Below are 57,671 nucleotides of genomic sequence, written 5' to 3'. Positions count from 1 at the left end.
CGGCAACGACCGCGAACTTCCAGTCGCTGCCCGGGTGGCGTCCGATCGGGGCGTCAATGGTGCCGGTGGTGGGCTCGGGATGCCCCTGGGCGAGTGCGTGGTAGATCTTGCTGACCGTGCGCTCTTTGAACGCCCGCTTCAGCACGGTGTAGGCGTGTTCGGATTTGGCGACCACCATCAGCCCGGAGGTACCGACGTCCAATCGGTGCACCACCCCCTGACGCTCGGCGGCCCCGCTGGTGGCGATCCGGTACCCGCGCGCGGCGAGCACCCCGACCACGGTCGGCCCGGTCCAGCCGGGTGAGGGATGTGCGGCGACTCCCACCGGCTTGTCCACCACGACGATGTCGTCATCGTCATGCACCACCCGCAGTTCGGGCACGTCCTCAGCGATGATCGGCGGTCCGACGGGTTCGGGCTCGGGCAACTCGACCTCGAGCCAGCCGTCCGGGACCAGGCGAGCGGATTTGCCGACCTCGACACCGTCGACGCGGACATGCCCGGCCTCGGCCAACTCCGCCGCACGGGTGCGGGACAGGCCCAGCATCTTGGACAGGGCGGCGTCGACCCGTTCACCCGCCAGTTTGTCCGGAACCGGAAAGCTGCGCTGCTCAGCCATCGGCGCGGCTGTCCGCATCCTCAAGACCCGTCGGACGCTCGTCGGCGACGGCCTCCGCGCCCTCGCGGGTGCCGTCCAGTCGGATCCCCCGGAACGACAGGACCATCAGCAACCCGGCGGCGACCACGATGGCGATGTCGGCGACATTCCCCACGAACCAGTCCGCATAGGCAATGAAGTCGATGACGTGCCCCCGACCGAAACCGGGCTCACGCACCAACCGGTCGATCAGATTGCCCAGCGCACCACCGAGCAGCAGGCCCAGCGCCACCGCCCAGGCGGTGCTGCCCAGCCGTCGCGACACCCGCACGATCACCACGATCACCACCAGCGCGATGAGGGTGAGCAACCAGGTGGTGCCGGTGGCCAGCCCGAGAGCGGCACCGGGGTTGAACAGCAGCTGGATGCCCAGTGCGTCGCCCAGCACCGGATGGCGGACACCCTCGACCAACCCGGACAGCGCCCACGCCTTGGTCGCCTGGTCGACGATCAGCACACCGACCGCCAAGGCGATGAGCCAGATCAGACGGGGACGACGTGGGGACGCGGTGACCGAGGTGGACTCGGTGGGGTTGGTCGACATCGGGCAGGAGTCTACGCAGCGCGCGGGCTGTTCAGCGTCGTTCCTCGCGTTGCTTGCAGGACACACAGAGCACAGCGCGCGGGAAGGCCTGCACCCGTGCCTTCCCGATCGCCTCATGGCAAGAGTCACAGCGGGCGAAGGTACCGGCGGCGATCCGCTCCAGCGCGCGGTTGCTCTGCTGCAACATGTCCCGCGTGTTGTTGACCAGGGTCAGCTCGTGCTCACGTTCCAGAGCGGAAGAGCCACTGTCCGCCTGGTCGTCGCCCGCGCCGTCGCCGGAGTTGCGCAGCAGCTCGTTCAGCTCGTGATCGGCGCTGGCGAGCTCGGCGGTGAGACGGTCGAGGTCGGCGAGCAGCTCGTCGGCGATCGCCCGGACCTCCTCCGGAGACCACGGGTCCTCCCCCGCGCGGACCGGGAACCGCTCGGCCGCGTCGGACAGGTCGGGGATGGCGGGGCGTGCGTCAAGCGATTCGTTCAGAGCCACGGGCGACGTCCTGTTCTCTCGGGGAGTCCGCGCAGCGTATGTGCCCTGCCCACAACGCACAACACACCACGCCCGACCAGCGGGCGTGGTGTGTTGTGAGGTGACGAATCAGCTGCGTCAGATCTGGTTGGCGGCCGGGCTGGAGCCCTGCGCGCCACGGGGCGGCAGCGCCGACCCACGGTTGTCCAGGTCGCCGAGCAGGTTCTCGAGGTAGCTCTTGAGCCGGGTGCGGTAGTCGCGCTCGAACACCCGCAGCTCGTCGATCTTGCGGTCCAGCATCGACCGCTCCTCCTCGAGCTGGGCCAGCGTGCGGGCCGAGGTGTCCTCGGCCTCACGGACGATGCGCGCAGCCTGGGTCTTGGCCTCGGTGACCAGACGGTCGCCCTCCTCCTGACCGGAGCGGACGTAGTCGTCGTGCAGCTTCTGAGCCAGGGCCAGCATGCCGGTGGCGGACTCCGGCTCGCTCTGCCGCTGGGGCGCAGCAGGCTGGACCGGCGCGGTGGCCTGCGGAGCGGCAACAGGGGCCGGCACGACGGGCGCGGGCGCAGAGACCGGCTTCTCGGCCTCGGGCTCCGGCTTGGGGGCGGAGGCCGGGGTGGCCTGCGCACCGGCGCGGCTCAGCTCGGCGATCCGACGCTCGGCAGCAGCGAGCTTGCCCTTGAGGTCGTCGTTCTCAGCCTGGGTCTCCCGCAGGGTGTTGACGACCTCGTCGAGGAAGTCGTCGACCTCGTCCTGGTCGTAGCCCTCACGGAACTTGGTCGCCTGGAACTTCTTGTTCAGGACGTCGTCTGCAGTCAGCAGTGCCATCGTCGTCACCTTCTGTCGAACTGGGTCAAGCCGGTGGTAGTCCGCCGACCACCTCGGCTCACCGTATCGGACAATCACGTTTCTGCACGTCTCCGGAGCGACAGATCGTCGTCATGTTCGAAAAACGTGCTTGCGGGCCGGACCCGCTGGGTCTTACACGCCTGAGGCCAGCACCCCCAGGATGGAGAACAGGAACCAACAGCCGAGCACCAGGACCATGAAGCCGAGGTCGAGCCGGACGGCGCCCAGCGACAGCGGCGGAATGATCCGGCGGAGCCACCGCAATGGCGGGTCAGTGACGGTGTAGACCGCCTCCGCGACCACCAGTGCGACTCCTCGGGGACGCCATTCGCGGGCGAAGACCCGGACCCAGTCCAGAATCAACCGCGCGAACAACACCAGGATGAACAGCAGGACGGCGACCTGGAGCACCCCGAGGATGATGCGCATCCGTCAGCTCTGGTTGAAGAAGCTGCCGCGCGAGGTCTCGCCCGGGCGCTCCACACCACCGGAGATCTCCACGGAGGCGGGCGACAGCAGGAAGACCTTGTTGGTCACCCGCTCAATCGCGCCGTGCAGTCCGAAGATGAGACCCGCGGCGAAGTCGACCAGACGCTTGGCGTCCGAGTCATCCATATCCGAGAGGTTCATGATGACGGGGGTGCCCGCGCGGAACGCCTCACCGATCTTGCGCGCGTCGTTGTACGAGCGCGGGTGGATGGTGGTGATCCGGCGAATCTCCCCCTCGTGCGAGGGCGACGGAGTCGGCTCGGTCAGCGGACGCGAGGGCGACGGCTGCGGGCGCAGCGGGGTCACCTCGGCCTCGAAGTCGTCCACCATCGTCGCCTCCGGCTCGTCGTACTCGTCGACGTACTGCTCGTGCTCGCCACGGTCGTCGGCAAGTCCGAGGTACAACATGGTCTTGCGCAGCGCTCCGGCCATCGCGGTCACTCCATCCTGCGGAAAACTGACATGTCCTGCGCGGTCACGCTAGCAACGGATTCCTACCAGCCCTGTGCGACACGCCCGGAAGATCACGGGAGTATCGGGCTAGACCAGTGCGATCACACCGGCGCTGCGACCAGTGGTGGTGCCGGCTCGCTGCGCTCGACGATGGGAGAAGAACCGCGGGTCGACGGCGGTGTCGAGCTCGGTGTCGAGGATCTGACGCACGCCCGCCTCGGTCAGGACGGCGCGCGCACCGGCCGGCAGATCCAACCCGGGAGTTCCGTCGACTGTGGTGCAGGCGGTGGCGGGCAGAATCGCTGCGGCCTCGTCTCGCATCGTGGCGGGCACCTCGTAGTGCGACCCGCGGATGCACGGGCCGATGGCGGCTCGCATGTGTGTGGTCCGTGCCCCGTGGGCGGTCAGCGTGGCCAGGGCCGCTTGCAGCACACCGGCGAGCAGTCCGCGACGTCCGGCGTGTACCGCGGCGACCAGCTCGGCCTCGGGGTCAGCGAGCAACACCGGGACACAGTCGGCCACCAGCACCGCAGCGCCCCTGCCCCGGGTCAGCACCGCGAGGGCATCGCAGTCGCCAGTCCGGGGTTCGCCGTCGACCAGCCGGACGGCGGTGCCGTGCACCTGCTGACCCCAGCTGAGCGGCACCCCAGCCCACTGCTGCACCCGGGCGCGATTCTGGGCGACCCGCGCGGGATCGTCATCGACCGCCATACCGAGGTTGAGCGTGTCCCATGGGGCCGGGCTGACTCCGCCGAGCCTGGACGTGAAGCCGGCGCGGACACCCGGGCCGAGATCGACCTCGATGACCGCGCCGTCAGGCACCAGGTCCGTCACTTCAGGAAGTCGGGCACATCCAGGTCGTCGTCACGACGACGCGAGGTCTCCTCCTCGTAGATCCGCGGCGGGACCTCGAGCTGAGCGGTGCGCTCGGCGGCCTGCTCCTGGGACAAGAAGGCGGGCACGCCCTCGCCCTCGGCGTCCGGGTCGACCGGCTGCGGGTGCACCGCGGCGTGCGCACCGGTGGTCGGCGGCACCGACGGAGCAGCGGGGGCGACCGACTGCGCGGGCGGGATGCTGGCCGGTGCCTGAGTGGCGGACCGTCCGACCTGACCGAGCGCACGGTCGTCGCGCTTGGTCGGCGCACCACCGTCGAAGCCCGCGGCGATCACGGTGACCCGCACCTCGTCGCCCAGCGCGTCATCGATGACCGCACCGAAGATGATGTTCGCCTCCGGGTGCGCGGCCTCCTGCACCAGACGGGCCGCCTCGTTGATCTCGAACAGACCGAGGTCGGAGCCACCCTGGATGGACAGCAACACGCCGTGAGCACCGTCGATGCTGGCCTCCAGCAGCGGCGAGCTGATTGCCAGCTCGGAGGCCTGGACCGCGCGGTCCTCGCCCCGGGCCGAGCCGATGCCCATCAGCGCGGAGCCCGCACCCTGCATCACGGACTTCACGTCGGCGAAGTCCAGGTTGATCAGGCCGGGGGTGGTGATCAGGTCGGTGATGCCCTGCACACCGGAGAGCAGCACCTGGTCGGCGGAACGGAAGGCGTCCAGCACCGACACCGAGCGGTCGGCGATGGACAGCAGCCGGTCGTTCGGGATGACGATCAGGGTGTCGACCTCGGCACGCAGCGCCTCGATGCCCGCGTCGGCCTGCACCGACCGGCGACGCCCCTCGAACTGGAAGGGCCGGGTGACCACACCGATGGTCAGCGCACCCAGCGAGCGGGCGATCCGGGCGACGACGGGAGCGCCACCGGTGCCGGTACCGCCACCCTCACCCGCGGTGACGAAGACCATGTCGGCCCCGCGCAGGACGTCCTCGATCTCCTCCGCGTGGTCCTCGGCGGCCTTCTTCCCCACCTCCGGGTCGGCACCGGCGCCGAGTCCGCGGGTGAGCTCGCGCCCGACGTCCAGTTTGACGTCGGCATCCGACATCAGGAGTGCCTGGGCATCGGTGTTCACCGCGATGAACTCGACGCCCTTGAGGCCGACCTCGATCATGCGGTTCACGGCGTTGACGCCACCGCCGCCGATGCCGACGACCTTGATGACCGCCAGGTAGTTCTGCGGAGCTGCCACGGTGGGTGCCTCTCGTCTTCGTCTTCACGTGCCGGACGAACCTTCACCCTCAAGTAGAGGGTTACAGTTATGTCATTTCTGTCTGGGTGGGACCGTATGTGCCGGGCCGGATGCGATCAACGTGCCACGCCGCGCGTGTCGGATCGACCGGGTGATGTGCGTCAACCGACCACGGGCATTGTCGGGGCGGAGACGTCGTACCGCGCGGCTCCGGCTGTCTCCGGGGCGGCCCGCAATGCGCCGAGCACCGCCGCCTTCAAGGCGGACTCCTGGTCACTGCCCCACTCCACCGTCGCACCGTCACGCAGGGTGAAGTTGACCGAGTCCTGGGTGGTGGCCGCGACCTCGCCGACCTGGGCGAGCAGATCGGGGGGCAGCTGTTCGAGCACGCCCAGCACCGCGGACAGCACCCGCTCCTCCCCTACCGGGACCGCTACCACCGGCAGGCCCTCCGGCGGCGCGTCGGCGCGGCCGACCTGGACACCCTCCTCATCGACCAGGGCGAAACCCGCACCGGCGGGGGTGCCCTCGGCGGACTGGACCACGTCGGCATCCTCCGGCACCGCTGCCACCGGCTCCCGCGCGACCAGGGCCACGCTCAACCCGTGTGGCCACTGGCGGGTGACGGTGGCGTCGCGCACCCCCGGGACCTCCAACAGCTCCGAACGCAGCGCCGAGGTGTCGACCCGGGGCAGCGGCACCCCGTCCCGACTGTCGACAACGGCCTGCACCTGGTCCATCGCCACCACACTGTCCGCGCCGGAGACCTCGACCTGGGTCGCGTCCAGCGCCAACACCGGGGAGAAGAACAACAGCCAGGCCACCCCGACCACCGCGACCACGGCACCCGCCGCGATCAGGATGCGACGCTGGGTGAGCCGACGGTGCGCCCGGGCACGCTCGGCGAATCGCGCCGCCGAGCCCTGCGCCACCACGCCGGCGGAGGGGGTGACCGGAGCGGTGCGCCGGGCCGCGAGGGCACCACTCGACGCGGCAGCGCCGGACGTCCGGCCCGGGCGGCGGGACGATGACGAGGCACGCACGGCAGGCGAGACCCCGGTACGGGCCGGAGCACCACCCGCGCGGATCTGGGTTGCACCGGTGCGCGTGTCGGACGCCGCGGTGCGTGCGTCGACTGACGCGGCTTCGCGGGTGGCGGTCGTCCCCGTCCGGGTGCTGGTGGCTGCGGTGCGCGCGTCGGCTGTGGCACCGGCGCGGGTGGCGGTCGCTCCCGCACGGGTGTCGGACGCTCCCCCGGTCTGGTGGGCAGCGGACCCCGCGCGGGATGTCGGCGTGCTGCCCGTGCGCGCGGCACGGGTCGCTGCGGTGCGCGGTCGGGCAGCCGGCAGCGGCGCGGTGGCGTCCTCCGACCCGAGGAACACGTCCTCTCCCCCCGTCGGCGAGATGCGCTCCGGGGCGGATGCTGCCGCGCGGGTGGGTCGTTCGGCCTCGCCGGGCGTCGGCCAAGCAGCCGCCGGTCTCCGTGGGGCGGCGGGACGACGGGGCTGCGGCGGGCGGGGACGCTGCGGTCTCACGGATCAGCCCCGCTCCGGGGCGTTGTCCTCGGTACGGGTGTCGGACTCGGGGTGGGTGTCGGACTCGGGGTGGGTGTCAGGCGCGCCCTGCGCGGCCGAATCGGGCTGGGTCTCACGCTCGCGCTGGACGTCGGCTTCCGCAGCCGCGGCAGCGTTGGCCGCAGCAGGCGCGGCAGCGTCGCCCTTCGACTGCGCGGGCACGGTCGCGGCATCGGGAGCGGCCTGCTCGGTCAGCGCGGTGAGGATGACCGCACCCAGCGCGGTCACATCCCCGGCACCCACGGTCAGCACCAGGTCACCGGGACGCGCCTCGGCGGCCATGGCACGGGCCGCATCCTCCCGACCGGGGACGGAACGCAGTCGTCCTGGCTCGGTGGCGAGTGCCGTGATGGTCTCACCAGAGGTGCTGGCGTCGGGGTCCTCCCGCGCGGCATACACGTCGGTGACGATCGCCAGGTCCGCCAGCTCCAGTGCCTGCGCGAACTCGGTGGCGAAGGTACGGGTGCGCGAGTACAGGTGCGGCTGGAACAGCGCGAGCACCCGCCCGCCGTCGGCGACCTCACGGGCGGTGCGCAGCAGGGCGGCGACCTCGGTGGGGTGGTGGGCGTAATCGTCGACCACCCGGACCCCGGCGACGGTTCCGCGGTCCTCGAACCGGCGACCGGTGCCCTGGAACTCGGCCAGCCCGCGCACGGTGTCGACCACATCCGCACCGGCAGCCCAAGCGGCCAGGTAAGCGGCGGCGGCGTCGGCGGCATTGTGGTCACCGGGCACACGCAGCTCAAGGGTGGCGCCGGGCAGCCCGTCCAGCTGTGAGGTCAGGGGGGTCCGCCAGATGTCCCGGGCCGGGGCGGTGTCACCGAGCAGCAGGTCCGGCGATCCGGTGCGACCGTAGCGCAGCACCCGCACGCCTCGACCGGTCAGCTCCTCCTCGACCTGGGCCAAGAGGCGCTGCACACCGTCATCGTCAGAACAGGCGACCAGCGCCCCACCGGGCCGGACCCGGGCGGTGAAGTCGACAAAGGCCTGCTCAAAGGCGTCCACCGAGCCGTAGTGGTCGAGGTGGTCCGGCTCGATGTTGGTGATCACCGCGACGGCAGGCTGGTAGGCCAGGAACGACCCGTCGGACTCGTCGGCCTCGGCCAGAAAGGCCCGTCCTGCCCCGGTGCGATGCCCGGGCAACGGACCGGCGTCGGTGCGGATGGTGCCGCCGATGGCATAGGACGGGTCGAGCACGGTGTCCTGGCGACCCACCGCAGTGAGGGCGGAGGCGATCATCGCCGAGGTGGTGGTCTTGCCGTGGGCCCCAGCGACCACGAGGGAGATCCGGTCGTCCATCAGGGCAGCCAGCGCCTGGGAGCGGTGCAGCACCGGCAGGCCGAGGGCGCGGGCGCGGGCGAGCTCCGGATTGGTCTCCCGGATCGCGCTGGAGACCACGACGGTGTCCACGCCGTCCAGGTGGGCGGCATCGTGGCCGATCAGCACCGTGACCCCGGCGGCGCGCAATCCGGCCACCGCCGGCCCCTCCTGCGCGTCGGAACCCTGCACCCGCAGACCCCGGTCCGCGAGCAGCCCGGCGATGGCCGACATTCCGGCCCCGCCGATGCCGATCAGGTGCACGGTGCCGAAGGTGGTGGGATCTGCCGGGTCGATCAGCGTGGCCGGAACGCTGTGGTCGGCAGTGGTCGGTGTCGACGCCGCGGCGTCCTCATCGACGGGGAGCGCGTCCTCGACCGGAGTGTCCTGCGCCCACCCACCCTCGGCCGATCCGACCTCGATGGGGTCCTCGTCCTCGTCGACCTGACCAGACGGGCGTGACGGGCTGGCAGCCTCGGCGGCACGGGCAGCGCCCACAGTCAGCGCTTCCTGCACCAGATCCGCGACCCGTGCGGCGGCATCCGGCACCCCGATGGCAGCGGCGGCCTGACCCATCTCGGCCCGGCGCCTGGCGGCCTGCGGCTTGAGCAGCGGGACCAGGTGCTCGGCGAACCAGGCCGGGGTCAGGTCGTCATCGGCGACCAGCAGGCCACCACCAGCGGCGACCACCGGCTGCGCGTTCAGCTTCTGCTCACCGTTGCCCACCGGCAGCGGGACGTAAACCGCGGGGATACCGAGGGCGGCCAGCTCGGAGACGGTGCCGGCCCCGGCGCGGCAGAGCACCAGGTCGGCGATGGCCAACGCCTGCTCCATCTCGCCCAAGTACTCGCGCACGTGGTAGCGCTCGGCACCCGGCACACCGCGGACCGCAGAACGGACTGCGTCGCCCTTGCCCGCACCGGTCAGGTGCAGCACCTCGGCTCCGGTGGCCAGCACAGCGGCGGCCTGGGCAGCGACGGCGGTGTTGATCGACAGCGCGCCCAGTGACCCACCGGTGACCAGCAGCACCGGTCGGGTCGGGTCGATGCCGAGCTCGGCGGCGGCGCGTTGTCGGGTGCCGACCGGGTCCTCGGCGCGGTCGGTCAACAGACCGAGGATCTCCGGGCGCAGCGGCAGCCCGGTGACCACCGCCCCCGGCAACCGGGTGCCCGGGAAGGTCACCGCCACCGACTCCGCCCAGCGCGCTCCCAGCCGGTTGGCCAGCCCCGGGCGGGCGTTCTGCTCGTGGATCACCACCGGGATGCCCCGGTTGCGGGCCGCCAGGTAGGCCGGGGTCGCGACGTAGCCGCCGAAGCCGACCACCGTCTGCGCGCCGATCGCGTCGATGGCCTCCCCCGCGGCATCCACCGCACTGCGCAGCCGCTGGGGCAGCCGGAACCAGTCCGGGGTGGGACGCCGGGGCAGCGGCACCTTCGGCACCGTGAACAGGTCCAGGCCCCGCTCGGGCACCAGCCGGGACTCCAGACCTTCAGCGGTGCCGAGCGCGGCCAGGTGCAGCTCGGGGTCGCGGGCGCGCAGTTCCTCGGCGACCGACAGCAGCGGGTTCACGTGTCCCGCCGTGCCCCCACCGGCCAGCAGCACCGCCCGGGGCATGACGTCCTCGGCGACGGGCTGGTCGGCAGTGGTCACGATTCCTCCGGAAGGCGATGCGGTGAAACAGGAAGCAGGAACATCGGGCAGCTCAGCGCCGGACCCGTCCGATCACGGCCAGCGAGCGGCGCAGCACATGCGGCCGGGCGGACAGCGCCTCGGCGGCACCAGGCTCGCTCCGGGCGAAGGACACCACCACGCCGAGCGCGCCGAGCGTCATGATCAGCGCGGACCCACCCGCGGACACCAGCGGCAGGGGCACGCCGATCACCGGCAGGAGCCCGACCACCACGCCCATGTTCACCAGAGCCTGTCCGATGATCCACGCGGCGATGGCACCGGTGGTGATCTGGGCGACCGGATCGGGGTGCCGGGCGATGATCCGGAACATCCCCAGGGCGAGCAGCGCGAACAGCAGCAGGACCAACAGGGTGCCGATCAGGCCGAGTTCCTCGCCGATGATCGCGAAGATGAAGTCGTTGTGCGCCTCGGGCAGGTAGGACCACTTCTCCCGGCTCTGGCCCAGTCCGAGGCCGAACCAGCCACCGGTGGCCAGCGCCTGCGTGCCATGGAGAGTCTGATACCCACCCGCGCTGAGGTCGGCTTCCCCGGAGAACCAGTCGGTGATCCGCTGCATGCGGTTAGTGCTGGTCAGGGCGAGTCCGGCGGCGGCGACCACTGCCAGCGCCCCGGCGAATCCGAAGATCCGCATCGGCACCCCGGCGACGAACAGCGCCCCGGCGACCAACATCATCATCACCATGGCGGTGCCCAGGTCGTGCCCCATCAAGACCACGCCGATGGCGACCAGTGCGACCGGAAGCGCCGGGATCACCGCGTGCTTCCAATCCAGCAGCAGGTGTCGCTTGCGGGCCAGCACCGCACCGAGCCAGATCGCCAGCGCGAGTTTGACCGCCTCCGAGGGCTGCGCGGTGAAGCCGCCGATGGCGATCCAGTTCCGGTTGCCACCCTGGCCGACCCCGAGCGGGGTGAAGACCAGCAGCTGCATCACGATGGCACCGATCAGGATGATCCAGGCGAACTTCTGGTAGAAGGACACCGGCAGTCGGGAGGCCAGCCAGAACACCGGCAGACCGATCAGCGCGTACTGCGCCTGGTTGAAGAACACCGCGTAGGGCGACTTGCCGTCGGCCAGGGAGTCCACCGATGAGGAGGACAGCACCATCACCAGGCCAAGCACTAGCAGCAGCGCGGTGGCACCGGTCAGCAGGTAGTAGCTGGTGACCGCCGAGTTCCACTGGCCGAGCTTGGGACGACGGCCGGGCTCCGGTGCTCCCTCGTCGGCGGGAACGGTACGGACCCGGGGCGCGGCGCTGGTGGTCTGGGCCATACCCGCTCTCCTCACCGCGCCGGTCGGATGGCGCGCACCTCGGCCGCGAAGGCCTCTCCCCGCTCGGCGTAGGAGGAGAACTGATCCATGGAGGCGCACGCCGGCGCCAGGAGCACCGTGGTGTCCGGCGCCGCGAGATCCGTCGCGAATCGACGGGCCTCGTGGACGGCCCGGGCCATCACGGTCCCAGTCTCGCCGGGATCGACCCGGACGACGGGAACCTGGGGGGCGTGTCGGGCCAAAGCCTGCCCGAGCGGTTCGGGGTCGACCCCGATCAGCACCACGGCGGCAAGCCGGTCGGCACGGCTGCGCACCAGGTCGTCAAAGTGCGCGCCCTTGGCCAGTCCGCCGGCGATCCAGACCACGCTGCCCGGCGCGAAAGCGGCCAGCGAGGCAGCGGCAGCGTGGGCGTTGGTGGCTTTGGAGTCGTCCACCCAGCGCACACCGTCCAGCTCGGCGACGGTGGCGATCCGGTGCGCGCCGGGGCGGTAGTCGCGCAAACCCTGCCGGATCGATGCGGGTGACACACCGTGGGCCAGGGCCAGGGCCGCCGCGGCCAGCGCGTTCTGCACGGTGTGCGGGGCGAGCGCCGACCCCCCGGGTGCCAGGTGGGCCAGGTCAGCGAAGGTGGCCAGCTCGGCGGCGTGGGTGCGCCGTTCGGCGGCGAAGCCCCGGTCGACCAGCACGTCCTCGACCAGCCCGACCTGACCGAGCCCCGGGGTGGACAGCGTGAAGCCGACCGCGATGGCCCCGTCGGCGACATCCGCCTCCCGCACCAGGTCCTCGGTGGCCGGGTCGGCGGCGTTGTAGATGCAGGCGCGCTGCACACCGGTGAAGATCCGGCCCTTGTCCGCGGCGTAGGCGGCCATCGACCCGTGCCAGTCCAGGTGGTCGGCGGCCAGGTTGAGCACAGCGGCGGCCTCGGCGGCCATCGACTCAGTGTGGTGCAGCTGGAAGCTGGACAGCTCGACGGCCAGCACGTCCAAGTCGGGGTCGGTGGCGGCCAGCACCACCGGAGTGCCGACATTGCCGACCGCCGCGGCCCGTTCGCCGTGGGCGGTCAGGATGCTGGTCAGCATCTCCACCGTGGTGGTTTTGCCGTTGGTTCCGGTGACGGCCAGCCAGGGTGCCGGTCCCCCACCGTCACGACGATCCACCCGCAGGTGCCAGGCCAGCTCGACCTCGCTCCACACCGGCAGTCCAGCGGCGCGAGCGTCGACCAGCAGCGGGTGGTGGGGGGCGATCCCCGGGGACACCACGATCAGGTCGACCCCGGACAGGTGCTGGCGCGCCTGATCCAGGGACAGCTCGGCGGTGTGATCGTCGGCGACCAGCACCGTCGACCCGCGGGCGGTCAGCACATCCCGGGCAGCCCGACCAGAGACGCCCAGCCCGGCGACCAGCACCCGGTCCAGCTGGGTCAACCCGCCACCCACTCGGCGTAGAAGATCCCCACGCCGAGCGACACGAACAGCCCGGCGATCAGCCAGAACCGGATCACGATGGTGACCTCGCCCCAGCCGGAGAGCTCGAAGTGATGATGCAGCGGCGCCATTTTGAACACGCGTTTGCCGGTGAGTTTGAAGAAGCCGATCTGGATCACGTCGGACAGCACGATGATCACGAACAGCCCACCGAGGATCGCCGCCAGGATCTCGGTCCGGGTGACGATGGACATGCCGGCCAGCGCGCCGCCGAGGGCCAGCGAGCCGGTGTCGCCCATGAAGATCTTGGCCGGGCTGGCGTTCCACCACAGGAAGCCCAGGCAGGCACCGGTGATCGCCGCGGCGACCACGGCCATGTCCAGCGGGTCACGGGTGGCGTAGCAGCGGGCGGCCAGGTCGGCCCCGCAGCGCTGGTTGAACTGCCAGACGCAGACGATCACATACGCGCCGAAGACGATCAGGGAGGCACCGGTGGCGAGCCCGTCCAACCCGTCGGTGAGGTTGACCGCATTCGACCAGGCGGTGATCAAGAAGTTCGCCCAGATCACGAACAGGACCGCTCCGACCGCAACCCCGGCGAAGGCCAGGTCGAGGTGGGTGTCCCGGATGAAGGAGATCTGCGTGGACGCGGGGCTGCGGCCGAGGGAGTCCGGGAACTGCAGCGCCAACACCGCGAAGGTGATGCCGACCAGTCCCTGTCCGACGATCTTCCACCGGGCGCTCAGACCCAGGGACCGCTGCCGGGAGATCTTGATGAAGTCGTCCAGGAACCCGACCACGCCCAGCCCGGTCATCAGGAACAGCACCAGCATCGCCGAGGCGCTGGGGGTAGTGCCGCTGATCAGCACCGCCACCAACCAGCCGAGCAAGGTGGCGGCGATGATCACCACACCGCCCATCGTCGGGGTACCGCGCTTGGTCAGGTGCGCGGTGGGTCCGTCCTGACGGATGAACTGGCCGTACTGCTTGGCCACCAGGAACCGGATGAACAACGGGGTGGCGAACAGCGCCACCAGCATGGAGACGCCACCGGCGACCATCACGGAGATCACGCGGACACCTCCCCGTCGATCAGCAGGTCACCGAGCCGCCACAGGCCGGAGCCGTTGGAGGACTTCACCAGCACGACGTCGCCGGGTCGCAGCTCCTCGGACAGCACCTGGGCCGCCTGGTCGACGTCGTCCACGAACAGCACTTCCTCGCCCCAGGAACCTTCCCGGACCGCACCCGCGGCGATCGGGCGCGCGCCGTCGCCGACCACCACGGTCAGTCCGATGTTCAGCCGGACCACCTGCAGTCCGATCGCCTCGTGCTCCACCCGGGAATCCGGGCCGAGCTCCATCATCTCCCCCAGGACCGCCACCGAGCGCCGTTCGCGACCGGCGAGCACCGCCAGGGCCTTGAGCGCCGCACGCATCGAGTCGGGGTTGGCGTTGTAGGAGTCGTCGATCACCGTGATGCCGTCCGGGCGGTCCACCACGTGCATCCGGTGCGGGCTCAGCGCCTCGGCACCGCTCAGCGCGGTGGCGACCTGCTCCAGGGACAGTCCGGCGGTCAGCGCGGTCGCGGCCGCCGCCAGCGCATTGTGCGCGTGGTGCTCGCCGACCAACCGCAGCTGCACATCGGCGCGCTGCCCATCGCGCAGTTCCAGGGTGAACGCTGCCCGCCCGGCCCGGTCAACCCGCAGGTCGAGTGCGCGCACATCCGCGGCCTCGGTGGTGCCGAAGGTCAGCACGTCACCGGGTGCCTTGGATGCCATCGCGGCGACCCGGGAGTCGTCGGCGTTCAGCACCGCGACCCCGGTGGGGAGCAGACCAGAGACGATCTCCGACTTGGCCTGTGCGACGGCCTCGATGCCGCCGAATCCGCCCAGGTGGGCGTGCCCGACCACCAGGACGACGGCGATATCCGGCGGGGCGATCCGGGTGAGGTACTCCAGGTGCCCCATGCCGGAGGCGCCCATCTCCAGGACCAGGAACCGGGTGGACTCGTCGGCGCGCAGCACGGTCAGTGGCAGGCCGATCTCGTTGTTGAAGGACTTCTCCGGGGCGATAGTCGGCCCCGCGCTGGCGCAGATCTGGGCCAGCAGGTCCTTGGTGGTGGTTTTGCCCACCGAGCCGGTGATCCCGATGACGGTCAGGGTCTCCCGGGTCTCCAGCGCGGCCTCACGCAGAGCGGCCAGCACCGCCCGGGCCAGCTCGCCGAGGGCCACCTCGACATCCTCGACGATCACCGACGGCACCCCGGGCAGCTCCCGGGCGGCCAGCACCAGGTGCGCACCGGAGTCGGTCACCGCTGCAGCCGCGAAGTCGTGGCCGTCCGCGTGCTCCCCCGGCAGCGCGACAAACAGCGACCCGGGCTCGACCTGGCGGGAGTCGGTGACCACCGGTCCGGTGATCATGACGGTGGGATCGACCTGCGACAGCCGTCCGCCCGTCGCCTCGGCCACCTGCTGTGCGGTCCAGGCGATCACGCGGTCGGCTCCGCTCCGAAGTCGTGCTCCAGCAGCACGTCGCGGTCGTTGTACCGGTGGAAGACCCCGGCGATCTCCTGAGTCGGCTCGTGGCCCTTGCCGGTGATGATGATGGTGTCCTGCTCCTCGGCGAGGTCAAGTGCGTCGTGGATGGCCTGACGGCGGCTGGTGGCTTCGTACACGTCGGTCAGGGTGGGGCGTTCGGCGCGGACCCCGGACAGGATGGCGGCGCGGATCGCGGCCCGGTCCTCCGAGCGGGGGTTCTCGTCCGTGACCACCAGCACGTCGGCGAGGCGGGCGGCGATCTGCCCCATGATCGGGCGCTTGCCCTGGTCCCGGTCCCCGTCGGAGCCGAAGACGATAATCAGCCGGCCCGGCGTGATCGGCCGCACCGCCTCCAATGCCAACACCAGGGCGTCCGGGGTGTGGGCGTAGTCGACCAGCCCGAGCGGGCGGCCCGGGGCGCGCTCGATTACCCGCTCCATCCGGCCCGGGATCGCATGGGCGTGGGCGACGGCGTCGATGGCGACATCCAGGTCCACACCGGCGCGGTGCGCCATCACGATGGCCAAGGCCGCGTTGGACACATTCACCAGACCCGGCAGCGGGCTGACCGCAGCGTGCCGTGCCCCGTCCGGACCGCGCAGCACAAAGTGCGAGCCCACACCGTCCAGACCGATATCCGCCTCGACCACCGCCCAGTCCGCGGTCTGCCCCTCGGGTGCACCGACGTGGGTGGCCACGGTGTCCACCGGGATCGTGGTCTCGGCAGCCAGGCGTCGACCCCACTCGTCATCCACCACGATCACTGCGTGGCGGGCGTGCTCGGGGGTGAACAGCTGGGCCTTCGCCCGGAAGTACCCCTCCATATCCCCGTGGAAGTCCAGGTGGTCCCGCTGCAGATTGGTGAACCCGGCCACGGACAGCACCAGACCGTTCACCCGGCCCAGGGCCAGCGCGTGCGAGGACACCTCCATCGCAGAGGCGCGCAGGCCGAGTTCCAGACCGCGGGCCAGCATCGAGTGCACCACCGGTGCCTCGACGGTGGTGCGCGGGCTCTCGATCCCCTGGTCCCCGATCCGCAGCTCGACGGTGCCCATCAGCACCGTCTCACCCAGTGCCCGACGCAGCGCCGCGTCGACGAAGTACGTGGTGGTCGTCTTGCCGTTGGTGCCGGTGACCCCGACGGTGGTCAGCTGCTCCCCCGGGTGTTGGTGCAGCTCCGCGGCCAGGTGCCCGGCCAGCGCGCGCGGGTCGTCGGCGATCAGCACCGGCACACCCAGCTCCACGGCGGATGCCGCACCCGCCCGGTCGGTGACCACCGCGACCGCGCCGGCCTCGACCGCGTCAGCCGCGAACCGCGCACCGTGCACCTTGGCACCGGGCACGGCCACGAAGACGTCGCCGGGCTCGACCTCCGCACTCGACACCGTGACCCCGCAGGCCAGCAGGTCCGACGGCAGCGGAGCGCCCTCGACGGTCAGCCCGAAGGCTTCGGCGAGGTCGGCGACCCGGCGGCGGTGGGGCTGCTCGGGGCGCAACCGACCCTGCGGGGACGTCATGGGCACGAATCTACCGCGCGGGGCGCTCACACCCGAGCCGACGCGGGTGGCGCTCACCACTCAGTGGGGAACAGCTGCGCCGGGGCACCCGAGGGAGCCACACCCAGCTCGGTCAGCGCGTAGCCCGCGATCTGGCTGAACACCGGACCGGCGACCGTGCCACCCCACTCGGAGGTGCGCGGGTTGTGCAGCACCACCGAGACCGCGATGGCCGGGTCGTCCGCCGGGGCCACACCGATGAAGGAGGACGTGATGCCCTGGTTACCGTTCTGGTCCCAGTTCTGCGCGGTTCCGGTCTTGCCGGCCACCCGGTAGCCCGGGATCGCCGCGGTGGACCCGGTGCCCTCGTCCACGGCGCTCTCCATCATGGTGAGCACGGTCTGCGCGGTCTCCGGCGAGACCACCTGGGTCTGCTCGGCGGGCTCGGCAGGGGTGAAGGTGCCGTCGTCGTCGCTCCAGCCCTTGACCAGGTGCGGTGCGATCCGGACCCCGTCGTTGGCGATAGTGGCGAAGACCTCGGTGGCCTGCAGCGCAGTGACCGACAGGCCCTGCCCGAAGAGCACCGCGTACTTGGTGCGACCGTCCCAGTCCTCGGCGGCCTTGAGGTTGCCCGCGGCCTCGCTCGGGAGTTCGATGCCGGTCTTCTGACCGAATCCGAAGCGGTGCAGATAGTCGTACCGGGTCTCCTCCGGGATGTTCTGCCCGATCATCACGGTGCCGGTGTTGGACGACTGCGCCAGCACACCGGTGGTGGTCAGGCGCTGGGGCGCGTGGTCGTGGGAGTCCTTGAACGTCTGTCCGTTGGAGGTGGTGTAGCGGTCGTTGACCGTGAACTGACCGAGCGGGTCGGTCACGCCGGTCTCAATCGCCGCTGCCATGGTGATCACCTTGGCGGTGGAGCCGGGCTCGAAGACGTTGGTGACCGACTTGGACCCGACGAGCAGGCTCTGGTCCACGCCGGGGTTGTTCGGGTCGACCGTGGCCGACTCGGCCAGCACCAGGATCTCGCCCGTCTTGACGTTGAGCGCGACAATCGAGCCCGAGTCGGCACCGGTGGTGGCCACCTGCTGCTCGATGGCCTGCTGCGCACGGAACTGCAGATCGGTGCTGATCGTGAGCTGCAAGTTGCGGCCGTCCTGCGCGGCGACAGTGTCCTCGTAGCCGCCGGGGATCAGCTGACCGCCCCGTCCACGTTCATATTCCGTCTGACCGTCGACACCGGCGAGTTCGTCATTCATCAACCGCTCGATGCTCTCGGCACCCACCCCGTCGCCGTTCACCCAGCCGAGCACGTTGCCCGCAGTGTTGCCGTTCGGATAGACCCGCTCGGCGACCTGCTCGGCGCTGATCCCGTTGATCCGGTACTCGCGGACCGCCTGCCACACCTCCGGCAGCACGCCCTTGGCCACGTAGCGGAAGCCCGCGTCGCCCTGGAGGGTGGCACCCAGCTCGGCCGCGCTGATGTCCAGGATGGGCGAGAGCAGCTCGGCGGCACCGGCGGCACCGGACAGCGTGGTGCCGTCCTTGACCGTCGACCAGGTCGCCAGCTGCTTCTGGTTGACCGCGATGTTGTAGCGGGTGACCGAGGTGGCCAGCACCACGCCGTTGGTGTCCGTGATCTCCCCTCGCTGGGCGATCAGCTGCGAGGTGGTCATCCGGCTGGCCTTCGCCTCAGCGGCGATGGCGTCACCGGCCACGCCCTGCACATAGATCAGCCGTCCGGCAAAGACGGTCAGCAGCCCGGCCACCAGCACCACCAGCACGCTGCGGCGCTGGGACAGGTTGGCCATCCGCGGCCCGACCCGGTCCCGGATCGGCGCGTGCGGACGCTGGGTGGGTCGGGGGGTGCGCGCGCTCCGGTTGGCGTTGCGGCCGGGCTGCGTGCTCACTGGCCCGCTCCGCGCACCGTGCCGTCGGCCAACCGCAACCACCCGGTGGAACCGGCCGGCTGCATGCCCAGCGCCGCGGCCCGCTCGGACAGCTGCGCCGGGGAACGGTTCGCGTCCAACTGCGCGGACAGGTCCTGCTCAGTGCGCGCCAGCTCGGCCATCTGCAACTCCAACTGGTGCTGCTCGTAGGAGCCGGCCGCGAGCCGGGTGTTGAGCAGCAGCGCCGACAGCAGGGCGACGACCAGCACGGCCATGCACACCACCACAAACGGCACATGGGTGCGGGCCTGCGCCGGAGGCCGGACCAAACGCAGACGCGGTGTGCTGCGCGGCTCGGCGGGGGCGGACGGCCGCGGGAGGGCCCGGGCGCGGACGGCCTGCTCGGCGCTCATGCGGATCTCCTGGGTGCTGTCGGGGCGGGCAACATGTGACGGGGGGTGGGACGAAGCCGCTCAGCGGCCCGGAGTCGGACCGACTGCGAGCGCGGATTGCGGGCGATCTCTGCCTCATCCGCCTCCTCCGCGCCGCGGGTGAGCAGACGCAGGTAGGGGGCGTGGTCCTCGGGGATCACCGGCAGGTCGGGTGGGGCGCTGGTGACGGCTCCGGCGGCGAAGGACCGCTTGACCAGGCGGTCCTCCAGCGAGTGGTAGGACTCCACGGCGATCCGGCCGCCGACCAGCAGCGCCTCCACCGCGGCGGGCACCGCGCGACCGAGCACGGCCAGCTCGTCGTTGACCTCGATCCGCAGCGCCTGGAACGTCCGCTTGGCGGGGTTGCCGCCCTTCTGACGTGCCGCGGCCGGGATGCTGGCGCGGATCAGGTCGACCAGCTCACCGGAGCGCTGGATCGGCGTGGTCTGCCGGGACTGCACGATCCGGCGAGCGATCCGTCCGGCGAAGCGCTCCTCGCCGTACTCACGCAGAATGCGGACCAGCTCGGCCTCGTCGTACTCGGCCAGCACGTCGGCGGCGGTCCGACCCCGGGTCGGGTCCATCCGCATGTCCAACGGGGCGTCCTGGGCGTAGGCGAAGCCGCGCTCGGCCTCGTCCAGTTGCAACGAGGACACCCCGAGGTCCATCAGGACGCCGTGCACCCCGGGCAGACCCAGCTCGTCCAACACGTCAGGGATCTCGTCATAGACCGCGTGCACCGGGGTGAAGCGGTCACCGAACCGGGCCAGACGGGCGGAGGCCAGCTCCAGCGCCTGCGGGTCCCGGTCGATGCCGATCACCCGCACGGTGCCGATCGCGTCCAGCACGCCCTCGGTGTGCCCACCCATGCCCAGCGTCGCGTCGATCATCACCGCACCGGGCTCAGCCAGTGCGGGGCCGAGCAGGTCGAGGCAGCGCTGCAACAGTACGGGCGTGTGCCGCTGGGCGGCGTCGCTCGTGCTCATGCGCTCCTCGCTTCCGGTGGACGGGCGCTGGGCTCACGGGCCCGGCGCGACGGACGGTGGTGGTCGGCCAGCCCCTCCAGCCGTCCGACCAGATCCCCCACCGGGCTTCTGACGCCGGGGAAGTGACGTCAGAAGAACCGGGAGGAGACCTCATCGGGCGGGAGGCGGGACCTCGGGTGACACGCGGCTGGTACTGCGGGTGGATCAGGTACAGCGGGTGGATCAGAACGCTCCGCCGGGGAACACCTCCTCGGCGGTCTCGGCGTAGCCGGCCTCCTGTGCGGCCAGGTAGGTCTCCCAGGCCTGCAGGTCCCAGATCTCGACCCGGGTCCCGGCACCAATCACGGCCACGTCCCGGTCCAGACCGGCGTAGCTGCGCAGCATCGGGGGGATCGACACCCGGCCCTGCTTGTCCGGCACCTCGTCGGAGGCTCCGGACAGGAACACGCGCAGGTAGTCACGGGCCTGCTTGCTGGTCACCGGGGCCTGCCGGAGCTTGTCGTGCATCCGCGCGAACTCATCGAGCGGGAGCAGGAACACGCAGCGGTCCTGACCTCGGGTCATCACCAGACCCTGGGCGAGCTGAGGACGGAATTTGGCGGGGAGGATCAGCCGTCCTTTCTCGTCCAGACGCGGGGTGTGGGTACCGAGGAAGGGCACGCCGGTACCGAAGCCGGCCATCGCCTGCTCCAGTCCCATCGCGCCACCTCCCCGGTGCGTTCCGGGCACCCGTCGGCACCCGATGGCCCCACGGTACTCCACTTTCCTCCACCGCGAGTGAGAACACGGGGTGAATCCCGAGGTTTCTCGCGCGTTTATGCAGGTCAGATCGAGTGGAGGGCTGTGGAGGGATTCAGGCTGTCCCCTCGACCTCCGGCGCGTCGTCATCGCCGCCAGAAGCCCCCGCGACCACCCCGCACCGCGGATTGGCATCCGAACGGGGAGGAAAGTGGAGGAGGTGGTGACTTCACCTCCCGCCGTCGCCCGCGGTCCGCTTACCCTCGTGCCCAGACGACGACAGAGGAGTTCTCCGATGCCACCTGCGGGACCGCACGACGGCGAGGCCACCACCGAGCTGCTGGACACCGCGGCGGCGATGCGGACCGCGTTGGATCACGCGATCAGTGGCCGCCCCGAGGTGGTGCGCACCACCGTCGCGGTGCTGCTCGCCGGGGGGCACTTACTGCTGGAGGACGTGCCCGGTGTCGGCAAGACCACCCTGGCCAAGGCGCTGGCCCGCAGCATCGACTGCACGGTCGGCCGGGTGCAGTTCACCCCTGACCTGCTGCCCGGCGACCTGACCGGCGTGACGATCTACCGCACGGCCACCCAGGAGTTCGAGTTCCGGCCCGGCCCGCTGTTCTCCCATGTGGTGATCGGTGACGAGATCAACCGCGCGTCGCCCAAGACCCAGTCCGCGCTGCTGGAGTCGATGCAGGAGGCCCAGGTCACCGTGGACGGCCGGACCCACCCGCTGCCCCAGCCCTTCCTGGTGATCGCCACCCAGAACCCGGTGGAGATGGAGGGCACCTACCCGCTGCCCGAGGCCCAGCGCGACCGCTTCATGGCCCGGCTCAGCCTCGGCTACCCCGATCCCGACGCCGAGCTGGCCATGGTGGACGCGCAGGAGGCCGCCGACCCCCTGGCCGATCTGACCCCAGTGACCGACGCAGCGCAGGTCTCCCGGATGATCGCCACCGCCCGGGGACTGCACGCCTCAGCTGCGGTCAAGCGGTACGTGGTCGATCTGGTCGGTGCCACCCGCACGGACCCGGCACTGCGACTGGGTGCCTCACCGCGCGCCTCCATCCAGCTCCTGCGCGCCGCCAAAGGCCTGGCCGCGGTGGACGGTCGTGCCCATGTGCTGCCGGATGACGTCCAGGAGCTCGCCACCGCGGTGCTCGCCCATCGGGTCATCCCGTCCGCCGAGGCGCGATTGGCCGGGCGCACTCCCACTGACGTGATCACCGACCTGGTGCGGCAGGTCCCGGTGCCCACCTCTGAACCGATCAGCCGCGTCTCGATCCGTTCCGCCGCGAGCTGATGCACCTGCGTCCGACCGGTCGCGGCCTCGGCATGGTGCTGCTCGGACTCGGCGTGATGGTCGGGGCGATCGCCGTCGGTTCGCCGGACCTGCTGGTGCTCGGGGCGATCCCGGTGTTGGCCACAGTGGTCGGCGTGCTGATCCTCGCCGCCGACGCTCGCCCTGGTCGGCGCGGCTACCGAGTCCAACGCAGCGCACAGCCCGACCCAGCGCAGGTCGGCCAGCTCGCCCAGGTCCGGGTCCAGGTCACCGGGCCGCGCGCAGGGGAGCTCCAACTACGCGAACAGGCGGCGACCGAACTGTCCGGCGGACGACCGCTGCGCGCCCGCGTCACCCGGGGACCGGACCAGATCACACTGGGGTACCAGGTCACCACGCAGCGCCGGGGACGCTGGACGATGGGGCCGCTGACCGTGACCCGCACCGACCCGTTCGGGGTGGCCCGGATCCGCGGACCGCTCGGCGACCCGCAGGACCTGAGCGTGTGGCCCGATGTGGTGGAGCTGCCCGCGCCCCGCACCCTGCTGCTGGCCGAACCCGACCGGCCCGTGATCGGTGCGCACTCCCCCGGTTCGGACGACGCCGCCCTGCGCGAGTACCAGGTCGGCGACGACCTGCGGCGGGTGCACTGGGCCTCCTCCGCGCGCCGGGGCGGCCTGCTGGTCCGTACTGACGAGCACGCCGGCGTGCGCACCGCCTCCGTGCTGCTCGATCCCGCCCCCGCGGGTGAGGCGCTGGAATGGAGCATCCGGATGGCCGCCTCCGCCGCGCTCGCCCTGCACGCCGCCGGGCACCCGACCCAGTTGCTCACCGATGGGCCGCACCCGGGCACTGGCAGCCGCACGGCGCTCCTGGACGCGACGGTCGATCTGACCGGGCAACCGGATCGCGAGGCCGCCGACCGCGCCCTGCTCGCGCAGATCCGGACGGTGGAGAGCACAGACTCCGGCGTCGGACTGGTGGTCGCTGTGCTGGGGGCGCCGACCAGCGCACTGCGCACCGCGCTAGCTGGGCTCAGCACGGCGCGTCCGTGTTGGGCGATCATCCATGGCACCGACGACGGGGCCACCGCCCGGGATCTGCTGCGGGCCGGCTGGCGCGTGGTGCAGGTCGAGCCCGGTGCCGATCCCACGGCGACGTGGCTGGCGCTGGGCAGCGTGGCATGAGCACCGGCACCGCCCCGTCCCGACTCCGCCCCGACACCGGTCGGGCACTGCTGTCGACCCTCGTACTGGTCCTCGGCATGCTCAGCGCCCTGGGCGCGTTCAGCGCGCTGGTCACCACCGGACCGTGGCTGACCCCCCTGACCCTTGGCCTGCTGGGCACCGCGGCCCTGGTCGCGGGAACCCGGGCCCTGACGACCTCGCGTTGGCTACCCACTGCCGTCGGCGTCCTGACGGTGGGCTATGGGGTGTTGGTCGGCTACGGCGCGGGCACGGTGCCGCTGCTGCCGGATGGCGACTCCCCCGGACGGGTCGGTCGTCTGGCGCGTGAGGGGATCACCGCCATCCAGGACGGTGTGGTGCCCTTGGACGTCGCCCGTCCGGTGGAACTGCTGATCGTGGCGGCGGTGCTGGTGCTGCTCCTCGCCGCCGACCTGCTTGCCATCGGATGTGCAATGCCCGCGCTCAGCGGAGTGGCCCTGGCGGCGCTCTGGGTGCCTGCCGCCACCCTCGGCTTCCCGGGGAGCTGGTGGGCGCTGCTCGGGACCGGGCTGTGCTACCTGCTGCTGATCCTGCTCGGCAGGCCGAGGCCGGTGCCCACCCGCGCCCGTCGTCGCCCGAGCCGTTCCACCGGCATCGGCCTGATCGCTGCCGCCATCGTGGTGGTGCTGGCCGTGGTCGGCGTGCCGACCCTGACCGCCCTGCCGATCTGGTCCTGGTCCGGCCCCCTGGTGTCCGGCACCGGGGCGATGGGCGCGGTCCGACTCGCCGATGACCTCGACCTGCGTGACAGCCTCGGGCCGCAGTCCGAACAGGTGGTGCTGCACTACTCCGTGAATCCGGTGGGTCAGACCGATGCTGACGCTCCGCGCACCACCGCCGAGCTGGCCGGACCGCTGCGCTCCTTCACCCTGCAGGACTTCGACGGACAGAGTTGGTCCCGGGATCAGACGGGCGACCTCACCGACTGGGATCGCAGCACACTGCTCACCTCCGACCCCACCCTGCTCGGCACCACCCCGAACCCCACCGACGGCACCCTGATCCGACTCGACATGGTGGTCGGCGCGCTGCGCGAGGAGCGGCTACCGGTGACCGTCTTCCCGCGCACCGTCGACATCGGCGAGCCGTGGGCCTACGACGCCGCACGCGACGAGGTGGTCGGTGGTCGCACCGACGTCGCCGAGAGCTACGCGATGGTCGTCCAGGTGCCGGAGCTGACCGCCGGCCACCTCCGCTCCGCCACCGGCGACCTGCCCGAGGAGGTGCTGCCCTACCTGGAGGTGCCCGCCACCGAGTACGAGGACGAGCTGCGCACCATCGCCGCCGACCTCACCGCCGAGGCCACCACCGTCTTCGATCAGGCGCTGGCCCTGCAGACCTGGTTCCGCGACACCACCCAGTTCCGCTACGACACCTCGGTGGCCGAGGGCGAGACCGGCGACGCGGTCTGGGACTTCCTGCAGAGCCGCCGCGGCTACTGCGTGCAGTACTCCACAGCGATGACCATGCTCGCCCGCATGCTCGGGATCCCCGCCCGGCTCGGTGTCGGGTTCCTGCCGGGCAGCCTGGACGAGGACGGCGACTACGCGGTCACCGGAGCTGATGCGCACGCGTGGCCGGAGCTGTACTTCCCCGGGGTGGGCTGGGTCCGGTTCGAGCCGACCCCCGCGGTGCAGACCGGTTCCCCACCGAGCTGGAGCAACCCGGCCACCGCGAATCCCTCCGCCAGCACCGCACCGAGCGCGGCCGCCAGCGCGTCGGCTGCCGCATCCGCCTCCGCCGCTGCCAGCGCGTCCAGCAGCGCCGCCGCCGGACTGGACGCCCCGCAGTCGCCGAACGCCGATGCGCCCGACCCCGGGCTGATCGTGCTGGTGGTCGCGCTGCTCGCGGTCGGGATCGTGGCCGGGGTGGTGTTGACCCGGCGACGTCCGGCAGCCGAGTGGACGCCAGAACGTGCCTGGTCCGATCTGCGGTCGCGGCTGCGTCGACAGTCGGTGAGCTGGTCGGATGCCCGCACGCCGCGGCAGGTCGGTGCGGACATCCGCGCGCAGGTGGATCGAGCCCGGGGTCGGCCGTTGGGTGCGGCGGCCCAGGAGGCGCTCACCGGACTGGTGGAGGCGGTGGAGGGACAGCGGTACGCGGAGAGTCCGCGGGCGGTATCCGCGGAGCAACTGCACGGGTGGGTGGATGCGGTGGTCGACGATGTGCGCGGTGCACGGGAGGCGACGGGTCGGCGCTGAGCGGCGGTTGCCGCAGTTCGGTGTCAACACGCGCCCGCCGCATCGCCCACGAACGCGCACGCCCACGCGCTCTGCGAGGACCGTCGACCATCCCCGCGGGCCGACCCCGCCCGGACACGCCACTGCGCCGCACCGATCTGCTCGGTGCGGCGCAGTCGTCAGTGCAGTGAGGGGCTGGTCACTGTCCGTCGTGGCGACGGTCCCAGCGTTCCTCCATCCGGTCCATGAACCCACGCTTGGCGGGCTTGCGCGCGGCGGCGGGTCGGGGTGCGGTGCTGCCGTCGGGGCGCACTACCCCCGCGGGCCCGGATTTGCGCGGCTTGGTGAAGGCCACGGCGACGGCGGCGAACATGACCAGGAAGCCGATCACCCCGAGCCACACCAGCGAGGCCGCGGCCCCGATCACCAGGAGCAGCAGTCCGGCGAGCGCGCCGACCCCGCCCATGACGTATCGCCACACCGGCTTGCGACCGCTCGAGGTGAGCGTGGTCGCCAGCCGGGGATCATCAGATGTGAGCTGACGCTCCATCTGCTCCAGTACACGTTGCTCGTACTCGGAGAGAGGCATATCGACCCCCGTGCTCCGCCGTCGGGACTACTTCGCCTCAGGATAGATGCCGTTCTGCAATGTCGGTAGTCGAGACCTCACGCCTCGTCCCGGCGTGGGCCGCCGTCGGCGCTCAGCCGGTAGCGCCGGGGCAGATCCCGGGCCAGGCGTTCAGGTGCCAAACCGGTCCGTGTGCCATCCGCGACGCCCTGACCAGCACGTACCGGACGTTCGCGCACGGCAGAGCCGGTGTCGTCGCCCTGGGCCGCGTCAGGGGCGGGGTCGACCGAACGGGAGCTGACATGCCTCGCCGCCACTGCACCGCCACCGGCATGACGTCCGACCGTTCGGGTGGCGGACCCGATGGCGGCCCGACCGAAGCGCTCGCGCACCTGGTCCATCACCATCTCGGCCTGGCGCTGCGCCTCGCCCTGTCCGGTGACGGCCTCCTCGAGGGTGGGCTGCTGCACCACCTGCTCGGCGTCGACCAACCCCTCCGCGCGGACCCCCACCAGACGGACCGGCAGCCCCCCGAGATCGACGGCAGCCAACAGCTCACGCGCGGCCAGGTACATTTCCCGGCCAACGTCGGTGGGCTGCGGCAGGGTGCGCGATCGGTTCAGTGTGCGGAAGTCGGAGGTGCGGATCTTGATCGCCACCGTGCGCGCCATCAACTGTTGGGCGCGCAGCCGTCCAGCGCACCGGTCGGCGAGGTCCAGGAGTTTGCTCTCCACCTGGCGCAGGTCGTGGATGTCGACGGAGAAGGTCTCCTCCGCGCCGACGCTCTTCTCTTCCCGGTTCGGACTGACCGGTCGGGGATCGCGTCCCCAGGCCAGGTCATAGAGATGCGCCCCCGCAGTCCGGCCCACCGCCTGCTGGATCGTGCGGACGTCCGAGTCGGCGAGTTCAGCCACCGTGCGGATGCCCCACCGTTCGAGGTTCGCCGCGGTCCGCTCCCCGACACCCCAGAGCGCCCCGACCGGCAACTCCCGCAGGAAGTCCACCGTGGCAGCACGCGGGATCAGCAGCACACCATCGGGTTTGGCATGGCCCGAGGCCAGCTTGGCAACGAACTTGGTCGACGCGATCCCGACCGAGCAGGTAATGCCGTGATCCGCATGCACCCGTTCCCGGATCATCGCGGCGATCCGGGTGGGCGGCCCCAGTCGACGCCGCGCCCCGGCCACATCCAGGAAGGCCTCGTCGACGCTGACCTGCTCCACCAGGGACGTCACGTCCCTCAGCACGGCCATCACGGCATGCGACACCCGGTAGTAGGCAGTGTGGTCCGGCGGGATCACCACCGCCTGGGGACACATCCGTGTGGCCACCGCCATCGGCATGGCCGAGTGCACCCCGAATGCGCGCGCCTCATAGGTCGCGGCCAGTACCACCGACCGCTCGGAGCCACCAACGATCACCGGCTTGCCACGCAGATGCGGTCGGCGCGCCAACTCCACCGAGGCAAAGAACGCGTCCATGTCGACATGGAGGATCGAGGCACCCTCCTCCTCGCGCCCCCAATCGCGACGCACGCCCTCCGCGCGCGGTCCCCGGCTCACCGGTCAGCCCGCGCGACGGCCGCCCAGAACCGGCCCGTCGACGTCGGACTGTTCCGCCCACGCCTCCAGCTCGGCCCGGACCACGTCCAGGAAGTCCTCGGCATGGCAGAGCACCTGCTCGGCTCGCTCCTCGGAGACCGCGTCAAAACGTCCGGCATCCACCGCGGCCCGCAACGCGGCACCCCCGGCGAAGTACGCGGACCACCGGCTCAGCTCCGGTGTCACCTGGTCCAGCAGCTCCCAGACCGTACGGGTCTGACGGCGGCGGGACAGCGGCTGCCGCTCAGCCAGCACCGCGGCACCGGCACGCAGGGCAGCGAGGTGCGCGTGGGCGAACTTCTCCCACGGCTCGGAGGAGAACTGCGCCGCCACCAGCTCTGCGTCCGCCCGGGACAGCAGCTCTGCCGTCCGACCGGACAGGCCGGGCGCGGCGGCACGTGCCACATGCAAGGTCCTGACCGACATCCCGCACCTCCCTCTCTCGTGCCCCTAGTATCGAACACCTGTTCGAATCGGTCAACACGTACCGTGAACCCGTGGCTCACCGTGACCGGCGACGTGCGCAAGCTTCCCACCGGGCACCCACACGCCCGGCGACCGGGTGGCCGCAGGGGCCGGTGCCGATCGGCTCCGGCACCGCGGAGCTGATCACCTCCCCCGACGATCCGACCGCCGTGACCCTGATGGTCAACGGCGTGCCGAGCTCGCATCTGGACCTGGCCGACCCGCTGCGGCTGGAGTTCGAGTACATGCAGCAGATGGCCGCCGTGCTGGACGCCATTCCCGGCGACGACCGGGGGGATCGTCCGTTCCGCGCGGTGCACCTGGGTGCCGCGGGGTGTGCGATGGCCCGCTGGGTGGACGCCCGCCGCCCAGGTGCCCGGCAGATCGCGGTGGATTTGGACCCGGTGCTGGTTGAGCTGGTGCGCGGGTGGTTCGACCTGCCGCGCTCCCCCGCGCTGCGTCTGCGTGCCGGTGACGCCCGCGCCCAGCTGGAGACACTGGCGGACGACTCGGCAGATGCGGTCCTACGGGATGTCTTTGCCGGGGACCGGACGCCGGAGCATGTCACCACCGTCGAGTTCACCACCGCGGTGCACCGGGTGCTGCGCCCCGGCGGCGTCTACCTGGCCAACTGCGCGGACCGCCCGCCCCTGGCTCTGGCCCGGGATGAGGTCGCCACGGTGGCCGCGGTCTTCGAGCGGGTCGCGCTGGTCGCTGAGCCGTCGGTGCTGCGCGGGCGGCGCTACGGCAACGTCCTGCTGATCGGCACCGATGACCCGGATCTGCTGGACGATCCGAGTCTGGCCCGGACCCTGCGGTCCCTACCGGTGCCCGCGCGCCTGCTCACCGGCGCGGAATTGGCCGACTTCGCCCGCCGGGGCACCCCGCTGCACGACGCCGCCGACGTGCAGGAACTGCCGGACGCCGCGCAGGACTGATCCACGCCCGGTCGCGACACGCTCAGTCGGAGCAGCACGCGGACCTTCACCGGGGATCTCGCCCGGACAGACCGGCGGGCCATGCCGGATCGGCAGCGACGCCCACACCACCCTGCGGCAGAACGACACGAGGGCCGCATCCCGGAGGATGCGGCCCTCGTGGACCTCCGACCGTCAGGGACGGTCAGTGCGTCTGAGTCAGATCAGAGCGGGCGAACCTGCTCGGCCTGCGGACCCTTCGGGCCCTGGGTGATCTCGAACTCGACCCGCTGGCCCTCGTCGAGGGAGCGGTAGCCCGAGGAGTCGATCGCGGAGTAGTGCACGAAGACGTCGGCACCGCCGCCGTCCTGGGCAATGAAGCCGTAGCCCTTCTCAGCGTTGAACCACTTGACAGCACCCTGTGCCATGTTCTTGTCCTTCTTGTCCATCCGGTGACGGCACAGGATCCGATTGACCCCGTGCCGTGCCGCAATGCCACAACCACGTCATGCACCGGAGGACCAGCCAGGGCTGGGGGTGCCCGTCGGTGTCTCCCGACGGGCGCCGGTCAAGCGTTAGTACGTCACTGCAACGTGCCGATCCTCTCACGGGCCCGGTCACAGCGCTATGCCCTACACCGCTCCGAGCTGCCCGATCGGACAACGTTTTGGTCACAGCCCGGTCACGGAACGGCACGTGATGACCGGTGAGCAGTCAGATGTCGATCCCCGGATGCCGTCGGCGCACCACGTGGGCACCGCGCAGCATGCCGACCAGCCCGATCAGCCACGGCAGTGCCACACAGGTGAAGGCCACCCGGAACGCGTCCAGGTCACGCACACCACCCCCGGCCCGGTCCAGCACCAGTCCGATCAGCAGCATCGTGACGAACGCCCCGATGAATCCGCCGGTGTTCACCAGTCCAGTCGCCGTGCCAAGGCGGGACGTCGGGTTGCTCGAGCGCGCCACGTCGAAGGACACCAGGGAGATCGGACCGCCGACGGCGACCACCACGACGAACACCGCGAGCACCACCCAGGGCACCGGCCGACCGGGCACCAGTACCGCGAGCCAGGCCGCACCGATCACCAGCACCGTGCCCACCGCCAACGGCATCCGCAGCCGAGGCCGCCGGGCCACCAGCGCACCGATCACCGGCCCGGCGATCACCCCGGCCACGACATTGACCGTCAGCAGGGCGCTGGCCTCCCCTGGTGTGCGCCCCTGGCCCTCGACGAAGAACGCATACCCCCACAGCAGCACCACCACGTGGTTGCTGAACTGCCCGGAGAAGTGCATCCAGAACGCCAATCGGGTCCCGGGTTCGGCGAGCACCGCCCGCAGGGCTCCTGGGTCACGGGGTGCCGCTGAGGCCGCCCGCAGCGTCGCGAGGAACCCCACCCGATCACCCGCGGGGGCCGATGGATCGGTGTCCGCGGGTGGTGGGGCATCGCGGATCACCGCGAGCGCCAACACCGCCGCGATCACCCCGAGCGCCGCCACCGACAGAAAGGTGGTCCGCCAGCCCTCGGTGTGCAGCAATGCCACCACCGGGACCGCGGACAGCACCTGACCCAACTGTCCGATCGATCCGGTCAGTTGGGTAATCACCGGCACCTGGCGGGGCGCGAACCATGCCGGCACCAGCCGCACCACCGAGACAAAGGTCAGCGCGTCGCCCGCACCGACCAGCACCCGACCGGCCAGCACCCACCCCGCCGCGGGTGCCACCGCCAACACGACCTGCCCGAGCGCCATCACCGCGGCACCGGTCCCGATCAACAGGCGCGGTCCGTACCGGTCCAGCAGCACGCCCACCGGCACCTGTAGTGCGGCGTACACCACCAGCTGGGCCACGGCCATCGCCGCGATCAGCGCCGAGGAGACCCCGAAGAGCTCACGGACCTCGATGGTGGCCACCCCGAAGGACGACCGGTTGAGGATCGCCACCACATAGGCCGCCACTCCGATGCCCCACACCAGCAGGGCGCGACGGGCATGGAATGACTGGCTCACGTCAGAACATTCTGCCCCGTGAGTGGTCGGTCAGTGGTCGGTCAGCGCTCGGTGCCCTCCGGGCCCTGCTGCGCCAGGAACCTTTCGAACTCGGCACCCAGCTCGTCGGCGGTGGGAATCTCGCTGGTGTCCGCCAGGAGGTTCGGCCGCCCGATGTTCTTGCTGAACGCGTCGTACTGCTGCTCCAGGGCGTGCACCACCGCGGCCACCTCCGGGGAATCGGCGACCTGGCGTTCGACCTCGAGCATCGCGTCCTGAGCGGACTCGGTGAGCTCGGCCAGGTCCAATTCCAGCCCGGTGGCCCGCTGCACCTGCTCCAGCGCCATGATTCCGGCCTGCGGGAAGGACGACTGGGCCAGATAGTGCGGCACGTGCACCGCGTAGCCCATCGCGTCGTGTCCTGACTCGCCCAGCCGGATCTCCACCAGCGTGCTGGCGTCAGCCGGGACCTCCACGGTGCCGAACCAGGGCATGTGATCAGCGACCAGTTCCTGGCGGTTGGCGTGCGCGGTGACCGACAGCGGCCGGGTGTGCGGGATGCCCATCGGGATGCCGTGGATTCCGATGGTCAACGGCACGTCGAATCGCTCGACGATCTGCCGGACCGCGGCCGCGTAGCGCTCCCACTGCACATCCGGCTCCATGCCGTGCAGGAGCAGGAATGGCACTCCCGCGCTGTCGCGGAGCAGGTCGATGACCAGCTCGGGCCGCTCGTAGTCGCTCCACCGGTTCGCGTCGAAGGTCGCCGTGGGACGCCGCGAGCGGTAGTCGATCAGCTGGTCGGTGTCGAAGGTCGCCAACCGGGTGCTCTCATGGGCCTCGATGAGGTGGTCGGCAGCCAGTCGTCCGGCACCACCGGCGTCCATGAAGCCGCGCACAGCATGCACCAGGACTGGGCCGTCGCCGCCCACGGTCCGCGCCTCCACCTCGGCGGCAACGGCCGGGTCGATGGCGTAGAGCTCGCTCGGATCCAGCATCGGTCCTCCTGTGAACCTGATCGGGTCTGTTCTAAAAGGGTCTCAACGCAGGTGGGCCCACGATCCTTCCCGTGGCGGTGTTCGCCGCCAGCGGAGTCGGCGGGCGGGCGCGAACACGGCATAATGGACGGCCGCTCGGAGCGTCGAGCGAGTGGGGTCGACCAACGGAGCACGGGTGAATTCCATCGACAAGCAGCTGCGCGCCGAGCAGGACGTGGTGGACGGCCTCTACCGACGACTGGACGAGCTGCGCCGCCAGACCCGAGCGCGACTGTCCGACGTGCGACGATCCGGCCCCTCGGGATCCCCGCAGAACCGGTCGGAACGCGACGCCTTCGCCACGCTCTACGAGGACCGGGTCGCCCGATTGGAGGCGGTGGAGGACCGCCTGGCCTTCGGCCGACTGGACCTGGCCGACGGCGAGCGCCGCTACATCGGCCGGATCGGGCTCAATGACGAGGAGCACGCCCCCCTGCTCACCGACTGGCGAGCCCCGGCGGCGCAGGCCTTCTACCGCGCCACCGCCGCGCATCCGGACGGGGTGGTGTTGCGTCGACACCTGGTGACACGGGGTCGCTCGGTGACTGGCGTCGAGGACGAGTTGCTCGACCTGTCGGCCGCGGAGGAGGTCGCCGAGCAACAGTTGTCCGGTGAGGGCGCGCTGCTGGCGGCGTTGGCGGCCCGCCGCACCGGTCGGATGGGCGACATCGTGGCGACCATCCAGGCCGAACAGGACGCGGTGATCCGCTCCGGGTTGCAGGGTGCGCTGGTGGTGCAGGGCGGACCGGGCACCGGCAAGACCGCGGTGGCACTGCACCGCGCGGCCTACCTGCTGTACAACCACCGCCGGGTGTTGGAGCGCTCCGGCGTGCTGCTGATCGGGCCGAGTCGGACCTTCCTGCGCTACATCGATCAGGTGCTGCCCTCTCTCGGGGAGACCGGCGTGGTGTCGACCACGGTGGGTGAGCTGTTTCCCGGTGTGGTGGCGACCGGCATCGAGGACGACGCGGTGGCCGAGATCAAGGGCCGCGCAGTCTGGAAGTCGGTGATCGAACGCGCGGTCCGTCAGCGCCAGCGGGTGCCGGCGGAGCCGGTGTCGGTCTCGGTGGACGGGCACACCGTGGTGGTCAAGCCCTCCGATGTGCGGTCGGCGATCAACCACGCCCGCCGGGGGCACCGCCCGCACAACCAGGCCCGGGTCACCTTTGTCCGGGACATGCTGGGCCGGCTGGCCGATCAGTACGTCTCGCAGCTGTCCTTCGCGGTGGCACCGGAGGACCGCGGGGAGATCATTGAGGAGCTGCGCACCACCCGGGAGATCCGGATCGCGCTGAACTTGGCTTGGATGCCGCTGACCCCGCAGGGTCTGGTCTCGGCCCTGTTCGCCAAGCCGCAGCGTCTGGCCGATGCCGCTGCCGGGGTGTTCACCCGCGCCGAGCGACGGATGCTGGCACGCCCGGTCGACGCCCCGTGGACACCAGCGGATGTGCCACTGCTGGACGAGGCCGCGGAGTTGCTGGGCGAGGACGATCAGGCCGCCAAGGCCCAGGCCCGCCGCGATGCCGAGCAGCGCAACCAGGAGTTGGACTTCGCCCGGCAGGTGTTGGAGCAATCCGGCAACGCGCTGGTCTCCGCGGACATGCTGGCGGACCGGTTCGCCGGTTCCGGCCCGGTGTTGACCACCGCGGAGCGCGCCGCCGCCGACCGCAGTTGGGCCTACGGGCATGTGGTGGTGGACGAGGCTCAGGAGCTGTCGGCAATGGCCTGGCGGATGATCCTGCGCCGGGTGCCGACCCGCTCGCTGACTGTGGTGGGCGATGTGGCGCAGACCTCCACCGCGGCGGGGACCCGGGACTGGGCAGAGGTCTTCGATCGGATCCTGGCCGGACAGTGGCGGCAGGAGACCCTGACCGTGAACTACCGCACCCCGGCCACAGTCACCGCCGCGGCCGAGTCGGTGGGGCGCGCCGCCGGACTGCCGTTGACCACCACCGAGGCCGCCCGGGACGTGCCGGATGCGCTGATCGCCGAGCGGGTACCCGCTGACGGATTGGTCGAGGCGGCCACGCGCTGGGCGGTGACCGAGGCCGAGTCGGTGCGGGACGCCTCCGGCGCTGGACGGGTCGCGGTGATCGCAGCCCCGGCGGTGCTGGCGGCGGTGCATGCGGCATTGGCGGACCGTGGCGGCCTCCTGGGGAACGCGCGGGTGGGCAGCCCGGATCTGGATGCGCCGGTGACCCTGCTCACCGCGGAACAGTCGAAGGGGTTGGAGTTCGATGCGGTGGTGCTGATCGAGCCCGCCGCGGTGCTGGCCGAGGGCGGGGCGGGCGACCTCTACGTCGCGATGACCCGACCGACGACGGCGCTACACGTGGTGCACAGCGCTGACCTGCCGACCGGGTGGCCGTCCGCCTGACGGAACCGGTTTGGTCGATTCGGGCTGTGGGAGCACCATGGGCGCGTGCTGCGCGCCCTGTTGCTGGAGAATCTGCACCCCCAGGCCCGGACCATCCTGGAGGCCGCCGGATACGAGGTCGAGACCCGTTCCGGTGCCCTGGACGAGTCCGAGCTGTCCGAGGCCTTGCAGGGGGTGCACCTGCTCGGCATCCGATCCAAGACGCAGGTCACCGAGTCCGTGCTGGACGCCGCCACTGATCTGATCGCGGTCGGCGCCTACTGCATCGGCACCAATCAGGTCGACCTGGCCGCCGCCGCTGACCGAGGTGTGGCGGTGTTCAACGCCCCGTTCTCCAACACCCGCTCGGTGGTGGAGATCGCACTGGCCGACATCATCGCGCTGACCCGACGCCTGACCGTGCTGGACAAGTCGATGCACGACGGGATCTGGAATAAGTCCGCGGATGGCTCGCACGAGGTCCGCGGTCGCACCCTGGGCATCGTCGGCTACGGGAACATCGGCACCCAGCTGTCAGTGCTGGCCGAGAACCTGGGCATGTCGGTGATCTTCTACGACACCCAGGAGAAGCTGGCCCTCGGCAACGCCCGCCGGGCCGAGACACTGAACGAGCTGCTGGACGTGGCCGACGTGGTCACCCTGCACGTCGACGGTCGCAGCGGAAACGCCGGGATGTTCGGGGCCGCCCAGTTCGCCCGGATGAAGCCCGGGGCGATCTTCCTCAATCTGTCCCGCGGGTTCGTGGTCGACTACGCCGCCCTGCGCGATGCCGTGCTCGACGGACGGGTCGCTGGTGCCGCCGTGGACGTATTCCCGGTGGAGCCCAAGCGCAAGGGCGACCCCTTCGAATCCGAGCTGCGCCACCTCCCCAACGTGATCCTCACCCCGCACACCGGCGGTTCCACGGAGGAGGCGCAGGAGGCCATCGGACAGTTCGTGTCCAACAAGCTGCGCGACTATCTGAACACCGGCACCACCACCCTGTCGGTGAACCTGCCGAATCTCACCCTCGAGCCCCGTCCGGGTGTGCAGCGGGTGGCGTACCTGCACCGCAACGTCCCCGGTGTGCTGGCCGCAGTGAACCAGACCCTGGCCGAGCACGGCGCGAACATCGAGGCCCAGTTGCTGGCCACCCGGGGTGAGGTCGGCTACGTGGTCACCGACGCCGGTTCGGTGGAGCGCGAGGTGGTCGAGGCGTTGCGGTCCCGGCCGGAGAGCATCCGGCTGCGCGTGGTGTCCTGAGTCGGTCTGTGCCAGCACCGTCGGGCAATTCCGGCTACGGTCGGCCGGGTGAGCCGAGCGACCCCGCCCCTTCCCCTCCGCCGCGCCGGACGCACCGGCCTACAACTGCCCGCCATCACCCTCGGGCTATGGCAGAACTTCGGCGAGGCCACCCCCTTCACTGATCAGCGCGCCCTGGTGCTCGCCGCGGTGGATGCCGGGGTGGTGCACCTGGACCTGGCCAACAACTACGGTCCCCCGCCGGGTGCCGCCGAGGAGTCGGTGGGGCGGCTGCTCGCCAGCGACCTCCGGCCCTACCGCGACCAACTGCTGCTGGCCACCAAGGCCGGGTACCGCCAATGGCCCGGACCGTATGGCGAGTTCGGCTCCCGCAAGTACCTGCTGGCGAGCCTCGATCAGTCGCTGCGCCGACTGGGCACCGACTACGTGGACGTGTTCTACAGCCACCGTTACGACCCGGACACCCCGTTGGAGGAGACGCTCGGCGCACTGAAGACCGCGGTCGACTCCGGAAAGGCGCTGTATGCGGGAATCTCCTCCTACTCGGCGGAGCGCACCGCACAGGCGCTGGCCGTGGCCGACCGGATCGGGTTGACCCTTAGCCTGCACCAGCCGTCCTACTCGATGCTGAACCGGTGGATCGAGCGTCCCGGCGAGGACGGCCGCTCACTGCTGGATGTGGTGGGCGAGGCCGGGATGGGCGTCGTGGCGTTCTCCCCGCTCGCGCAGGGGATGTTGAGCACCAAGTACCTGCACGGTGTCCCGGAGGACTCACGTGCGGCCACCGGTAGCTCGCTCCAGGCGGACTACCTGTCGGAGGAGAACCTCGCCCATGTACGGGCGCTGAACGAGGTCGCTGGTGACCTCGGTGTCTCCCTGCCGCAACTCGCCATCGCGTGGGTGTTGCGCGATCAGCGGATCTCCTCGGTGACGCTGGGTGCCCGCACGCCGGCGCAGTTGGCCGAGAATCTGGCGTCGACGCAGCTCAGCGCCCTGTCCGAGGGTGACCTTGCCCGGATCGAGGAGCACGCAGTGGACGCCGGGATCAATCTGTGGGGTGCCCGTTCGAGCGAGCTGTGACCGACTCACAGCGAAACCTACGGTTGCGTAGGTTACTGTTCGGAGCGTGACTTCTTTTGAACGGTCTTGGCATCGGAGCTACGCCCAGGGTGTGCCCGGTGACGTCACGATTCCCGAGGAGCCGGTGGGCCTCGCCGTCGAGCACGCCGCCCGGGACTTCCCAGAGCGCACCGCCGTGGACTTCCAGGGCGCGGCGACCAGCTACCGCGACCTGAACGAGCAGGTGAACCGAGGTGCCACCGTCCTGCACGATCTGGGCGTGCGGCCCGGTGACCGAGTCGCCATCGCGCTGCCGAACTGCACCTCACATGTGATCGCCTTCTACGCGGTGCTCCGCCTGGGTGCGGTCGTGGTCGAGCACAACCCCACCTACTCCCCCGCCGAACTCGCCCACCAACTCGCCGACTCCGGAGCCACCGTCGCCCTGGTCTGGCAGAAGGCGGTGCCCGCCGTCCTGGAACGCCAGGGCGAGACATCCGTGCGCACCGTGGTGGCGGTGGATGCCGCTGCCGATCTGCCCCCGCTCAAGCGCCTCGCGCTGCGACTGCCGGTGCGTGCCGCCCGCCAGACCCGCGACGCCCTCTGCGGCTCGGTCCCTGCGGAGATCCCGACCTGGCACCAGTTGCTGCGCCGGGCCGAACCGCTGTCCGCCGACCACCCGTGGCCCACGCCGGACGACGTGGCGCTGCTGCAGTACACCGGTGGGACCACCGGCACACCCAAGGGCGCGGTGCTCACCCACCGCAACCTGGTCGCGAACACCATCCAGGGCCAGGCATGGACCCAGCACCGCCCGGGCGCTGAAACGGTCTACGCGGTGCTGCCGTTCTTCCACGCCTTCGGGCTGACCCTGTGCCTGACCTACGCGGCACGGATCGCAGCGACCCTGGTGGCCTTCCCCAAGTTCGACGCCGCGTCGGTTCTGGCCACCCAGCGGCGACTGCCCGGGACCTTCCTGCCCGCGGTGCCGCCGATCCTGGACCGGTTGTCGCTGGCGGCGGAGAAGGCGGGTGCGGATCTGACCTCGTTCCGATTCGCGTTCTCCGGGGCGATGTCCCTGCCCGCGACGACGGCGGCACGCTGGGAGCGGGTCACCGGTGGGCTCGCGATCGAGGGCTACGGCATGACCGAGACCAGCCCGGTGGCGCTCGGCAACCCGCTGTCCGCCACCCGGATCCCCGGCGCACTCGGTCTGCCGTTCCCGAGCACGGATGTGCGGATCGTCGACCAGCAGGACCACACCCGCGAGGTCGCCCCCGGCGAGTCCGGTGAGCTGCTGATCCGCGGGCCGCAGGTGTTCCGGGGCTACTGGAACCGCCCTGAGGAGACCGCAGAGCAGCTGCTCGACGGCGGCTGGCTGCGCACCGGTGACGTGGTGCGGATGACCGACGACGGCTTCATCGTCCTGGTCGACCGGATCAAAGAGATGATCGTCACCGGCGGGTTCAAGGTGTACCCCTCCCAAGTCGAGGACCATCTGCGCTCGATGCCGGGTGTGCGGGATGTCGCCGTGGTCGGCCTGCCCGGCGGTGACCTCGGGGAGAAGGTGGTGGCCGCCGTCGTGATGGACGCCGACACCCCACAGATCGACCTTCAGGCGGTGCGCGACTGGTGCCAGCAGAAGCTCGCGCGCTACGCCGTGCCGCGTGACCTCGTGATTCTGCCCGACCTGCCCCGCTCCCAGATCGGCAAGGTGCTGCGGCGGGTGGTCCGGGACAACCTGATGTCCACCGCCACCGCCTGACTGCGCGGCGGCCTGACCAGGCGTGGCCGCCTGACCGCACCCGGCCCTAGCTCGCCGCCCCCGAGTCCGGCACCGAGCCCGTCGCCACGCCCGCTGTGCCCAACCCCGCGGCACCCACCCCGCAGCACCCACCCCGCCGTGCCCGCTGCCGTCGAGTTCGGTGCGCCGGTGCCGAGTTCGGTGCCGGCGCATCCGAACTGACGACCCGGGCACCGAACTCGCGCCGTCCCGATGCGCTGCGGGGCGGATGCGTGGTGCGGATCAGACGGGCAGGTGCTCGGCCCACCAGCGCAGGACGTGGTCGAAGCGGACCTTCCGGTGCTGCGGACGTCCGGAACGGGTCAGCTCGTGACCCTCACCCGGGAACAGCAGCAGCTCGGTCGGCACGCCACGGCGCTTGAGCTCAACGAACCAGCGCTGGCCCTGCTCGACCGGGCACCGCCAGTCCTGCTCGGAGTGGATCACCAGCGTCGGCGTGACCACCCGGTGCACCTGGGCCATCGGTGACTGCGCGGCCACCGCCGCCCGATCTGCCTCCGTGTCACCATCGCCCAGGTACTCGAGCCCGAAGAACCAGCCGATGTCGCTGGACCCGACAAAGCTGATCGGGTCGAGGAACCCACGCTCGACGATCGCCGCCTGGAACCGGTCGGTCTGGGTGGTCAACCATGCGGTCATGTAGCCGCCGTAAGAGCCGCCCATCACGCCGACCCGCTCGCCGTCCAGCGCCGGGTCCGCCAACGCCAGGTCCAGCAGGGCGAGCACGTCCACCGCGTCCACAGTGCCGAAAGCCTGGCGGATGCTGCGTCCATGCGCTCGCCCGTACCCGGCCGCCCCGCGCGGGTTGCCATAGACCACGGCGTAGCCGGCCTCGGCCAGGGTCTGCACCTCATCGAAGAGTCCGACGGTGTACTGGGCGTAGGGGCCACCGTGGATCATCAGGATCGTCGGGTGGGGGCCAGCGCCGAACCGTTCCGGGTCCGGGGTCACCACCCAGCCGTGCACCGGGTAGCCGTCCGGTGCCGAGCCGGTCAGCTCGTGAGGCATCCGCACCCGCCCGGTGGCGCGCAGCGGCGCGGACCAGTCGGTGAGGCGACGGCCCATCCCGGTGCTGAGCTCGAGGGCGTGCACCTCGCCGCTGGTCTCCGGGCCGGCAGCCGAGGTGACCACGACGCCGCGAGCCACCTGTGCGCCGTGGGCGACCAGTCCGGTCAGCAGGTCACGCGCAGAGCCGTCGGGGCGAATCTCCCGCAGCCGCACGGTGCCACGGTCGAGCTGGCCGACCAGCACCCCCTGCTCGGTGGCGGCGAGGGTGCCCGGGTCCAGGTCCACCTCCTCGGAGTCGGTCAGCCGGGTCGGTGCGCCGGTGGCCTGCGGGCCGTGTGCGCCGTCCTGCAACGGCAGGTGGAACAGTCCGGTCTGCGCGGCCACAAAGTCCCGACCACCAGGGCCCATGTCCTGGGCGAGCAACCACAGTCCACTGCCATCCGCGGCCTCGACCGCCGCCGCGACCGCGAGCGTGCTGCCCTGGTCGGCGTCGGTCAGCGGACGCAGTGCGTGATCGTGGTCGGGTCGCACGTCGACGGCGCTGATGTCCGCCCGCAGATCCTCGTCGGCGGCGGAGTGTCGGGCCGCGACCACGGCGACGTGCGCACTGTCCGCCAGCCAGGTGTGTGCGTCGACCTGGAGCCCAGCCGTGATCTGGCGCGGGGCGGGTCGATCCCCGACACCCGGCTCGGCGGGCAGGTCCAGGACGAACAGCTGCGGCTTCTTGTCGACGGTGAATCCCACCCCGTCGTGGCGGTAGGTGTACGTCGTGAGCAGCCGGGGCGGGTCGGCAGCGGGGTTGCCGTCGGGCAGGTAGCGACCCTCCTCTGGCACCCGCGCCAGGTAGGCGATGCTGCGACCGTCCGGGGAGAACCGCGGGGCGGAGACACCCAGCGGCGCGTCGGTCAACTGGATCGGCTCACCGCCAGTGGCCTCAACCAGGAACAACTGCGGGCGCCCCTGCGATTCGGCACGCAGGAACGCGACCCACTGTCCGTCCGGGGAGAACTGCGGCGCGGTGTCGTGGTGCCCCCGGGTCAGCGGTGCGGCGTCGGCGCTCCCGTCGGCAGGCATCCGCCACAGGTGTCCGACGTACTCGTCGGCCTCGAGGTCGGGGGCGGTGCGGGCCACAACGACCCAGCGGCCGTCCGGGCTGATGGTCGGGGTGCCGGGGGTGTGCAGGAGGGCAAGGTCAGCTGGGATCACGGGAACGACCGTAATACCCCACGGGTGCCGCCGGGACGTCAGTCCGCGACGACCGGCTCCTGGTCGGCGGCGGCGGCGGTGTCATCATCGGCCGCGGCCCGACGCGCGGCGGCTTCCTCGTTCTCCGCACGCAGCGCGGTGATCGCCGCCTCGAAGTCCTCCAGCGAGTCGTAGGCCTGGTAGACGCTGGCGAAGCGGAGGTAGGCCACCTCGTCCAGCTCGCGCAGCGGGGTCAGGATGGCCAGGCCGATCTCATAGGCGTCCAGCTCCGCGGAGCCGGAGGCGCGCAGGGTCTCCTCCACGCGCTGGGCGAGCACGGCGAGGTCATCGTCGGACACCGGGCGCCCCTGGCATGCCTTGCGGACGCCGTTGACGATCTTCTCCCGGCTGAACGGTTCGGTGGCACCGGAGCGCTTGACCACCGACAGGCTGGCGGTCTCGATGGTGGTGAAGCGCCGGTTGCACTGGGGGCACTGTCGCCGGCGACGGATGGACAGACCGTCGTCCGAGGTCCGGGAGTCGACGACCCGCGAGTCCGGGTGCCGGCAGAACGGACAGTGCATAGTGCCTCCTCGACGCGCCCCCCCGCACCGTCCACCGCGGGCGGGATCGGGTCACTGTACCGGCCGAGACTGGCGCTTCGGTGCTGCCTCGGCCCCGGACAGACGACGAGGGTGGCCACAATGTCGTGGCCACCCTCGTGGGGACGCCCCCGTCCCGTCTCGCCGGGGCGACTCGCCTCGCCTCAGCGGTGTCGATCACGCGCGACGGTGCTGTCACCAGCACCGATGTCGCGTCCCTCGTGGCGAGCCCCCCAGCCAGCCGTCGAGGTGAGACCCACAGTAGAGGCGGAAGATCGAATTACGCAAGCGTCGAGTTGCGTAATCCCATCGTGACTCGAGAGCGGACTCGGTCAACAGGCCGTGACCCGAGAACGGGCGAGGCCAACACGCCGCGGCCCGGAAGAACCAGCCAGGCCGCCAGAAGGGATCAGCCAGCCGCCGGCAGCATCAGCACTTGGCCCGCCACCAGTGAGCCGCTGTTCAGGTCGTTCAGGCGCTGGAGCTGGATCACCACATCGCGCACGTCCTCACCAGGCTGAGCAACGCCCTGCGCGATGCTCCACAACGTGTCACCGGACTGGACCGCATAGGTCTCCACCTCGGTCGCCCGCACCGGCCCCTCGGCGACTGCGCGACCACCCATCACACCACCGGCCGCAAGCAGCAGGCCGAGCAGAACGACAACGATCCGACCGCGCCGCGTCAGATGCAGACGCGTCGACTCGGTGGGAGCGGTCACCGACGACCGCGTCGACGCGGCGGCGCGGGAGTCGCGCGTCGGAGCGCCCTGGCGGACACCCCGCGACCGCGGGACACCGATCAGATGCGGCTGCGCTGCGATGGTGCTCATAGCCACCACTTCCCTCCTGCCACCCGACCGGGCGACCGTCCGTTCCGTCGATTCGAACAGGTGTTCGTCGAACGCTTGTACGATAGTGCCACGACTCCGGCGGGAATGTCGAGACACGGTCGAACATGTGTTTGATTCGGCGTGTCGCGACCCCTACGCTCGGGGCACTGGGAACACCCGATCACGAGGCACTGACATCCCCGCCGACGGGCCCGCTCATCAGGGCGGATCCGGGGGAAGGACAGGCCCGCGGGGCATACGGACGGGAGAGGCGCATGGCACCGAAGGCGACCGAGGACGAGGCCGAGATCGGCCTCGGCGACGGCCTGACCCCGCGGCAGCGGCTGGTGCTGGAGACGGTGCGCGCCTCCGTCGAGTCCCGTGGCTATCCGCCGAGCATGCGGGAGATCGGCGACGCGGTGGGGCTGACCAGCCCGTCCAGCGTGAAGCACCAGCTCACCGCGTTGGAGCGCAAGGGCTACCTGCGCCGCGACCCCAACCGGCCCCGGGCGATTGAGGTCGTGCAGCCCGACGACTCCCGCCCGGTGAGTGCGCGGCCGGGCACCGTCACCGCGATGGTGGGCGACGAGGACTCCGCCGCCCGTGACGGCGCACCCGCAGCGGCCTACGTGCCCGTGGTCGGCCGGATCGCCGCTGGTGGCCCGATCCTGGCCGAACAGCTCGTGGAGGACGTGTTCCCACTCCCCCGTCAGCTGGTCGGCGAGGGTGAGCTGTTCCTGCTCAAGGTCGTCGGCGACTCGATGGTCGACGCGGCGATCTGCGACGGCGACTGGGTAGTGGTCCGTCGCCAGCCGGTGGCGGAGAACGGAGAGATCGTCGCCGCGATGCTGGACGGGGAGGCCACCGTCAAGACCCTCAAGCGCGCCGACGGCCACGTCTGGCTGCTGCCGCAGAACCCCGCCTACTCACCCATCGACGGCGACCACGCGCAGATCGTCGGACGGGTGGTCTCGGTGCTGCGCAGCCTCTGACCCCACCGCATCACGAAGGCCCCCGGCGTCGTGATCGCCGGGGGCCTTCGTGTCGAGTCCGTCAGATCCCGAACCGCCGGGCCACCGCGCGCAGCGACTCGGCCGAGCGCCGCAGACCAGCCAACTCATCGGCGCTCATCGGCACCTCCAACCGCTCACCCACACCCTCGCGTCCCACCACCGTCGGCACCGACAGACAGACATCGCTGATGCCGTGGTAGTTCTCCAGCAGCGAGGACACGGGCAGGATGCGGTGCTCGTCCTTGAGGATCGCCTCGATGATCCGCGACCCGGCCAGCGCCACCGCGTAGTTCGTCGCGCCCTTGCCCTCGATGATCCGGTAGGCCGACTCGACCACCTCACGGGCGATGGACTCCCGCACCTGACCGGTCAGCGGCACGTGGCCGTCCAACCCGTTCCAGTCCAGGATCGGGACGCCACCGATGGTGGCGGAGGACCACAGCGGCAGCTCGGTGTCGCCGTGCTCCCCGGCGATGTACGCGTGCACGTTCTGCACTGCGACCCCGGTGTGCTGCGCGATCAGGTAACGCAGCCGGGAGGAGTCCAGCACGGTGCCCGACCCGAACAGCTGCGTGGGCGGCAGGCCGGAGTACTTCAGCGCGGCATAGGTCACGATGTCCACCGGGTTGGTGACCATCACGTAGATCGCGTTCGGGGCGACCTCCACCACCGACGGCAGGATCTTCTTCACCAGCGAGATCGTCGCCTCGGCCAGGTCGATCCGGGTCTGGCCCGGCTTCTGCTTGGCCCCGGCGGTCACCATCACCACGTCGGCCTCGGCGCAGACCGCGATGTCATCCGATCCGACAACCTCGGCCATCGGCATGAACTGGATGCCGTGCCCGAGGTCCAGCGCCTCGGCCTCGACCTTCGCCCTGTTGATGTCGTAGAGCGCCACCGAGCGGGCGGCTCCGCGCATCAGGGCGGCGTAGGCCAGCGTTGACCCCACCGCCCCGGCGCCGATCACGGCCAGCTTGGTGGTGCGGCGGGTGCCGGCGGTGGCGCTGGTCAGGCCGAGCTCGTCGCCGTCGTCAGTCTGCTCGCTCACGGAGTCCTCCTCGCAGGGGTCGGCGCAGGTGAATGCCCTGGCCCGGGGACGAGGCTAGACGACCGCAGACACCGCCGCCGCCGGGCTCGGGTGCGTCCGGTCACGATGTCGGTGCGGTCAACCGGCGCAGTGCCCCCTCGGCCACCGCACGGTCGGTGGTCCGCCAGAACGGCGGCAGAGAGCGGGTGAGGAACTCCCCGTAGCGCGCGGTCGCCAATCGGGGATCGAGCACCGCCACCACACCGCGGTCCCCTGTCGACCGGATCAATCGGCCCGCACCCTGAGCCAGCAGCAGCGCAGCATGGGTGGCAGAGACCGACATGAAGCCGTTTCCACCCGAGGCCACCACCGCCTCCGCCCGGGCGGACTTCACCGGGTCGTCCGGCCGAGGGAACGGGATCCGATCGATCAGCACCAGGCTGTTCGACCGGCCAGGCACGTCCACGCCCTGCCACAGCGACAGGGTCCCGAACAGGCAGGTGGGCTCATCCTCGGCGAACTGCCGCACCAGGGTGGGCAGCTGATCGTCGCCCTGGACCAGGATCGGCACGTCCAGACGTTCCCTCATCGCCTCGGCGGCGGCGACAGCAGCGCGGCGGGAGGAGAACAGACCGAGCGTGCGACCCCCAGCAGCGCCGATCAGCGCGGCGATCTCCTCCAGCTGCGCGTCGGTGGCGGGCTCCCGGCCAGGTGCAGGCAAACGCTTGGCGATGTAGAGGATGCCCTGCTTCGGGTAGTCGAAGGGGCTGCCCACATCGATGCCGTGCCAGGGCAGCTTGACCGCGGTGCTGCGCGGGGCGGCGTCGTCCCGTGCGGACTCGCGCCCGAGTGGCAGCCCGTCGGCGAGCGCGGTGGCCGAGGCCGTCGCAGTGGCCGCTGCGGCCTCACTGGACCCGGCCAGTCCCACCGCCCGCGCGGTCGCGTCAAACTGCCCGCCCAGGCTCAGCGTGGCGGAGGTGAACACTGACGCGCGATCCGCGAGCAGATGGGTGCGGATCAGACCGTTGACTGCCAACGGGGCGGCGTACAGCCGGGTCGAGCCGTCGCCCCGGGGGCCGTCCTGGCGGGAGCACCAGAGCACCGTGTAGCGCTGCTCCTCCGGCTCGGCCGCCATCCGCTCGGCCACCTCAAAGAGCGCGAGCACCGCCGAGGACGCCAACTTCAGACCGGTGTCCTCCGATTCGCCCTTCTGCGGGCGCAGTTCGGTCAGCAGTGAGCGGGCGGCGTCACGGACCATGGCCACCGCCTGGCGGGTGCCCTCGGGCAGTCCGCCGACAAACCGGCCCTCCGGCAGCCCGATCAGCACGGTGCCCAGCGCGGTCGCGGCCTGGTCCAACTCGGTGGTGAGCACACCGCCGTGCCGTCGAGCCGCCCGACCGGCCTGCTCGACGGTGGCCACGGACAGTTCGGCGGTGGCCTGCGCGGTCACCCGGTCGGCGAGTTCATGGGCCTCGTCGACCACCAACACCTGATGTTCCGGCAGCACATTCGGCGAGCCGCCAGCGGCGATCCCGAGCATGGCGTGGTTGGTCACGACCACGTCGGCCGCCCGGCTGACCGCACGCGCCCGATCCGGGAAGCACTCCTCCAGCAGCGGGCACTTCTGACCCAGACACTCCAGGGCGGTCACCGACACCTGACGCCAGGCGCGGTCGCTGACACCAGGTACCAGATCATCGCGGTCACCGGTGTCGGTCTCCTGCGCCCACTCGCGCAGCCGGACCACCTGTGCGCCCAGTACCTCTTTGCCGTCGTCCTCCGCCACGGGGTGCTCGACTGCGGCCGACTCGTCGGCCATCGCGAACAGCGTGCCCTGGTCGTCTTGGGGGTAGCCCCCAGCGATCTTGTGCACGCAGACGTAGTTGTGCCAGCCCTTGAGCAGCGCGATCTTGGGTGCACGGGGCAGGCGAGGTGCCAGGGTCTCGGCCACCAACGGCAGGTCACGGGTCATCACCTGGCGTTGCAGGGCGAGGGTCGCGGTGGAGACCACCACGCGCTCCTCCGCGGTGACGGCGTGCCGGACCGCAGGGACCAGATAGCCCAGGGACTTCCCGGTGCCGGTGCCGGCCTGCACCATCAGGTGCTCGCCGGCCTCCACAGCCTGGGCGACCTCGCGGGCCATCCGACGCTGACCCTCACGGGGCGCACCGCCCAGCGCCCCCACCGCGAGGTCGAGCAGCTCATCGACATCGGGGGTGGGATCGGGCACCGAGCAAGGGTAGGCGACGGCGGGGACACGGCCGCACAGGCGCGGTCCGGAGCGAGACCCGACCGCGCATGGGCGACGGAGCCGCGCCGAGTCCAGCCTCCCAACGCGTCAGGCCCGCGCCGGGTCCAGCCCTCGACGCGTCAGGCCCACGCCGGGTCCAGCCCCCAACGCGTCAGGCCCGCGCCCGACTCAGACCGAGCGCACGTCCACCGCGGACAGCTCCGCTGCCAAGCCGGCGTCAACCCGACCGCGCAGCGCGGTGCCCTCCGCGGTGTGTTCCTCGGCGTCGATGTCACCGTGCTCATGCGCCCGGTGCACCAGGTCACCACGGTCATAGGGCACCAGCACGTCCACCGGCACCCCCGGACGGGGCAGCTGGTCGGCGATCAGCGCCTGCAACGCCTCAATGCCCTCACCGGTGTGCGCGGAGACGACGATCGCGCCGTGCTCGCGGGACCGCAGTCGGGCGACCGCCTCCGGCTCGGCCAGGTCCGCCTTGTTCAGCACGATGATCTCCGGCACGTCCATCGCACCGGGGATCGTGCCGAAGACCTCCCGCACGGCGGCGATCTGGCCCTCCGGGTCCGGGTGCGAGGCGTCAACCACATGCAGCACCAGATCGGAGTCAGCGACCTCTTCCAGGGTGGAGCGGAAGGCCTCGACCAGCTGGTGCGGCAGATTCCGGACGAAGCCCACGGTGTCGGCCAGGGTGTACACCCGGCCGTCTGCGGCCCGGGCGCGGCGCACCGTCGGGTCCAGGGTGGCGAACAGCGCGTTCTCCACCAGCACTCCGGCGTCGGTCAGGCGGTTCAGCAGCGAGGACTTGCCCGCGTTGGTGTACCCGGCGATGGCCACCGAGGGGATGGCGTTCTTGCGGCGAGAGGCGCGCTTGGTCCGGCGGGCCGGTTCCATCGCGGCGATCTCCCGGCGCAGCTTGGCCATCCGATTGCGGATGCGCCGCCGATCCAGCTCGATCTTGGTCTCACCGGGTCCGCGCGAGCCCATGCCCGCCCCGGCTCCGCCGACCTGTCCACCGGCCTGCCGAGACATCGACTCACCCCAGCCGCGCAGACGCGGCAGCAGGTACTCCAGCTGGGCCAACTCGACCTGGGCCTTGCCCTCCCGGGACTTGGCGTGCTGGGCGAAGATGTCCAGGATCAGCGCGGTCCGGTCAATGACCTTCACCCGGACCACATCCTCCAACGCGCGGCGCTGCGAGGGGGCGAGCTCACCGTCGACCACCACGGTGTCGGCCCCGGCGGCGGCGACCAGCTCCGCCAGTTCGGCGGCCTTGCCGGAGCCCAGGTAGGTGCTGGGGTCGGGGTTCTGTCGGCGCTGGATCACCCCGTCCAACACCTCGGAGCCCGCGGTCTCGGCCAGCGCCGCCAACTCACGCAGCGACACCTCGGCGATCTCCGCCGGTCCGTAGGTCCACAGGCCGACCAGCACCACCTTCTCCAGGCGCAGCTGCCGGTACTCGACCTCGGTGACGTCCTCCAGCTCGGTGGACAGGCCGGCGACCCGGCGCAGCGAGGTCCGCTCGGCCAGGTCCAGTTGCTCGCCGTCGTGGCTGGTGTGGACGGTGCCGCCCTCGTGCAGCGCGGTCCCGGCCCGTGCCAGCACCCGGGCGACCACGTCGTCCGCCACCCGCTGGGCGTCACGCGCCTGCTGCTGGGGGTCTGCGGTCGTCGTCTCATCCTCGGGTTCGCGTCCGGTCACGGGGGTCCTCTCGGGTTGTGCCGTGCGGCAGGGCTGTGCCGCGGGAATCCAGCGTGACACGGGGCGGTGACGGGGCGCGAGCGGATTCGCGCAGGGCGCAGGTCACGAGGCCTCGGCATCAGGGTTGCCACAAGGGGCGACTGGGCGGCAACGGGGCGCACTAGGGTCGTCCCCGTGTCCGATCACTACTTCACCGCCGAGCCGGCCTCCGACGACCAGCGCCGTCAGCGCACCGTGACGCTGCGCGGCCAGGAGGTCGCGGTGCAGACCGCGGGCGGGGTGTTCTCCCCGGATCATCTGGACGGCGGCACCGAGGTGCTGTTGCGGGCGGTGCCGGAGCCGCCGGTGGAGGGCGATCTGTTGGACCTGGGCTGCGGGTGGGGGCCGATCGCGCTGTGCCTGGCTGCCGCCAGTCCGCTGGCCCGGGTGTGGGCGGTGGACGTCAATGAGCGGGCGCTCGACCTGACCCGGCGGAACGCGGAACTGAACGGCGCGCAGCAGGTGCAGGCGGTCCGGCCCGAGGACGTGCCGGAGGACGTACGGTTCGCGGCGATCTGGTCCAACCCACCGATCCGGGTGGGCAAGGAGGCGCTGCACGCGATGCTGCGGCAGTGGCTGCATCGGCTGCTTCCCGGCGGCCAGGCGCACCTGGTGGTGGCCAAGAACCTGGGCTCGGACTCCCTGCTGCGCTGGCTGGATCAGGAGCTGGGCGGGGAGTTCACCGCAGAGCGGATCGCCACCGCCAAGGGTTTCCGGGTGCTGCGGGTGACGCGGTCGGCCTGAACACGGCCGCTTGACCGCTCAGTCCGCGAGCGCCGAGACGGTGGCGCGCGCCTGGGCCAGACTCGGCACCCCGGCGAGCCGGGCCAGCGGTGCCCCGTCCGGGTCGAGCACGATCACCAACGGTGTGCTGGAAACCGCGAAGCGCCCGGCCAGGTCAGCGTGATCGGCGACGTCGACCTCCACATGGGCCACGCCGGTGCTGGTGTCGACCACACGCTCCAGCACCCGCCGCGCAGCCCGACAGGGTGCGCAGAATCCGGTGGAGAACTGCAGGAATGTGAGCCGTCGCCCCAGGGGCGCGCCGATGTCCTCCGGGGTCAACGGGTCAGTTCCAGCCATGTCAGCGCAACGACGGGTCCCCGGTGCAGTGTTCCCGTGTCGGGGGGTCAGATCGCCGTCAAGGCCTCGGTGTCTACCGACAACTCCGCGACCAGCACGGCGGGGCCCGCCAACTCCACCCGACCGCCGGGGAGTGCGGTCACCCGGACGGTGCCGCCCGGGACGTCCACCAACCAGACGGTCGGCGACTGCGGCCCCGCCCAGGTCCGGACCGCCAGGGCTGCGGCGCAGGCCCCGGTGCCACAGGAGCGGGTCTCCCCCACCCCGCGCTCGTGCACCCGCATCCGCAGCCGACCGATCGTGGTGCCATCGGTCTGGGTCTGCTCACCCAGCGGCACCACCAACTCCACATTGGTCCCGTGCGGGGGCACCGGCTGGACATCCGGAGCACCGGTCAGGTCGACAGCGGCGAGCTCGGTTTCATCCGCCAGGGCCAGCACAGTGTGCGGGTTGCCGAGGTCGACGCTCAACGCCGGACGGGGCACGGCCAGGCCTGCCACCGTCACCTCGGCGTCGCCGCCCCGAGCCACCGCCGTGTCCCCGCCGGGCAGGTGCCACTGCCCCATGTCGACGGCGTACCACACCTGATCTCCCACCCCTGCGGCGGGCTCGACCTGTCGCACCCGGCGCACACCGGCGCGGGTGCCGAGCACCAGGTCACCGGATGCGGGGTCCCACAGGCCCAGCTCGCGGGCAAAGGCGGCGACCACGCGCACGCCGTTGCCGCACATCTCTGCGATGGAGCCGTCCGCGTTTCGGTAGTCCATGAACCAGGTCGCGGCGGGTTCGGTCGCCAGTAGCTGTCGCCCCTCCGGGAGATCCGTCGAGGCGGTCAGCCGGATCACCCCGTCGCCGCCGATCCCGGCCCGCCGGTCCGCCAGCGCCCGCACCAGCGCGGTGTCCAGCGGCGGGGTGTGCCGGCCGTCCAGCAGCACAAAGTCGTTCTGCGTGCCGTGTCCCTTGGTGACGTGCAGCGGGGCGGTCATGACCCCAGACTACGGCGCGGCGTCGGATCCTCCGTGGCCGGTCCGAGGGTGCCCGCGTCGGCGGCGGCGACCAGGGCCAGTGCCCGGTCCACCAGAGCCGGGTCGAGTGCATCCAACCAGTGCACCCGCGGGTCCCGGCCGAACCAGCCCATCTGCTTGCGCGCCAATCGGCGCGTCCCGGCCTGGACCTGAGCGCGTGCCTCCTGCTCGGTGATCTCACCCCGCAGCGCGGCCAGCACCTCGGCATAGCCCACCGCGCGGGAGGCGGTGCGTCCGATCCCGCCACCGTCCAGCAGACCGCGCACCTCCTCGACCAGCCCGGCCGCCCACATCCGGTCCACCCGCAGCGCGATCCGCCGGTCCAACTCGGCGCGGTCGCAGTCCAAGCCGATCTGCACCGCGGGGCGGTGGTAGTCGTGTCCGGGCAGGTTGGCCGAGTACGGGCGACCGGTGAGGGCGATCACCTCCAGCGCGCGCACGATCCGGCGGGTGTTGCGCGGGCCGATGGACGACGCCGCCGCCGGGTCGGCAGCCAGCAGCTCCGTGTACAGGGCACGGGTGCCCTCACGCTCGGCGCGCTCCTCCAGTGCGGCGCGGACCTCGGGGTCGGTGCCGGGGAACTCGATTCGGTCAAGCAGGGCCCGCAGGTACAGCCCGGAACCGCCGACCACGATCGGCCGGTGCCCGCGGGCCTCGATGGCGGCGATGTCCGCCCGGGCGGTCTCCTGGTAGGCGGCGACGCTGGCGTCCTGGTCCGGGTCGAGCACGTCGAGCTGGTGGTGCACGATGCCCCGGCGTTCGGCCACCGAGAGCTTCGCGGTGCCGATGTCCATCCCCCGGTAGAACTGCAGGGCGTCGGCGTTGACGACTTCCCCGGACAGGTGTTCCGCGAGCGCCAGGGCCAGGTCGGATTTGCCGGTGGCGGTGGGACCGACGACGGCGACGATCAGGCTCATGCCGCTGCCTCGATCTGCCAGCGGGCGACCAGGTGCTGCGCGCCGCCGGGGACACCGGACCAGAGCAGGTCCGCCTCCGCCTCAGGCAGCGCACCCGCGCCCGCGCCCGCGCCCGCGAGCAGGGACAACAGGACGCGCCAGGGCCGTCCGGCGGTGATCGCCAACCGGTCGCAGTCCGCCACGCTGAGCCCCTGGAAGGCGGTGGCCACGGCCCGGGGACCCTCAGCCACTGCGGCGAGCAGTGCCGCATCCGCGTCACGCGCGGCCGGGTCATCCGGCAGGGGCGCGTCGGGGCCATGTCGGGCGGACAGCGATCCGACGACGAGCACCAGCTCGGGCGACGATGGCACCTCGGGCGACGCAGGCAGCACGGCTGCGATCCGCCCCTGGTCGCGGCTGGTCTCCAGCACAGTGGCGGAGCGGTCCGGATCGTGTCCGGCCAACCGCAGCAGGTGCAGTGCGGTCGCCGCTGCCACGCCAGCCCGAGCGGCACCAGCCCGGACCACAGCAGACCGGGCAGCACCAGGCACCGCCACGCCGTCACCGGGCGAGCCGTCACCGATACCCGCAGCCGCCAGCCCGTCCCCGAACGGACCGGTCAACACCCGATCCTGCCCACCCGGGGCGATCACCAACACCGAACCAGCCGCCTGCGCGCCGAGCCCACCCGACGTCGCCGACACGTCCGGTGCTCCCGACACCGCCAACGCCGTGAGCACCGCGTCCCGGGCCGCGCCCAGTGGGTCGGCGAGCGCGCCACCGACCCCGGGCACCAGCAGGGCGGAGTCGGGCAGCAGCAGGACGGTGGGCACCCGCAGACGGTACCGACTCAGCTGACGATCTCCCGAGCCAGCTGCTCGGCGCGAGCGGTCTGGCCGGAGTTGCGCAGGGCCTGGATCAGCAGGTCAGCCACCTCGGTCCACGGCTCTCGCTGGCGTGCCTGCGCAAAGCCCTCCATCGCGGACTCCAGATTCCATACCGCCTCGTCCACCCGGCCGAGCTGGTCGAACAGCCGACCGGCGAGCCAGAAGGCGTGTGCCGCGTCGGCGACCGCGCCCTGCCCGCCGTAGGCCTCCGCCGCGGACTGGGCGGTGCGCGCCGCGAGCTCCACCTGCTCGGTCTCACCAGACTCCGCGAGCAGCCGGGCGGCGGTGTCCTCCAGATCGGCGGTGGCGCGACGACGGGTGGCCTGCTCTCGCGCAGCCAATGTCTCGTCCCGGCCCTCCGTCGTGGCCTCGTCGGTGCTACGCAGGGCGGCCAGGCAGCGGTCGATCTCCGCCAGCACCTCCCCGGTGTCCCTCAACTGGGCCGCCGTCGGTGCCCAGGCGACCAACACCTGGACCACCAGCTCCGGCGCGAGACCACCGGCACGCAGGCGTGGGACCGCCGACCGGTACCCGGCGTCAGCACCGTCCTGGTCGTCGAAGAGCTGCGCGATCCGGGCGTACTCCGCGTGCGCGAATCCGGCATCGATCAGCCGACCGTCCTGATCGGCGGCGGCAGCGGTATCGACCCAGGCCTGTGCGGCGCGTCGGGCCTCCCCGGCCCGCAGGAGCCGATCGGTCCAGGAGGCGACATCCTCATCCGGGCGCTGCGCCAGCGGATCGTCCTCGGCCGCCGGGCTGGTTGCTGCACCGGTTGGGGCTGCCGGGTCGGCCGAACCTGAAGGCATGGCCGAGCCGGACCCGGGCGTCGCAGCGGTGGCGGAACCCCGGGGCAGCACATCCAGGTCGAGGGTCACGGCGGCTGGCTCGGTTGACCAGGCGGCGCGCACCAGGTCGCTCTGGTAGCTGCTGCCATTGCGCGCGTCGAATGCCGCGGCGAGACGGTCGGCCTTGGCGCGCAGCCAGTCGTCCAGGGCCGCGACGGTCGGGCGGTCGCCGAGCTCAGGCACGGCGGTGATCCGCAGAGCGCGATCGGCGTGCTCGGCGCGCAGAATGTGCGTCGCCGCACCGACCAGCCGGGCAAAGCTCAGCTCGTCGTAGGGCGTATCGGCCTTGGCCAACAGGTGCTGCTCGGACTCCAACGCCCGCAGCGCCCGCCCTGGCTGACCACCGCGGGCCAGCAACCGAATCCGCTGCCCTCGAGCGGAGGACATGTCACCCTCCGCATCGGCCAGCGCGGCGACCGCCTGGCGGTGGGCACGCACGGCATCCACGGCACGACCGAGCTCCAGGTAGCCGTCCGCCAGATCCGCGAGCATGTCGGCGGGCTCGCTGGCGCAGCGCGGGCGGCTGGGCAGGGTTTGCTCGATCAGCCGGACGGACTCCTCCACCCGACCGGTGGCCAGCAGGTACGCGGCACGATCGCCCGGGTCGCAGGCCTCGCACTGGGAAAAGTCGTCCCGGGGAGTGGCCACCCACTGCGCGAACAACTGCTCGGTCTCCGGCGCACCGCGACGGCGCGCCCAGGAGAATCGCTCGGCAGCCACCGCATCCATGCCGTTGCCGGCCAGTGCGTAGCGGCGCTCCATGTCATCCAGCGTGCGCTCGATCTGCTCGGCGGGAACTCCGGGGAAGTCCGCCAGGCCAGAAACCATCCATTTGAAGGACCAGAACAGCGAATGCTGGTCGTCGGAGTCGAAGGTCTCGGGTCGCTGATCCCACCACCGCAGCAGCTGAGCGAAGGGCACGTACCCCCGCTCCGGTTCACCGCCCCACTGGTAGGCGTCGATCAGCGTGAACAGTGCGAAGGCCTTGGCCTCATCGGGTCCCTCGGCCTCGACGAGCTTGACCTGCTCCTCAGCGGCCTGGGTGTGCGCGAGCCCGTAGGGCATCCGCCGTACCCGACTGATCTCCTGGTTCGCTTCCTGCAGCGTGCGGGTCATCGGGGGTCCTCCTCGGAGTCGTCCTGCGGTGCGGGGGTACCGGCGAGTCCGGCGCGCAGCAGCGCCGCCATCGAGCCGGTCATGAGTGCGGACTCCCGAGCCCGCAGCGGTTCTCCGGCCAGCAACAGGGCGGAGACGTACAGCGACTGCAGTCCGGCCTCGAAGACCTCCCCGGGCGGGGCGGCCAGCAGGTCACGAACCAGCGGGGCGGAGTCGTTGAGCACCAGTTGACGGGCTGCCACCGGCTTCGCGAAGCCGGCGAGTACATCTCCCCACAGGTCGTCGGCCTGCTCCTGGACGCGGCGCAGCTCGCGCTGGTGGTCGCCGTCCCGGTCGTGCAGCAGGACGGCGGGCAGCTCGGCAGGCTCGAAGGTACGCAACACCAGTTCGCAGTCCTGGTCGGCCAACACCGTGTTGCCCGCCGCCACTGCGTCCAACGTGGCCAACTCCCGCTCGGGTGACACCGGGGTCAACACCTGGGCGATGTCACCGGTGGCCAGTGGGCGGACCGTGCCGGGACGGCGGTGGGCGAGGCGTCCGAGCAGGTCCGCGTCGTAGACATATCCGGCGTTGACCACGGCCATCTGCTGGGCGCGGGCCACCGGGGCGATCCGCTTGTACTCCTCCAGCGTCGGGGCGTAGATCACCGTGCCGTGCTGGGCGGCGACCTCGTCCAGAGTGAGTGTCCCGTCCGTGGTCTCGTACGGCAGGATCCGCGCAGCCAGGTCGAGCATGGTGTCATCGGACAGCGCCAGGGATCGCACGGCCAGGTGGTGGGTCCGCACGAACTCGGTTGCCACACCGGAGTCGGACTCCAGGGTGGTCAGCAACCAGTCCCGGATGGTCTGGGCCAGCGCCTCCTGCGTCACCAGCAGCACCTCATCGCTGTACAGCTGCTCACGGGAGGCGGTGGGCCGCAGCCCGGAGGCGTCGATCACGCACCGGACGAAGAACGCCCACTCCGGCAGCAGCCCCTCGACCCGGGTGCCGAGCAGCATCCGCTTGAGATACACCCGGTGCGTGCCGCCACCGCCCGGCGGCACCGCGGACGGCAGCACATAGGCCACACCGCTCACCCCGGCCAGCGGCACCTCCAGGTCGATGGCGGCCAGTGGGGTGAAGCCCAGCGCCCGTTCGCAGTAGCGGGTCAACGCCACGCTGCGGTGCGCGGCGGAGGGGTGCTCCACCTGCCAGGGGAGCTCCGGCTCGGTGATGCGCCGCCAGACCCGAGTGTCCGAGCCGTCGTCCAGCGGTACCTCCACCGCGAGGTCGACCGGCAGCAGGGAACCGAATTCCTCGGCCAGGCCGACCACCGTGTCGACCTCCAACCAGTGCTCGGCGTCCCGGCGAGGGCGCAGCAGCACTGTGGACCCCTCCGGCACCTGCGCGCTCGCCTCCGGGTCGAGCTCGGTCAGCTCGTAGGAGCCGTCGGCATGCCCGATCCAGCACACCGCGAGTGCCTGCGGGTCCCGTGCGGACCGCGAGGTCAACTCGATCCGGTCCGCGACCATGAAGGCAGACAGCAGGCCAATGCCGAACTGACCCAGGTACTCCTCGCGGGCCATCCCCAGATCGGCGTCCCGCTTGGAGGAGCGTCCGACCGTGGCCAGCAGCTCGGCGGCCTCGGCCGCGGTGAGTCCGACACCGGAGTCGGTGACGGACAACCCGCCGTCGGGCAGGGTGCGGATCCGTACCGTGGCCGGGCACTGTGGGTCGAGGCTGCGGCGGGCGGTGATCGCGTCCACCCCGTTCTGCATCAGCTCGCGCAGGTAGACCCGTTCGCCGGAGTACAGGTGCCGCGCCAGCAGATCGACGACGCCGTGCAGGTCGACCTGGAATGCCTGGGGGTCGGTCATGGGGTCCTTCCGGGACATGGGCCGGGGCCGCGACGGCTCCGCGTCGCGACCCCGGGGATGACACAGGTCAGCCCTGGGCTTCTTCCTCCGCCTTGGCGGCGGCCGCCTCAGCCGGGTAGGCCTCGTCCAGCTGGTCAAAGACCTGCAGCGTGGTCATGATCCCGCAGGCCAGATGCTGGTCGATCTGCTCGTCGGTGATGCCGTGCTCGTAGTCCACGGTGTGCTCGCCGTAGACACCGAGCACCTCACCCTCGGCACGGACGTAGACCTTGGGCCAGAGCTTCTCGGCGTTCCACTGGTTGACGATCTGCGTCAGCGCGCCGAGCTGGTCGACACCGACCTTGCGGTTCCAGCGACCCCGGGACTGGAAGTACTCCCCGGACTTGCCCAGCTGGAAGAAGTAGAACAGGTGGCCGTCCCAGACGCCGAAGATGTCACCGTCGTCGTCGACGCCGTAGTTCATCTCCCGGCGGTCCAGCACCGCCTTGATGCGGTCCTTGGTCAGCGGTGCCAGCGCAGCCGCCGGGGTCGCGTCCGGCTTGGTGAAGAAGCCCATGATGATCCTCAAGTTCGTGCGGTCAGAGCGTCGCGCGGGACGCTAGGGGAAGCTGGTCGAGCCCTCGGAACCGTACGCGAGCGCGGCGGTCGGTGCGGTCATTCGGACCCGCTATGAGTAGCGTGCGCCTACTCAAGGAGGCGGTCCAGCAGCCCGAATGCGCGCAGTGAACCATCCATCGCCGTGGTCAGGTGCCGGTGGATCTGCCGATCGGTCAGCCCTGCGCGGTCAGACACGCAATGGGCGTCGACGGTCAGGCCCTGACCCCACGGCACCGCGGTCAACTGGACGCGCTCATCCTCACTGGCCCATCGCCGCAGGACGGCATGCAACATCGGGGCACGCCCGGACTCCACGCTGCGGTGCCAGCGGGTGCGAATCATGAGGGCACCGTCGACACAGCCGATCCGAAACAGGTGCCCGGCGTGGAAGCTGCCGATCCGCCCGTCGTCGTCGGTGCCGTAGTGCAGACCGTGCCGGTCCAGCACGGTCATGATCCGGTGTTCGGTCACCCGCCGTCCCGTGGAGCTCATGAGGTGCCACGCTAGGCAGCCGCGGGCGCACTTCCGGCATACGGGGACGTTCCGGACCCGATCTGAGTACCGCGAGGGGGTAGGTGGCGTCCGGTTCGGGCCCGGGTAGGGTTGTTCGCATGGGTCTCTTCCGGAACCGCCGGTGGTCGACCGTCGCCACCGGCGCCCCGGGCAACGCACTCGGATCCGCCCCGGCGGACGGACATCCGACCCCGCTGGCACCCGAGCGGATCGTCGCCTGGCTCAAGGACAACGACTTCCACTACTTCACCGATGACGACGGCGATATCGGCGGTTTGTGGAAGGGGCGACTGATCTTCTTCTTCCTGCTGGGCGAGAAGCAGGAGATCCTGCAGATCCGTGGCCAGTGGCATCGGGAGATCGCCCTGGAGCGCCTGCACGAGGTGCTGGACGCCTGCGAGGAGTGGAACGCGGAGCGGATCTGGCCCAAGACCTACGCCCGGGTGCGGGACAACGGCATGGTGACGGTGGTCGCGGAGACCTCCACCGACCTGGAGCACGGCGCTACCGACGACCAGCTCGCACAACTGCTGCACTGCGGAT

Annotated in this window: 50 protein-coding genes (2 of these 50 only partly in view); 11 read left to right on the top strand and 39 right to left on the bottom strand. The window is 71.2% G+C overall.

The genetic code is table 11. From position 1 onward, the window contains the following. The 19 genes from AB0N78_RS08020 to mraZ all read right to left on the bottom strand — a co-directional run. A protein-coding gene (locus AB0N78_RS08020) for an RluA family pseudouridine synthase (protein ID WP_363388076.1) crosses the window boundary here: on the bottom strand, positions 1–619 show its 5' portion. The gene continues 317 nt to the left of window position 1, outside the view; only the first 619 of its 936 coding nucleotides appear in the window; the start codon lies at positions 617–619; its stop codon lies beyond the left edge, outside the window. Continuing rightward, the gene (lspA, locus tag AB0N78_RS08015; RefSeq protein ID WP_363388073.1) at positions 612–1,202 is read right to left on the bottom strand and encodes a signal peptidase II; all 591 of its coding nucleotides are present in this window, start codon (positions 1,200–1,202) and stop codon (positions 612–614) included. Before lspA ends, AB0N78_RS08020 begins: the two co-directional genes overlap by 8 nt. 31 nt (positions 1,203–1,233) lie before the next feature. Next, on the bottom strand, positions 1,234–1,686 hold the full coding sequence (locus AB0N78_RS08010) for a TraR/DksA C4-type zinc finger protein (protein WP_363388070.1): 453 nt from the start codon (positions 1,684–1,686) through the stop codon (positions 1,234–1,236). Positions 1,687–1,803: 117 nt separating this feature from the next. After that, the gene (locus AB0N78_RS08005; RefSeq protein ID WP_363388068.1) at positions 1,804–2,493 is read right to left on the bottom strand and encodes a DivIVA domain-containing protein; all 690 of its coding nucleotides are present in this window, start codon (positions 2,491–2,493) and stop codon (positions 1,804–1,806) included. Between the two features lie 153 nt (positions 2,494–2,646). After that, positions 2,647–2,943 (bottom strand): YggT family protein, encoded by a 297-nt coding sequence (locus AB0N78_RS08000; protein WP_363388065.1) that lies wholly within the window; start codon positions 2,941–2,943, stop codon positions 2,647–2,649. A gap of 3 nt (positions 2,944–2,946) precedes the next feature. Then, entirely contained in the window at positions 2,947–3,435 is a 489-nt protein-coding gene (sepF, locus tag AB0N78_RS07995) for a cell division protein SepF (RefSeq protein WP_363388062.1), read from the bottom strand. A 108-nt stretch (positions 3,436–3,543) separates the two neighbouring features. Beyond that, a complete protein-coding gene (gene pgeF, locus AB0N78_RS07990) occupies positions 3,544–4,278 on the bottom strand; it encodes a peptidoglycan editing factor PgeF (RefSeq protein WP_363388059.1) in 735 nt (244 codons plus the stop codon). 8 nt (positions 4,279–4,286) lie between these two features. Continuing rightward, positions 4,287–5,543, bottom strand: coding sequence for a cell division protein FtsZ (ftsZ, locus tag AB0N78_RS07985; protein WP_363388056.1), 1,257 nt, complete (start codon positions 5,541–5,543; stop codon positions 4,287–4,289). A gap of 161 nt (positions 5,544–5,704) precedes the next feature. Then, a complete protein-coding gene (locus AB0N78_RS07980; RefSeq protein ID WP_363388053.1) occupies positions 5,705–6,925 on the bottom strand; it encodes a cell division protein FtsQ/DivIB in 1,221 nt (406 codons plus the stop codon). 156 nt (positions 6,926–7,081) lie between these two features. Then, positions 7,082–10,084 (bottom strand): UDP-N-acetylmuramate--L-alanine ligase, encoded by a 3,003-nt coding sequence (murC, locus tag AB0N78_RS07975; RefSeq protein WP_363388050.1) that lies wholly within the window; start codon positions 10,082–10,084, stop codon positions 7,082–7,084. A 52-nt stretch (positions 10,085–10,136) separates the two neighbouring features. Next, positions 10,137–11,396, bottom strand: a complete 1,260-nt coding sequence (ftsW, locus tag AB0N78_RS07970) for a putative lipid II flippase FtsW (protein WP_363388047.1) — start codon at positions 11,394–11,396, stop codon at positions 10,137–10,139. A gap of 11 nt (positions 11,397–11,407) precedes the next feature. Beyond that, positions 11,408–12,820, bottom strand: coding sequence for a UDP-N-acetylmuramoyl-L-alanine--D-glutamate ligase (gene murD / locus AB0N78_RS07965; RefSeq protein ID WP_363388044.1), 1,413 nt, complete (start codon positions 12,818–12,820; stop codon positions 11,408–11,410). Further along, positions 12,817–13,893, bottom strand: a complete 1,077-nt coding sequence (gene mraY, locus AB0N78_RS07960) for a phospho-N-acetylmuramoyl-pentapeptide-transferase (RefSeq protein WP_363388041.1) — start codon at positions 13,891–13,893, stop codon at positions 12,817–12,819. The genes murD and mraY overlap by 4 nt, the downstream gene beginning before the upstream one ends. After that, positions 13,890–15,314, bottom strand: coding sequence for a UDP-N-acetylmuramoyl-tripeptide--D-alanyl-D-alanine ligase (murF, locus tag AB0N78_RS07955; RefSeq protein WP_363388038.1), 1,425 nt, complete (start codon positions 15,312–15,314; stop codon positions 13,890–13,892). Before murF ends, mraY begins: the two co-directional genes overlap by 4 nt. Next, positions 15,311–16,876, bottom strand: a complete 1,566-nt coding sequence (locus AB0N78_RS07950) for a UDP-N-acetylmuramoyl-L-alanyl-D-glutamate--2,6-diaminopimelate ligase (protein WP_363388035.1) — start codon at positions 16,874–16,876, stop codon at positions 15,311–15,313. Before AB0N78_RS07950 ends, murF begins: the two co-directional genes overlap by 4 nt. Positions 16,877–16,929: 53 nt before the next feature. Then, positions 16,930–18,765 carry a penicillin-binding protein 2 gene (locus AB0N78_RS07945; RefSeq protein WP_363388031.1) on the bottom strand — a complete coding sequence of 612 codons (1,836 nt, stop codon included), beginning with the start codon at positions 18,763–18,765 and terminating at the stop codon, positions 16,930–16,932. After that, positions 18,762–19,157: a hypothetical protein gene (locus AB0N78_RS07940; protein ID WP_363388028.1), complete on the bottom strand. Its 396-nt coding sequence runs from the start codon at positions 19,155–19,157 to the stop codon at positions 18,762–18,764. The genes AB0N78_RS07945 and AB0N78_RS07940 overlap by 4 nt, the downstream gene beginning before the upstream one ends. After that, positions 19,154–20,161, bottom strand: coding sequence for a 16S rRNA (cytosine(1402)-N(4))-methyltransferase RsmH (gene rsmH / locus AB0N78_RS07935; protein ID WP_363388025.1), 1,008 nt, complete (start codon positions 20,159–20,161; stop codon positions 19,154–19,156). The genes AB0N78_RS07940 and rsmH overlap by 4 nt, the downstream gene beginning before the upstream one ends. A 222-nt stretch (positions 20,162–20,383) precedes the next feature. After that, positions 20,384–20,842 carry a division/cell wall cluster transcriptional repressor MraZ gene (gene mraZ, locus AB0N78_RS07930; RefSeq protein ID WP_363388272.1) on the bottom strand — a complete coding sequence of 153 codons (459 nt, stop codon included), beginning with the start codon at positions 20,840–20,842 and terminating at the stop codon, positions 20,384–20,386. A 415-nt stretch (positions 20,843–21,257) separates the two neighbouring features. Here mraZ and AB0N78_RS07925 point away from each other — a divergent pair, with 415 nt between their 5' ends. The 3 genes from AB0N78_RS07925 to AB0N78_RS07915 are packed head-to-tail and all read left to right on the top strand — an operon-like array spanning position 21,258 to position 25,611. Continuing rightward, on the top strand, positions 21,258–22,205 hold the full coding sequence (locus AB0N78_RS07925; RefSeq protein ID WP_363388269.1) for a MoxR family ATPase: 948 nt from the start codon (positions 21,258–21,260) through the stop codon (positions 22,203–22,205). Further along, entirely contained in the window at positions 22,205–23,371 is a 1,167-nt protein-coding gene (locus tag AB0N78_RS07920) for a DUF58 domain-containing protein (RefSeq protein WP_363388022.1), read from the top strand. Before AB0N78_RS07925 ends, AB0N78_RS07920 begins: the two co-directional genes overlap by 1 nt. Then, complete coding sequence (locus tag AB0N78_RS07915; protein WP_363388019.1) at positions 23,368–25,611, top strand: transglutaminaseTgpA domain-containing protein; 2,244 nt, start codon at positions 23,368–23,370, stop codon at positions 25,609–25,611. The genes AB0N78_RS07920 and AB0N78_RS07915 overlap by 4 nt, the downstream gene beginning before the upstream one ends. 178 nt (positions 25,612–25,789) lie before the next feature. Here the strand turns inward: AB0N78_RS07915 and AB0N78_RS07910 are convergent, their stop codons facing one another. The 3 genes from AB0N78_RS07910 to AB0N78_RS07900 form a co-directional block, all read right to left on the bottom strand. Continuing rightward, positions 25,790–26,179, bottom strand: a complete 390-nt coding sequence (locus AB0N78_RS07910) for a DUF3040 domain-containing protein (protein ID WP_363388016.1) — start codon at positions 26,177–26,179, stop codon at positions 25,790–25,792. Positions 26,180–26,256: 77 nt separating this feature from the next. Further along, on the bottom strand, positions 26,257–27,693 hold the full coding sequence (locus AB0N78_RS07905; protein ID WP_363388013.1) for a DNA polymerase IV: 1,437 nt from the start codon (positions 27,691–27,693) through the stop codon (positions 26,257–26,259). A gap of 30 nt (positions 27,694–27,723) precedes the next feature. Next, positions 27,724–28,185, bottom strand: a complete 462-nt coding sequence (locus AB0N78_RS07900; protein ID WP_363388010.1) for an SAV_6107 family HEPN domain-containing protein — start codon at positions 28,183–28,185, stop codon at positions 27,724–27,726. A 71-nt stretch (positions 28,186–28,256) separates the two neighbouring features. Here AB0N78_RS07900 and AB0N78_RS07895 point away from each other — a divergent pair, with 71 nt between their 5' ends. Continuing rightward, positions 28,257–29,162 (top strand): fused MFS/spermidine synthase, encoded by a 906-nt coding sequence (locus tag AB0N78_RS07895; RefSeq protein ID WP_363388007.1) that lies wholly within the window; start codon positions 28,257–28,259, stop codon positions 29,160–29,162. 203 nt (positions 29,163–29,365) lie between these two features. Here the strand turns inward: AB0N78_RS07895 and AB0N78_RS07890 are convergent, their stop codons facing one another. The 3 genes from AB0N78_RS07890 to AB0N78_RS07880 all read right to left on the bottom strand — a co-directional run bounded on the left by AB0N78_RS07890 (position 29,366) and on the right by AB0N78_RS07880 (position 32,134). Continuing rightward, positions 29,366–29,569 carry a cold-shock protein gene (locus AB0N78_RS07890; RefSeq protein ID WP_363388266.1) on the bottom strand — a complete coding sequence of 68 codons (204 nt, stop codon included), beginning with the start codon at positions 29,567–29,569 and terminating at the stop codon, positions 29,366–29,368. Positions 29,570–29,855: 286 nt separating this feature from the next. Next, positions 29,856–31,157: an MFS transporter gene (locus AB0N78_RS07885; protein ID WP_363388004.1), complete on the bottom strand. Its 1,302-nt coding sequence runs from the start codon at positions 31,155–31,157 to the stop codon at positions 29,856–29,858. A gap of 41 nt (positions 31,158–31,198) precedes the next feature. Beyond that, positions 31,199–32,134, bottom strand: coding sequence for a PAC2 family protein (locus AB0N78_RS07880; protein ID WP_363388001.1), 936 nt, complete (start codon positions 32,132–32,134; stop codon positions 31,199–31,201). 175 nt (positions 32,135–32,309) lie between these two features. On the opposite strand from AB0N78_RS07880, the gene AB0N78_RS07875 reads away from it, so the two are divergent. Genes AB0N78_RS07875 through AB0N78_RS07860 form a run of 4 tightly spaced genes read left to right on the top strand, consistent with a single transcriptional unit; the run spans position 32,310 to position 38,616 of the window. Next, a complete protein-coding gene (locus tag AB0N78_RS07875) occupies positions 32,310–34,550 on the top strand; it encodes an AAA family ATPase (protein WP_363387998.1) in 2,241 nt (746 codons plus the stop codon). A gap of 45 nt (positions 34,551–34,595) precedes the next feature. Further along, positions 34,596–35,792 (top strand): phosphoglycerate dehydrogenase, encoded by a 1,197-nt coding sequence (serA, locus tag AB0N78_RS07870; protein ID WP_363387995.1) that lies wholly within the window; start codon positions 34,596–34,598, stop codon positions 35,790–35,792. A gap of 48 nt (positions 35,793–35,840) precedes the next feature. After that, positions 35,841–36,872, top strand: coding sequence for an aldo/keto reductase (locus AB0N78_RS07865; protein ID WP_363387992.1), 1,032 nt, complete (start codon positions 35,841–35,843; stop codon positions 36,870–36,872). 46 nt (positions 36,873–36,918) lie between these two features. Further along, positions 36,919–38,616 (top strand): AMP-binding protein, encoded by a 1,698-nt coding sequence (locus AB0N78_RS07860; protein ID WP_363387989.1) that lies wholly within the window; start codon positions 36,919–36,921, stop codon positions 38,614–38,616. A gap of 261 nt (positions 38,617–38,877) precedes the next feature. Here the strand turns inward: AB0N78_RS07860 and AB0N78_RS07855 are convergent, their stop codons facing one another. From AB0N78_RS07855 to AB0N78_RS07845, 3 genes are all read right to left on the bottom strand, one after another. Continuing rightward, complete coding sequence (locus AB0N78_RS07855; protein ID WP_363387986.1) at positions 38,878–40,869, bottom strand: S9 family peptidase; 1,992 nt, start codon at positions 40,867–40,869, stop codon at positions 38,878–38,880. A gap of 38 nt (positions 40,870–40,907) precedes the next feature. Then, positions 40,908–41,432, bottom strand: a complete 525-nt coding sequence (gene nrdR, locus AB0N78_RS07850) for a transcriptional regulator NrdR (protein ID WP_363387984.1) — start codon at positions 41,430–41,432, stop codon at positions 40,908–40,910. Positions 41,433–41,859: 427 nt separating this feature from the next. Beyond that, a complete protein-coding gene (locus AB0N78_RS07845) occupies positions 41,860–42,282 on the bottom strand; it encodes a LysM peptidoglycan-binding domain-containing protein (protein WP_363387982.1) in 423 nt (140 codons plus the stop codon). Between the two features lie 275 nt (positions 42,283–42,557). Here AB0N78_RS07845 and lexA point away from each other — a divergent pair, with 275 nt between their 5' ends. Further along, complete coding sequence (gene lexA / locus AB0N78_RS07840; protein ID WP_363387979.1) at positions 42,558–43,274, top strand: transcriptional repressor LexA; 717 nt, start codon at positions 42,558–42,560, stop codon at positions 43,272–43,274. Between the two features lie 61 nt (positions 43,275–43,335). Here the strand turns inward: lexA and AB0N78_RS07835 are convergent, their stop codons facing one another. The 3 genes from AB0N78_RS07835 to hflX all read right to left on the bottom strand — a co-directional run bounded on the left by AB0N78_RS07835 (position 43,336) and on the right by hflX (position 48,199). Beyond that, on the bottom strand, positions 43,336–44,343 hold the full coding sequence (locus tag AB0N78_RS07835) for an L-lactate dehydrogenase (protein ID WP_363387976.1): 1,008 nt from the start codon (positions 44,341–44,343) through the stop codon (positions 43,336–43,338). Between the two features lie 100 nt (positions 44,344–44,443). Continuing rightward, positions 44,444–46,552: an ATP-dependent DNA helicase gene (locus AB0N78_RS07830; RefSeq protein ID WP_363387973.1), complete on the bottom strand. Its 2,109-nt coding sequence runs from the start codon at positions 46,550–46,552 to the stop codon at positions 44,444–44,446. Between the two features lie 189 nt (positions 46,553–46,741). Then, entirely contained in the window at positions 46,742–48,199 is a 1,458-nt protein-coding gene (gene hflX, locus AB0N78_RS07825; RefSeq protein ID WP_363388263.1) for a GTPase HflX, read from the bottom strand. 246 nt (positions 48,200–48,445) lie between these two features. On the opposite strand from hflX, the gene AB0N78_RS07820 reads away from it, so the two are divergent. Further along, entirely contained in the window at positions 48,446–49,054 is a 609-nt protein-coding gene (locus AB0N78_RS07820) for a methyltransferase (RefSeq protein WP_363387970.1), read from the top strand. 18 nt (positions 49,055–49,072) lie between these two features. On the opposite strand, the gene AB0N78_RS07815 is transcribed toward AB0N78_RS07820, so the two are convergent. From AB0N78_RS07815 to AB0N78_RS07780, 8 genes are all read right to left on the bottom strand, one after another. Further along, entirely contained in the window at positions 49,073–49,393 is a 321-nt protein-coding gene (locus AB0N78_RS07815) for a thioredoxin family protein (protein ID WP_363387967.1), read from the bottom strand. A 47-nt stretch (positions 49,394–49,440) separates the two neighbouring features. Further along, on the bottom strand, positions 49,441–50,379 hold the full coding sequence (dapF, locus tag AB0N78_RS07810; protein WP_363387964.1) for a diaminopimelate epimerase: 939 nt from the start codon (positions 50,377–50,379) through the stop codon (positions 49,441–49,443). Further along, positions 50,376–51,335, bottom strand: coding sequence for a tRNA (adenosine(37)-N6)-dimethylallyltransferase MiaA (gene miaA / locus AB0N78_RS07805; protein ID WP_363387961.1), 960 nt, complete (start codon positions 51,333–51,335; stop codon positions 50,376–50,378). The genes dapF and miaA overlap by 4 nt, the downstream gene beginning before the upstream one ends. Then, a complete protein-coding gene (locus AB0N78_RS07800; RefSeq protein ID WP_363387958.1) occupies positions 51,332–52,147 on the bottom strand; it encodes a hypothetical protein in 816 nt (271 codons plus the stop codon). The genes miaA and AB0N78_RS07800 overlap by 4 nt, the downstream gene beginning before the upstream one ends. Before the next feature lie 17 nt (positions 52,148–52,164). Then, complete coding sequence (locus AB0N78_RS07795; protein WP_363387955.1) at positions 52,165–54,162, bottom strand: hypothetical protein; 1,998 nt, start codon at positions 54,160–54,162, stop codon at positions 52,165–52,167. Then, positions 54,159–56,018 (bottom strand): HSP90 family protein, encoded by a 1,860-nt coding sequence (locus AB0N78_RS07790; protein WP_363387953.1) that lies wholly within the window; start codon positions 56,016–56,018, stop codon positions 54,159–54,161. The genes AB0N78_RS07795 and AB0N78_RS07790 overlap by 4 nt, the downstream gene beginning before the upstream one ends. A 67-nt stretch (positions 56,019–56,085) precedes the next feature. Then, positions 56,086–56,574: a YbjN domain-containing protein gene (locus AB0N78_RS07785; protein WP_363387950.1), complete on the bottom strand. Its 489-nt coding sequence runs from the start codon at positions 56,572–56,574 to the stop codon at positions 56,086–56,088. A 128-nt stretch (positions 56,575–56,702) separates the two neighbouring features. Next, on the bottom strand, positions 56,703–57,107 hold the full coding sequence (locus AB0N78_RS07780; RefSeq protein ID WP_363387947.1) for a YbjN domain-containing protein: 405 nt from the start codon (positions 57,105–57,107) through the stop codon (positions 56,703–56,705). Between the two features lie 119 nt (positions 57,108–57,226). Here AB0N78_RS07780 and AB0N78_RS07775 point away from each other — a divergent pair, with 119 nt between their 5' ends. Then, positions 57,227–57,671 carry the 5' portion of a YbjN domain-containing protein gene (locus tag AB0N78_RS07775; RefSeq protein ID WP_363387944.1) on the top strand. The gene runs 71 nt beyond the window's last position, so only the first 445 of its 516 coding nucleotides appear in the window; the start codon lies at positions 57,227–57,229; its stop codon lies off the right edge, out of view.

Origin of the sequence: Cellulomonas sp. NPDC089187, from assembly GCF_040685135.1 — a bacterium.
GTDB lineage: Bacteria > Actinomycetota > Actinomycetes > Actinomycetales > Cellulomonadaceae > Cellulomonas.
Note: the sequence above shows the minus strand (reverse complement) of the source record. Positions and strands in the feature narration are given on the sequence as shown.

Bases quoted from the DNA above. Each gene is read 5' to 3' on its own strand.
- lspA (WP_363388073.1), bottom strand. From the start codon at position 1,202: ATGTCGACCAACCCCACCGAGTCCACCTCGGTCACCGCGTCCCCACGT.
- AB0N78_RS08005 (WP_363388068.1), bottom strand. From the start codon at position 2,493: ATGGCACTGCTGACTGCAGACGACGTCCTGAACAAGAAGTTCCAGGCG.
- AB0N78_RS08000 (WP_363388065.1), bottom strand. From the start codon at position 2,943: ATGCGCATCATCCTCGGGGTGCTCCAGGTCGCCGTCCTGCTGTTCATC.
- sepF (WP_363388062.1), bottom strand. From the start codon at position 3,435: ATGGCCGGAGCGCTGCGCAAGACCATGTTGTACCTCGGACTTGCCGAC.
- ftsW (WP_363388047.1), bottom strand. From the start codon at position 11,396: ATGGCCCAGACCACCAGCGCCGCGCCCCGGGTCCGTACCGTTCCCGCC.
- AB0N78_RS07950 (WP_363388035.1), bottom strand. From the start codon at position 16,876: ATGACGTCCCCGCAGGGTCGGTTGCGCCCCGAGCAGCCCCACCGCCGC.
- AB0N78_RS07940 (WP_363388028.1), bottom strand. From the start codon at position 19,157: ATGAGCGCCGAGCAGGCCGTCCGCGCCCGGGCCCTCCCGCGGCCGTCC.
- rsmH (WP_363388025.1), bottom strand. From the start codon at position 20,161: ATGAGCACGAGCGACGCCGCCCAGCGGCACACGCCCGTACTGTTGCAG.
- mraZ (WP_363388272.1), bottom strand. From the start codon at position 20,842: ATGGCCGGCTTCGGTACCGGCGTGCCCTTCCTCGGTACCCACACCCCG.
- AB0N78_RS07925 (WP_363388269.1), top strand. From the start codon at position 21,258: ATGCGGACCGCGTTGGATCACGCGATCAGTGGCCGCCCCGAGGTGGTG.
- AB0N78_RS07920 (WP_363388022.1), top strand. From the start codon at position 22,205: ATGCACCTGCGTCCGACCGGTCGCGGCCTCGGCATGGTGCTGCTCGGA.
- AB0N78_RS07915 (WP_363388019.1), top strand. From the start codon at position 23,368: ATGAGCACCGGCACCGCCCCGTCCCGACTCCGCCCCGACACCGGTCGG.
- AB0N78_RS07910 (WP_363388016.1), bottom strand. From the start codon at position 26,179: ATGCCTCTCTCCGAGTACGAGCAACGTGTACTGGAGCAGATGGAGCGT.
- AB0N78_RS07900 (WP_363388010.1), bottom strand. From the start codon at position 28,185: ATGTCGGTCAGGACCTTGCATGTGGCACGTGCCGCCGCGCCCGGCCTG.
- AB0N78_RS07890 (WP_363388266.1), bottom strand. From the start codon at position 29,569: ATGGCACAGGGTGCTGTCAAGTGGTTCAACGCTGAGAAGGGCTACGGC.
- AB0N78_RS07880 (WP_363388001.1), bottom strand. From the start codon at position 32,134: ATGCTGGATCCGAGCGAGCTCTACGCCATCGACCCGGCCGTTGCCGCC.
- nrdR (WP_363387984.1), bottom strand. From the start codon at position 41,432: ATGCACTGTCCGTTCTGCCGGCACCCGGACTCGCGGGTCGTCGACTCC.
- AB0N78_RS07845 (WP_363387982.1), bottom strand. From the start codon at position 42,282: ATGAGCACCATCGCAGCGCAGCCGCATCTGATCGGTGTCCCGCGGTCG.
- lexA (WP_363387979.1), top strand. From the start codon at position 42,558: ATGGCACCGAAGGCGACCGAGGACGAGGCCGAGATCGGCCTCGGCGAC.
- AB0N78_RS07815 (WP_363387967.1), bottom strand. From the start codon at position 49,393: ATGGCTGGAACTGACCCGTTGACCCCGGAGGACATCGGCGCGCCCCTG.
- dapF (WP_363387964.1), bottom strand. From the start codon at position 50,379: ATGACCGCCCCGCTGCACGTCACCAAGGGACACGGCACGCAGAACGAC.
- miaA (WP_363387961.1), bottom strand. From the start codon at position 51,335: ATGAGCCTGATCGTCGCCGTCGTCGGTCCCACCGCCACCGGCAAATCC.
- AB0N78_RS07795 (WP_363387955.1), bottom strand. From the start codon at position 54,162: ATGACCCGCACGCTGCAGGAAGCGAACCAGGAGATCAGTCGGGTACGG.
- AB0N78_RS07790 (WP_363387953.1), bottom strand. From the start codon at position 56,018: ATGACCGACCCCCAGGCATTCCAGGTCGACCTGCACGGCGTCGTCGAT.
- AB0N78_RS07785 (WP_363387950.1), bottom strand. From the start codon at position 56,574: ATGGGCTTCTTCACCAAGCCGGACGCGACCCCGGCGGCTGCGCTGGCA.
- AB0N78_RS07780 (WP_363387947.1), bottom strand. From the start codon at position 57,107: ATGAGCTCCACGGGACGGCGGGTGACCGAACACCGGATCATGACCGTG.